Origin of the sequence: Armatimonas rosea (genome assembly GCF_014202505.1) — a bacterium.
GTDB classification, from domain to species: domain Bacteria; phylum Armatimonadota; class Armatimonadia; order Armatimonadales; family Armatimonadaceae; genus Armatimonas; species Armatimonas rosea.
Genome location: NZ_JACHGW010000012.1, coordinates 1 through 48,324, shown reverse-complemented (window position 1 = coordinate 48,324; position 48,324 = coordinate 1). Strand labels below are relative to the sequence as shown.

Below are 48,324 nucleotides of genomic sequence, written 5' to 3'. Positions count from 1 at the left end.
GCTTTGTGTTTGTTTCGCGACTCTACAATAGCCCCGGAATGACCTACTGCCTACCTGAGAAAATTACGGGGAAATTCAGATCGTCCGTACAGTTGGCTTGAGCACGTTACCGACGAGCATTACCAAGGAGAGAACTGAGCCTAGAATTGGCCCGTTTTTGCTCCCATTGTGTCGGTGTCCCTCTTTAACCGCTATGTTTGTTCGACCCCTTGCTGTACTCTCTGACCAGAGTGGCAAGGGGCAGGCACGCACGAACAGATCCGGCTCTTTCATCAGGTCGCGGAAAGCACGGCAACTAGACCCGATCAAGAGTACCCTTGTAGCCGGCAAACTCGTTGGTCTCTATACCCACGCGTTTCAGGATGGTGACGAAGAGGTGGGCGAGCGGCAGTTCATAATGCTCGATGTCGCTTCTCCAACCTGAGTCGTCATCGATTCCGGCGTTGGACTGAAGGTTTTCGTCTCTGGAGAACTTGAGGTAGCGGCCGTTTTTGAAGCCAAGGTTTTTGCCGCCAGCCGAGATGATGGGGTAGTTCCGCGAGAGATGGAAACTACTCGAAGCGGACCCATGCATGGCGAAGGTGTTGTCGAGCAGGGTGCCGTTTCCGTTGGGTTCGGGGGTGTCTTTGAGCTTTTGGAGGAAGCGACCAAATTCCTCCGCTTGAAAGCGGTTGTAGATTCCCAGGTTGCGCCAGCCGTTGGGTTTCTTGACCTCATGAGTCAGGCCGTGGGCGTTGTTGAGGCCGACGGCCCGGGCCAGCAAATCCTGCGGGCCTCCAGAGTTTTCCCTGCCCATCATGTAGGTGGCGACACGGGTCGAATCGCTGAGGAAGGCGAGGTAGATGAGCTCGTAGATGGTCTGCACGTAGGCGCGGCTGTCGCGGACGGTGACCTCAAGATTCAAGTGGCGGGCATCGACTTCGGGAAGGGCGGTATCGATCCATTTTTCGGCCCTGTGCAGTTTAATTTCGGTGTCGCGGACTGCATCGAGGTATTGTTGGAGCGTCTCGCGGTCGTGGCTGGAGAGCTTGCGATTGAGCGTGTTGACGTTGGCGATGAGGAGATCGAGCGCACTTTTGCTGCGGGCGAGTTTGTCGCGGGTTTCCTTTCCTTGGGTGACGAAGAGGAGGTCGAAGATCTCTTTGGGACGGCTGATAGAAGGAATGGGACGGCCTTGTTGGTCGAAGGAGGAAGTATGTGTGGCGCGCGGAGCGCCGGTTCCCGCATTGGTAGAGAGAACGAGCGAAGAGTGGCGCGTGTGGCGGCCAAACTCTTCGGCGATGACTTGGTCGAGTGAGATCGTGTTTTTATACGGCCCCTCGCTTCCGGTGGCGGCACCCGTGAGGTATTGGTCCGCATTGGAGTGACCGTGGACTTTGCGCGAAGCGGGATGGGAGAGGCCGGAGTAGATCGTGATGTCGTTGCGTAGCGGTTCGAGGACATCGAGGACCTTGGTGAGGCGGAAGTCGCGTTCGCCTCCCTGCGGGAACCAGCTCCAGTCCTTCCAAGCCGGGTCATCCTGCCGGGGCAGGCCCACTCCGTCCGGATGGTAGATGCTCACAAAGCGGGCCAGCTTATCCTGTGACTCACCCTTGGCGGCGAAGGTCTCCATCCATGGCAGCGCGAGGTCAATACCAGCACCTTTAAGGAAGGTTCGTCGTTTCATCACGACTCGATTATTTCTCATGTTCTTTTCCCCCCACGACCTTTTCACGGAACAAACGGCTGTGAATAATGATGGAAACGAGGTCCTTCAGACCGTTTCCACGTTTTTTGAGTTCTGCTGCTATTCTATCTAGCTCACTGCGGTCGGCAAACGACATCGGGCGGCCTAGAGCGTAGGTGCTCAATTTGTGGACCATCGCTTTTCTGAATTGATCCTGCCGGTCGGCCATGAGGTAGCTTTTTAATCCCGTCACTCCTTCCAGTGCTTTGTTGTTGTAGAGGACGGCGGTGGCATCAACCGGCTTGTCATTGATGGTGGTGCGGAAGCGCCCGATGGCATCGAAGTTTTCCAACGAAATCCCCCAGGGATCGATCTTGGCGTGACAGGACCGGCAGGCGGCATTGTTGCGATGGTCGGCCATCCGCTCCTTCGGGGTCATTTTGAGAATCCGGGGGTCGGTGAGATCCACCTGGGGAACATTGGGCGGCGGCGGTGGTGGCGGGTCGTGGAGCATTCTTTCCAGGAGCCAAACGCCGCGTTTGAGCGGATTGGAATCCACCCCGGTGGAAGTCATGGTGAGGACGGCCGCAGTGGTGAGAAGGCCGCCGCGGTTGACTCGGGCATCAATGGGGACTTTCCGAAATTCCTGCCCGGTCACGCCGGGGATTCCGTAGTGTTGCGCCAGGGGTTCGTTGATGACGAGGTAGTCCGATTGGAGGAAATCCACAATGCTGCGATTGTTACGCAGGACGTGGTCGAAGAAGGCATGCGGCTCCGCGATGAGGTTCTTCTGGAACGCTTCGTCGTAGATCGGGAACTTCAATGGATCGACGACGACGTTGTCCAAGGCCTCAAGGCCCAGCCACTGTTGGACAAAGTGCCGGGTGAATCGCTTTGATTTGGGATCAGCCAACATGCGCTGGATTTGGGAATCCAGAGTCTTCGGCGATTTGAGTTTGCCAGAAAAGGCGAGGTCGAGGAGCTGGGCGTCCGGAATGCTGGACCAGAGAAAGAAGGAGAGACGATTGGCCAGCTCCAGGTCGCTGACTGTCCGAGTCTGAGAAGGTTTGGGGGATTCGGTTTGAACGAGATAAAGGAACTCGGGTGAGGCCAACACGGTGGCGAGGACCTCTATCACGGTTTCTTGGAAAGTGGAGAAGCCAGGGCGATATTTTCTGAAGAGCTGGTGGTAGGCCGCGATGTCGCTATCTGTAATTGGACGTCGCCACGCCCGCGTCATGAAGCGCTTCAGAATCTCCCGGACATACGCGTTTTCATCCTTCCGATTTGGGCTATCGAAGAAGATGGCGGTGTGGGATTTTGGCGGCCATGTCTCGTAGAGCCCGGCTTCCACTTCGACGTAGTCGATTTCTAGATTTACCGGCGGATTCTTTCCTCCTTTTCCAGTCGAGGAAATGTTGTGGATTTCGAGATACTCCGTGCAGTTGGGAAAGCTTCCGATTTCGTGCGTTTTTCGGAAGGGGTTTCGCGGCAGCCCAGCGAGCGGAACATCAAAGGTGACAAACTTCGGATCCTTGGTGGAAGCGGTCACTTCAACGTCCCGCTCGCTGACGATGACGGACCCTCTTCCCTCATTGTTGCTTTGAAAGCCGAAAACCAATCTGAGGTTTGCCGACTGCCCAGGCTGGCGTTCGCTTGCACCGACGCGAATCCGGACCCGTAAGATGCCTTCCTCTGGAACCGAGTTTCCCAGATCGAGGTGGAACTGTCGGGAAGGCGGGAGAACCGCGACGACGTTGGAGACAGGCGGGATGGCGGAGGTGGTTTTGTCAGGTTTGAGATTCCAGATCCCTTGGCGGGCTTCACCATCTAAGATAACGTAGTAGGCCCAGTTATAGGAGAAGCCCTCACCAGTGTCCTTGTTGAGAACGTGGGTATACCGGATGTCTTTGGCATTCGCGGAGTTTTTGGGAGGGATGGGTTTCTGTTTCAAGGCGGCGGCTTTGTCCAGCACCTCTTGCATCGGGATCTGCCAGGTCACCACCTGAGGGCGGTCTCCTTCGACGGTTGCTTTTTGTAGGGCCTCGATGGCTATCTCACGATAGGTCTCGAGCTGCGTCGCCGACATCTGGAGATACTTTGAGCTGTTTTTGAAGCCATCTTCGGACGTGTTTTCGGGCGGGAGTGCCTCGGTAAACTGAAGGTTGAGATCCAGCAAGTCCTGCAGGGCGTGGTTGTATTCGTAGTTCGCCATGCGGCGGAAGGAACCATGACCTCCGGCATTTCTCCGGGTCTGGGAGACTTTTTGCATTTCCTTCCCCAACCATTCGATGATCCGGGCTCTGTCCTCGTCCTTGAGATGGTAGTTCGGTTCGCCCGCCGGCGGCATCTCGCGTTTGCTGAGGACGTCGTAAATCTCGATCCACCGATCGACGTCCCTACCCGTGAGAAGATTTGGATCCAGTTGGTCGATTCGAAGTCCCGCATTAGACTTTTTCGGACCATGACAAGCGATGCAGGATTTTGCGAGGAGCGGTGCGACAAACTTTTGATAGTCGTCACGCTTGGCCTTCGGCATGGGTTCAGCAGTGCCAACGGGAATAAATGATCCTGCCAGCCCAACAAGTGTCAGAGTGGTAGCAAGTTTTGTTCGAAAGTGGTGAGGCATTATTGAGTTTCCGGACGGGGGCAACGAGTTATTTTTGGGCTCCCCAGATCTCTGGATCTGTCCCCATAAAAGTGTGTGAGGTCACATTCGACAGTCCGAAAACCCCACCGTTTTTTTTGACAATAGGTGGATGAGGTGGGGGCGAAAGACGGTCCAAAAACGAGAGGACGTGAGCTACCTGCGCCAACCCGTACAGACCACTCACGCCTTCGAAATCCGTTGGAGTCGTCAGGCTTTGACGAGTTCGCTCCAGCTCTCGACGCGGTTCAAATTATCTGCCCAAAGCTCGATAGTCTCCGAGGATGCAGCATTGATGACAGCGAGCGTCTTTGCGTCGGGCTCGCCTAAACGAGGTCGAGACACTTTTAAGAAGAGTAAGCGCTCCCCGTCAACCTTGCCTTCCTCGCGTCCGTCTGCGAGGATCTTCTGATATGTCATGGATTCTTTCATCTGTGCCACCGCTTTCTCCAATAGTTTACCGGCAATTTCCGGTGCGTACCGCACCCCAGCCAGCAAGTAGGTCGAAGTCCAGAGTTTGCGCCGCTCTTCCTGCTCTGCTTCCGCCTCGATCCTGGTCTCTAGATTCGTGACTACATTCTCGGGTGTTGTGGCGGAAAGGTCACAGAGTAGAGCCAAAGGAAGTGTCGCTAGTCCGCCGCGGAGTACCTGAGCAACTGGTAGCTTCCAGAGCCGTATCACGCCAAACTCGAAGGCGAGGTAGCGGGTTCCGTTGGGACGGAGGCGCTCGACGTTGCCCGTGAGCGCGGGGCTGTCGGCCTCGGGTCGGAGCAAGATCACATAGCTCAGGACGACGAGGCCAGTCTGCTCACCCGCCAGGACGTTGTAGCGCAACATTCGGCCCGGAACGGCATGCCCATCGTGCCCTGCCTGAAACTCTATGTGGACGAGGTAGGGCTTGGCGGAGTTGACACGAATGAGTCGGTCAGCTTCTGTGGAGACGGTTGCCAGATCCGCATCCACCAGCTCACAGGGCTCAGGTGGCAGTCCGAGGAGCGCGAGCCAGTCCTCGGGCTGGAATCGTACCAGCTCTTTGGTGGTCGCGTCGAAGGGAGTGGGCATGTCTGATTGTACCCGCCAGAGCACTCCGGGGAGTTCTCACCCCGAGGGGCGTCAGCAGTCGCTCCATGCCCTAAGTGTCTCCCTAAAGGAACCATATTTTGGTATCTTAGCTCACAGCCATTTCCTGGTGGCTCAATCCAGTTGACGTAGGGAGGGCACGCTTACTAGTACGAACAGAGAGAGCAGGGTGGTCACGCTGCCACCAAGGAGAAAGATCTTATCTGGCCCAAGCACCACTGCCCCCCAGCCTACCAGCGCGAGCCCAAGAGGCAGGAGTGCGAGCGACCCCATCGCATCGATACTAAAGACACGCCCCTGTTGCTCGGGAGGGATCTTCTCTTGGAGGAGTCCCATCCAGGCCAGGTTATTGGCCTCCAGCGCCACCCCGTTTATCAGAGCTGCCACGAGGAGAACGGGGAGTGGCAGACGTGTTCCCAGGAGCGCAAGCATGGTCGCTGCTAGAGCCATCGCTCCATGCATCACCAGACCACGTCGCCGTAGCCGCGGCAGTCGCCCAAGCCAGAGACCCCCGAGCAGGTAACCCAGTGGAAATGCGGCGTAGAGTATTCCCAGAGTGCCCACTCCCGCGTGGCGCACTTGCGTCACCAGATAGGGCATACAGACACAATACGGTGCGACCAGGGTGATATTGGTCAAGGCAAAGAGCACGATGCTTACCCACAGCCAGCGCTGGCGACGAACCGTGCGAAAGCCTTCTCCGAGTGACTGCCAGAGGGGAGCCTCATGGGGAATCGCGGCTTTGGGAAGGCGAACTCCCAGGGCAGGAAGCAGGAGAAGACTGGAGACGAAGAACGTCACGGCGTTTATACTGAATGCTAACGTTGGACCTAGGGCTGCCACCAGCCCAGCACCGATAGCAGGCCCGGCGATTCGTCCGAGGCTCATACTGATGCCCGTAAGTGCTGTGGCGGAAGGGCGCTCGTCCTCGGAGATGAGCTGGGGAACGAGGGCGGCGTAGGCGGGCTGAAAGAAGGCATCCAGAAACCCAAAGAGCAGGCTCGCCACGTAGAGATGCGACACCTCTAGCCTTCCCGAGGCGCTCAGCAGGGCCACGGCCAGCGCGACGACTCCACGGGCTATATCTGAACCGAGCATCAGCCAGGCACGCGCGAACTTATCCGCGGCGACTCCTCCGAGAAGTGAAAAGAGAACTGAGGGGGTGAGGGCAAAGATCAGCACGAGGCTGGTTGCCTGTGGTGAGCCGGTTTTCTTGAGGACCCACCATGCCAGTGCGAGCTCATAGGTGAAGTCCCCGATACGGGAGAGGGTCTGCCCTAGCCAGAGTGCGGCGAAGGTTCGGTTTCGCAGGGCTCGAAAGACGGTCACGAAAGTCCTACACTTGCAAGGTTTTCGCGTGCCATCTGAGTCTTAGGGTGGTCTTTGCCGACGGTATTCTGGAACGTGTTGAGGGCGCGGGTAAAGAGGGTGCGTGCCTCGTCGGTCTGGCCCCTGCTCTGGAGGATGACGCCCAGGTTGCTTGCCGTGAGTGCCGTGTCGGGGTGCTCGGGGCCGAGGGAGCTTTCCTTGGCGGTCAGAGCACGGCGCATGAGAGACTCGGCTTCTGCCACATCCCCCAACGCATAACGCACATTGGCGAGGTTGTTGAGTGCAACGACTACCTCGTAGTGCTCGGGGCCGTAGAGGGCTTCGAAGGTCTCTAGGACTCGCCGGTAGATTGGCTCGGATTCGTTGTAGCGCTCCAATCCATCGAGGAGCCCTGCCCAAGCGGCGGCATCGGCGAGGGTGGTGGGATGGCTCTCGCCGAGGTGCTCTCGGTTAATCTCCCAGGCTCGTCTTGCCAGTGGCTCGCCTTTTTCGTAATTTCCGCGGGCGTGCTCTAGTCCCCCAAGGTTATGGTAGAGCGTGGCGGTGTTGGGGTGCCCTTCCCCGAGCTCTTTCTCAAGTGCGGTGAGTGCGGTGCCGTAGAGTTCCTCGGCCTCGTCGAACTGGGCAGTGTACTTGTAGAGCATCCCGACATTGTTGCGGGCAAAGGCCGTGTTCTCGTCGCTCTCACCCAAGCCATCGCGGGCCAGCTCAAGGGCCTTACCGAGAAAGCACTTGGCCTCGCTGTACCTCCCCTGGTGGCGAAGCACATTGCCGATTTGCCCCAGTGCCTGTACGCGCAGCCCTACGGCAACAGGCCCTGTAAAGCTCTCTTTCAGGGTGTCTAAAATCGTCTCCGCCCGTGTCGCCGACTCTTTTGCTTCTTCGTAGTCGCCAAGCGCCTGCTGAAGCTCGCCGAGGGTGAGGAGAACGTTGGCGGTGTCGGGAGAGTCGCCCTCAAGCTGTTCAAAGAGCGCCAAGCTCTGCGCACAGAGTGTCGTGGCTTGGGCAATGCTGCCCTGCTCACGGGCGGCACTGGCATCTTCAAAAAGTGCGATGGCGCTCTCTATTGTGCTCATGCGTTTTTCTTTACGGCGCTCTGGGAGGTGGCGTAGCAGGTGAGATAGACAAAGCCCTGGAAGGCAACAGAGAGCTCGCGGGCCTGAACGACCTTGCCCTCGCGCATCCAGCCGGGACGCTCGGAGTTGGAGTCGTCGGCAAAGCTAGGTGTCGTCGTCATCAAAAGTAGGGCAATCAGTAAGAGAGTTTTCATCCGTTTCGTCCGTTTCCGTTTTCACCTCGACCCGCCACTCCTTCCGGCTCCGGGAAGGGAGTGGCAAGGGTACGAGCAGGGGAGGCTACTTCGCCTTGATCGCGCTCTCGTTGTGGTTGAGACTCACGCCCTTTGCAGCTACGGTGCGTAGCGTGGACTCGTTGTGGTTCCGATTATAGGCTTTTGCAGCAGCGGTGCGTAGCGTAGACTCGTTGTGATTGAGGCTGATACCCTTGGCAGCCGTGGTCTTAATCGCGCTCTCGTTATGATTGAGGCTTAGCCCCTTGCCAGCAGCGGTGCGTAGCGTGGACTCGTTGTGGTTGATGCTGATGCCCTTTGCAGCAACGGTGCGGAGTGCGCTCTCGTTGTGGTTCCGAACATAGGCTTTTGCAGCAGCGGTGCGTAGCGTGGACTCGTTGTGGTTCCGTGCGAAGGCCTTGGTTGCACTGGTCTTGATGGTGTTGGTGTTCATAGTTTTGGTTTCCTTGTTTCCGGGCGTCTCCGCCTGGTCTTTTTTCAAGCGCCTTGCTTTATTATTTTTGTTTTGTGCTTGGCTGCTTGCTATGACACCATCTTACGAAGCCTCCGTTAGTCCACCGTTAGTTTTGGCGAGGCGCGGGAAAATGTTGTGTTATATTTGCCCCACGCCCCTGCCTCGTTCCTCACCCCCCTCAATCATGGGGGCAGTTCAGTCCTATGATTGGGGGGGCACCGTCTCGGCGATGGGGGCTACTTCACCTTGAGCACGCTCTCGTTGTGATTGCCGCCCGTTCCCTTCGTTGCAGAAGTGCGGAGCCCACTCTCGTTATGATTCGTGCCAGATCCCTTGCCAGCAGAAGTGCGAAGCGTGGACTCGTTGTGGTTGATGCCAGCGCCCTTGGTTGCGTTGGTCTTGATGATGTTGGTGTTCATGGTTTTCGTTTTCCTTTCCGATAAGGGAGTTGATTTAGCTTACGAAAACCATTCTAAGGAGCAAGCGCTACAAAAGCGCTACAAAGCCGTTTGGCTCTGTAGCGCGGATGGAATCTGCTCCATGGCCGCTTCCATTGAGAGCGCTCTGCCCTGAGCCAGGATAACATCAAGGCGCGACTCGCCCAAGGCCTGACGGGTGTCATTGAGGAGCCCTTGGTAGGCGGCTTGCGCCTCTGGGCCAAGCTGAATGGCAAGCTGCTCTAGTGTGGTTTGTATGGTTCCCAGTAGGAGCGCGGTGACTTCCCAGTCCTGCTGACGGCGGGTTAAGGTCGCTAAATTGATGACGGAGATCATTGCCCCCCGGCGGTCCTGCACCTCACAGTGAATCAATAAAGCGCTGGTGAAGTTTTGCTGCGCCTCGACGTTGTCCTGCAAATCGAGGGCGATTGCTCCCAGGTTACTGAGCACGATTCCCATCCCGCGTCGGTTCCCCTGGCTCTCGTACAACCGAAGGCTCTCGCCCAGAACCACCCGCGCCTCTGCCCAGTTCCCAGAGCTCTTCAAGAAGGTGCCGAGGTTGTTGAGGGTCATGCTCTGGACACGCACACTCCCTGATTCCTCCGCCAAGAGCCGTGCCTGCTCGAAGAGGGGACGTGCGGTCGCTAGGTCGTGCTGGTCCATGGCGATATTGCCAAGGTTATTGAGGACAATGGCCCGCTTCTCTGGAACGGAGCAGGCCTCATAGACCGCTTGGGCTTGCTCAAGCCACTCCCGTGCCGTTTCGAGCTCACCGCTCAGGGCCAGTAGTACACCCAGCCCGTGTAAGAGCTCCCCCCGCTCCTCGGAGAGAGACAGGGCAGCAGGGTGCTCAAGGAGCCGGGTTAGCCACGAACGCGCCTCGGTGAAGTACCCTCGCACCTGCCAGAAGCGCCGTAGGGTGGAGAGCATTGGGGCAGAGCAAAGCCAGTCTGGTGTCTCCAGCTGGTGTGCCAGTGCTTCGCGCACATTGGGAAGCTCCTGCTCCAGCAGGGCAAAGAGCCCAGATTCTTGTGCGGTGTAGAGATCCACACTCGCGTGGGCAAGCTGCTCGGAGAAATACTGTGCATGGCGCTTTCGTAGAGGCACGCACTCGTTTTCGTCTTGTAGCACTCCCAAGGCGAACTCACGCAGGGTCTCCAGCATGCCATAGCGCACTCCCTGCTCGCTCCGAAAACGTCGCAGGAGAGATTTCTCCGAGAGGCTCTCCAGTAGCTGTTGGGTCACGAGGAGACCCGTGACGGGAAGCGCCCACACCGAGGCCGTCGTTTGGGGAAGGAGTGTCTCGTGAGGCGTATCGTAGCCGCTTGCGATCACTGCCACCGCCTCCAACCCTCCACTTCCCGCAAAGACCGCAAGCCGTCGGAAGAGCGCCTGCTCTACCGGGTTCAGGAGCGCATAGCTCCACGCGACCAGAGCATGGAGGGTTCGCTGACGTGGCGTTTGGGTGGGATCGTCGGAGACCAGCGCCTCTAAGGTGGTCTGGATACGGCTCGCGAGCTGCTCTAGGCTCTGGGTACGTAGTTGCGCCGCCGCTAGCTCCAATGCCAGAGGGATTCCCTCCAGTCGCTGGCAGAGCGTGGCGATGGTCGCCGCGTTCTCGTCGCTCAGCTGTAGCCCCCCTATGCGCCCTCGCTCGATAAAAAACTGAACAGATTCGTTCTTCTTGAGATACTTGAGCTCAGTGCGTATCGGCACGGTGAGGGGGGGGACCGCCCAGGCAGTCTCACCGGGCACCCCGAGGCGGACACGGCTGGTAGTAAGAACGGTGAGTCCTTGGCAGTGCGCCAGCAAGTACTCGACCGTGTCGGCGCAGGCGGCAAGCAGATGCTCCGCGTTGTCCAGCAACAGCAAGAGCCGCTTCTCGCTAAGTGCCTGTGCCACCTGCAGCCGCAGCGGCTTCCCACCCCGCTCCTTCACCCCTAGGACATGAGCAATTGCCTGCTCTAGCTGTCCTTCCTCGGTTAACGAAGCGAGCTCCACCCACCAGACGCCATCGGGGAAGGCGTGGCTACCCTCCTCAGCCGCCTGGATCGCGAGGCGTGTTTTCCCATGCCCCCCCATTCCCGTGAGGGTCACGAGCCGCGCCTGAGTGAGAAGGGTCTCGATCTCCTCTAGGGCCTCTTCGCGCCCTATAAAGCTGGTCAGGGGGCGGGGCAGGTTGGTCAGTGCCGCCGCCGTGGTGCCCTCAGCGTGTCTCTGAACTTCCTGCCAGAGTGCCTGAGTCTCCTTCGAGGGAGCTGTCCCGAGCCGCTTTTCCAGAGCCGCACGGCAGGCCTCGTACTGGGCGAGAGCGCTCTGTCGATCCCCCGAGGCGGCGTAGCAAACCATCAGATGCTGGTGGGCAGGCTCATGGGCGGGGTCCAGAGCGAGAAGCCGCTGGGCCGAGGTAATCGCACCGGCATAGTCCCCCGCGCTTCGTCGCCGCCCGACATGGCTCTCTAGAGCCTCACATACCTGCCGCCGGTAGTGCTCGCGCAGTGGCAGCACCCAGTCGTCGTAGATCCCCTCCAAAAGCTCGCCTTGGCAGAGGGCCAGCGCCGCCTCTAGCTCCCCTAGGCGCAGATGCCGCTCCAGTGCCGTCGTATCGAGCTGTACCCGTAGCTCGGGGGATAGCTCCAGCGTATCCCGGTCGCCCTGGAGACTCGTCTCGCCCAGCGCTTTGCGCACATCGGTGAGAACGACACGCAATGCCCTTCGTGTGTCGTCGTCGGTGCCTTCACCCCCAAAGAGCCCGGCGAGTTTCTCCCGGGAGTGCGGGCCAGGATGGAGCGCGAGGAAGGCCACGAGTGCCTCTGATTTCCGGCGGCTGAAGCGTAGTGGGAGCCCCTCCTGGGTCTGAGCACGGAAGGTCCCTAGGAGCCTCAGGTGTACCATACAGGCTCGATTATACCGATTCTTCAGTAGGCTAGTCGTTGCGTCTCGTGAGACGTGTGAATCCGAGCGGCGAGGGTCTGGAGGGATTCGAGAGAGGCGTGGAAGCCCGCCTCATAGAGCAGGTCGTAGCGCTCCTGCCCCAGAAGCTCTGTTAGATTGACTTGGGGACGCAGGTGACGATCTTCATGGGGAACCACAATATCCCACTGTTTTGCATAGCCTGCCGCAGCTCCCCAGAACTGCGTGGCTTCCTCGAAGCGCTTGTCGTGGAGTGCCTGACAGTAGTAGAAGTAGAGAAAATCCACAACATAAACCCGGTGCTCCAGAGCGCAGGCGATCTCAAAGCCCTCTTTTAAAGCAGGCAGGCCACGCTCCTGCTGATTCAAGAGCGGATAGAGACGGGCAAGCCCACAGAGCATGTAACACAGATAGAAATCCTGCTGAACCTCGCGGCAGATCGCCTCCCCCTCCTGAACATACCTCAGTGCCTGCTCAAAGTAGATCGCCTGCTCCTCCGGGTCTTCTGCGGAGTAGCCACGTGTCCAAGCGACCAGGTACAATCCACAGAGATTGAATGCACGCCAGGCATCGTTGCCGATAGCCGTATTGAGAATACGGGCCTCGTTGTAGTGGCGCTGAGCGGCGTCCAGGTCTTTGGCAAACCAGTAGCTCGTTCCCAGATTATGTACCGTTCCCGCAAGGGCACGCCGAATCGGGAAGAGTGTCGCGTCATCGTCGCCTGCGGCCTCCCGCTCTTTAAGCTGCCCTTGTTTAAAGTCGTAGTACTTCTGGTAATGGGTTCGTGCGCTAAGATAGTCCATTTGAAGTGACTCATAGGCCAGCCCCAAGTTAGAGTGGAGCAGAGCCACTTGCTCCGCTGGAATTTCCGCACGCTCCGTCGCGGCGAGTGCTTGCTGCAGGTAGCTCAGGGCCGGGTGAAGCCAGTAGGAGAAGTTCCAGAAACGCGCCACGTTCAGGCACAGAACCACCGCCCGCTTGGCATCAGAGATCAGGGTTCGGTCTAGTGCCGCGATAAAGTTATCTTGCTCCTGCTTAAAGAGCGCTAGTATCTCGGCAAACTGCGCCCCATTGAGCAGGAGCTTCCTTTCTGCCGTCCAGTCTATAAAGTAATCGGCGTGTTTTTGGGTGAGCGTGTCGCTATCGTCTTTGCTGAGTTTTTCCAGGCCATATTCTCTGAGGGTTTCTAGCAGGCGAAAGCGCTCTCCCTCCGCCACAAGAAACGAGCCATCGGCGAGGCTCTGGAGGTAGTCAATGGCGAGAAACTCTCCCGTTATGGCTTCGGCGGCTTCGAGCGAGAAGCTCCCTCGAAAGATGCAGAGCTGGGTGAAGAAGCGCTGGACATCGGGGGCAAGCAGGCTCCAGCCCCAGTCGAGCGCGGCCCGCAAGCTCGTGTGCCGCTCTTCTCGGTCACGGCGCTTGTCTGATAGCAGATCGAAGCGGCGAGCAAGGCGCTCCAGTATCTGTTGTGGTGTCAGGATCGCAGCGCGGGCGGCGGCAAGCTCGATGGCGAGTGGCAGCCCATCAAGACGCCTGCACAGTTCGGCAATAGCTTCTTCATTTTCATCGGTCAGCACAAAGCTAGATTTAGCCAGGCGGGCGCGGTCCACAAATAGCGCAACAGCATCGTCTTTAGGAAGCGGTGAAAGCTGGCAAGCCGACTCCTGTGGCAAGTCCAAGCGAATGCGTGATGTCGCGAGCAGACGTAGCGTGGGGACAGCTTCTAAGACACTTGCGATTGCCTCCGCACCGCCGCTGGTAACTAATTGCTCAACGTTGTCTAAGATCAACAGCGCCGACTTTTCGGCAAAAGCAGCTCGCAGGCGCACCAGCGCTGTATCCGTGGAGTCGGGCAAAGCTAAGGTACTGACAATGGCATCGGGAATACTAGTCCCGTTTCGTAGTGAGCTCAGGCTGATAAAGTGAGAGCTGGGCGTGGTAGCTTGTAGCTCCTGTGCGAGACGTGTCTTTCCCGTACCCCCCGGCCCTAGAAGCGTCACGAGCCGGAAGTCCTCAAGCAGGAGCTGCAGGTGCTCAAGCTCGGACTGACGGCCAAAGAAGCGGTTCTCCGTCCGAACCGGCACAGGCAGAACGGGTGCGGGCAGCGTCACTTCCGTACTCTGCGTGGCCTCCAGCTCGGCGAGGCGCTCTCGTGCGCTCTGCGCTAGGGCATTGAGCCTCTCCCGCTCGGTGAGCAGTATGTCCAAGTAGAAACCCGGCGCGAACTCGCCTTTGTAAAGCGCTAAGGCAGAGCGCAAGTGCTGGGCACGAACAACCGGCTCGGTCGTCATAGCGGCACTGCGCAACGCTTGCTCGAACAACCCAACATCGCTCGTATGCCCCGCCGCAATTCCGACTTGGGTTCGGTCTGTAAAGAGCACACTTCCCGGCGCGACCCCGGCAGGCTCCAGCTGCTTGCGGAGCACAAAGAGGGTCTGCCGAAAGCGGTTGCGCGCCTCGTCAAAGTCCACCTCGGGCCAGATGATATCAATGACTTCCTCACGGGACCGGGTGCGTCCCGGTGAGAGAGCGAGCAGGGCCAGTAGAGCTCCAGGTTTCTTGCCCACCTGGTCATCTACTCGAACCGACGCAGTGGAGGCGCGAACGCCGCCAAGTAGCTCGAAGTGCCAAGTATCCACTGCGCTGATTTTACCCTGCCTCGGGCTCCGCCGTTTTTCAAACGCCCTACGCCGCAGCGTAGGGCTCCTCGCCTCGTGTCTCCGTGTTTTTAGGTAGACAGGTAATCAATCAAGAGAGTGTCAATCACAGACTACTCGCGCACGCCAGCCACATATTGCTGGTGCGCAGCTTCCAGGGCGTGCCTCAGGACATACTCACTGAGGCTGAGCCCACAGAGCTGTGCTACCTCGGTGACTAGCGTCTTGGCGGAGGTGGACAGGCGTAGGTTCATGCGCCCCGTCCTGGGTTCTTTAGCCTTGGCCTTATTGGCGGGTTTTGTGAGGGTAGCCATGCCTCAACTCTATCACATTTTGTACGTACAAAAATGAACGGCTTCTTGTACCCGCGATTAGGGGTTTGTTGCTTAACCCATTGCTCACTTTTCTGAGCGCAGTCCACTTAGCGAGGGGGTGACGCCCGGATCGTAGGAGATGCTCCTGCGTTTGCTTAGAGCAGTAACAGGTGAAGGGGCGTCTGTGCGCCCTTCCTCCGCCTGACGTAGAATGATCCAAAGCCAACCTGCGTGGAGCGGACGGCGGGAAAGAGGGTGTGGGCAATGGCGAAGACGGTTTCTCTGGGAAGCTCCGGGCTGAAGGTGAGCAACCTCTGCCTGGGTTGCATGAACTTCGGTGAATCGACCACGGAGGAAGACTCACTGGCGATTCTGAATGCCGCCTGCGACGCCGGGGTGACGTTCTGGGACACCGCTGATGTCTACGCCGCGGGGCGCAGCGAGGAAATTCTCGGGAAGTTCTTCGTAGAGTCGAACCTCCGCTCCCAGATCGTGTTGGCGACGAAGGTCAATGGCGCTATGGGGCCGGGGCCGAACGATCGTGGACTTTCGCGACGGCACCTTAAAGCTGGCGTTGAGGCGAGCCTGTGTCGGCTTCGCACCGACTGGATCGACCTCTATCAGCTCCACCGATACGATCCCAGCGTCCCGCTAGAAGAAACCGTCGAGACCCTCGACACGCTGGTGAAAGAGGGCAAGATTCGCTATTGGGGGACGAGCACTTTCGCGAGTTGGCAGATGTCGGAGGCGCACTGGACGGCGAAGGTGGCGCACCGGGTCGGGCCGGTCTGCGAGCAGGCTCCCTACAACATCCTGGATCGCCGGATTGAGAACGACCGCGCGGGGTTTCTAAAGTACGCTGGCTGGGGGCTGATCGTCTGGTCGCCGCTAGCGGGCGGGCAGCTCACGGGCAAGTACGGCACGATCTCGCCCGAAAAACTTCCTGAAGGGTCTCGAATTGCGAGAAACTTGATGTGGCGCGAGCGTTCTAACTCCAGCGCCGCCGAGGTCTCGGCGGCGTATGTTGAATTGGCGCGCGAGCACGGCTTCGATCCGGCACTGGCCGCCGTCGCGTGGACGCTTGCAAACCCGCTCGTCACCGCACCGCTGATCGGGCCGCGAACTCTGGAGCAATTCACTAGCCTACTTCCCGCAGCCTACCTTTCGCTGCCGAAAGCGTTTCTCGCTGGCGTCGACACGCTGGTGCCGCCCGGAACCGCGGTAGCCGACTTTCTCAACAATGCGGGCTGGCAGGTGGGCCGCCTTCCGGGCCTCGACAGTGGGGGAGCCTAAGGCGATCTTGGCGTCGCAAGGCGACGACGACTATCTGTCACTGAAAATCAAGGTTAAAACGGTACTGGCTCACGTGCTCAGTGCAAAAAGAGCAGGTGCAGCCCAACCAGACACAGTGCGTTGGCCAGAGCGCGAAGTATCCAAGTGCCCTGGATTCGGTGCGAAAGATGCGCCCCAAGTTGTGCTCCCAGAACCACTCCGAGGGAGAGAAACACGGTTCGGCGCGAGCCATGGGCAAATGCTCCTAGGGCAATATGGGCAACCGTGCCCATCAGCGCGACGAGTGCCAGAATAAAGTGCGAGGTGGCGGTGGCGATACGCACCGGGAAATGTAGCAGGCGGGCTAGTGCGGGGACGTGGATAGTGCCACCACCGATGCCAAGCAGGCTGGAAAGGTAGCCCACCCCAAGGCTAATGGCGACTCCGAGCCGCATCGAGTAGGACCAGTGGTACTCCTCACCATTGCGGTCTACTAGGTGACAGTGGTTCGTTGCCTTCGGATCACTTGCCTGCGGAGCGAGTAGTCTCTGCTTCGCGTTGAAGAAAACCAGCCAGCCTAGAACGAAGAGCAGGCAGCCAAAGACCAAGTTGGACGTCTGACGGGGAATGAAGCCGGTGGTGTAGGCTCCCAGGAGAGTCCCCGGCACGGAGGCCAGAGCAAAGTATAAGCCTGACCGATAGTCGATGCGCTTCTGCTGTGCATAGGCTATGGAGCCTGAGGCCGCGTTGAAAAATACGACGGCAAGCGAGATTGCGGTGATGGTCTCGGGGCGCTCGTGGGGATAGAGAAGCAGGAGGGCGGGAGCCAGAAGAAAGCCGCCACCAGCACCAATGAGAGTGCCAAAGGTTCCGACAGCTAATCCCAGAAAAGCGAGACCTAGGATCGCCGCTAGGGAATACCCCATCACGTCCATATAGTGCTCATCGCCTCTCTCCTTCTGGTTGTGCGAAAATCGGGCTTCAAAAGTTCCCTGACTGGATTGTTGTACCAAATTGAATCCTTTCTTGCTTTAAGAGCCTCTGCATGCTCGGAGATCTCTCAATGGAAGTATTTGGCTACCTGGCGGCTGTCGTCATCGGGATAACTTTGGGGCTCATGGGCGGTGGCGGCTCGATCCTCACGGTGCCCGTGCTGGTCTATCTTTTTGGGCAGCCTGCCTCGCTGGCGACGGGTTACTCCCTCTTTATCGTGGGAGCGACCGCCGCGATTGGCGCTGGCCTGATGACACGGCGCGGCCTTGTCGTGTGGCGTGCGGTTCTTGGCTTTGCCTTGCCCTCATTTGTGACGGTCTGGCTCACACGCCACTACCTGCTCCCCGCGATTCCGGACAGTCTGGGAAAAGTCTCCCGCGATACGCTTCTGCTAATCTTCTTCGCCGCTTTGATGCTCGCGACAGCCATCTCGATGCTACGCAAACGTAAAGAAGCCACCGGAGAGACTGCTGAGTCTACGGACTTGCGCCAGCTCGTCCCGCCTGCGCTGATTGTCGGGATCGTGACGGGCTTGGTGGGTGCAGGTGGTGGGTTTCTTATCGTTCCCGCGCTCACCCTCGCCGTGAAGCTGCCTATTAAGCGGGCCGTAGGAACATCGCTGGCCATCATCTCCGCCAACTCCCTCTTTGGCTTCTTCTCCGACGCCAAAATTCGTGGTGAGGCACACTGGGGATTTCTCCTGACGCTGACGGCCTTGGCGGCGGTAGGCATGGGTATTGGGACGCTACTCTCCAAGCGCATTCCGGGCGACAAGCTCCGCCCCGCCTTCGGCGTCTTTCTCCTGGTCATGGGCACCTACATGGTGGGGCGAGAGATTTTTCTGCACCGCTAAAAATATTTCTGTACCGCTGAATCCTTTTCCGAAAAGCCTGACTCTGTCATTATGTACACCGCTTGAAAGAGAATTTTATGAGCACCGCCACCCTATCTCCTCGCGCCAATCCGACCCATCCCAAGGTCACTGTCAAGGAGCTGAGTGCCCGCCTAAGCAAGGGCGAGCGCTTCCAGCTCATCGATGTCCGCAGCCCGCAGGAGTACGCCGAGGGCCACGTCCCCGGTGCGATGAACCTCCCGATGGATCAGGCGGAGGCGCGCCTGAACGATCTACAGCGCCAGGACCCGGTTATCCTCATCTGCCAGAGTGGCCGACGTGCGGGAATGACCTGTGAGCTGCTCAAGGCGCACCACGACGGTCTTATCGTTCTGGAAGGTGGAACCAAAGCCTGGATGGACGCCTCCCTTCCTGTGGTCAAGACCGCCTCGACCCGCTTGCCGCTCATGCGCCAAGTGCAGGTCGGAGCGGGGGGCCTGATTCTCATCGGTACACTCCTCTCGCTCTTTGTCAGCAAGGGCTGGATCGGCTTGGCGATTTTTGTCGGAGCTGGACTGCTACTGGCCGGGACAACGGGCTTCTGTGGCATGGCGATCCTACTAGAGAAGATGCCCTGGAACCGCCCGACGGCGGCCGCTCCCACTAAATCCACAACCACAACTTGTTGCTAGTCGGTTCTCCTTGTAACTGACCCGTTTACGTTTGAAAGGAAACTCCTATGTTTTTCCAGCCTTATTACCTGGGGTGCCTTGCGCACGCCTCCTACCTTATCGGTGGCTCGAATGGCGAAGCCGCCGTTATCGACCCGCGCCGTGATGTCGAAGAGTACATCGAGGACGCCAAGAACGCGGGCCTGACCATCAAGTACGTCATTGAGACACACCTCCACGCTGACTTTGTCAGTGGCCATGTCGAGCTTGCTAAGCGCACCGGCGCGACGATCTTACTCGGTGCGAACTCAGGAGCCGCTTTTGCCCACCAGCCCATTTCTGGGGATGAGAAAATAACGCTCGGTGACCTCACCCTTTCTTTCCTAGCGACGCCGGGCCATACCCCGGAGGGCATTACGATTCTGGCGGAAGCGCCCGAGCAGCCTACGCGCCTCTTCACCGGCGACACACTCTTCCTAGGGGACATTGGACGCCCTGACCTTGTGGGAGCCAAGGGGCTAACCAGCGAGCAGATGGCGCACATGCTCTACACGTCGCTACGGGAGAAGATCCTACCCCTCGCCGACGAGATTGAAGTTTGGCCTGCCCACGGTGCGGGAAGTGCTTGTGGCAAGAACCTCTCCGATGATCGCGTCAGTACGCTCGCCGTGCAGAAAGCGACTAACCTTCCGCTGCAACTCGCGATGCAGGGCGACGAAGCGGGCTTTATCGCCTATGCCATTGAAGGGCTCGGTGCGCCTCCTGCCTACTTCTTCCACGATGCCGCGAAAAATAAAGAGGGCGGCGCGGATGTGGAGAGCATCCTGGCTCTCGCCAAGCCCCTCATGCCAAGCACTGTGGAGGAGCAGAGTGAGGAGGGTATCCTCGTGCTCGACACTCGGGCGACGGGGGCTTTTAAGGCGGGGCACATCCCTGGCGCGATTGAGGTGCAGCTCGACGGCAACTTCGCGCCGTATGTCGGGGCGGTGCTTCCTCCCACTGCGCCTGTCATTGTTGTCGCCGAGCCGGGGCGTGAGACCGAGGCGATGACGCGTCTTATTCGAGTGGGCTACGAAAACTTGGTGGGCTGGCTCGATGGCGGCATGGACGCTTGGAAAGCCGCCGGTGGTGAGCTGGGCACGCTCGGGGTGATCGAACCCGCCGATCTAAAAGCACTCCTTTCGGTGGAAGCTGCACCAACGATTCTCGACGTCCGAACGCCGGGCGAGTGGGAAGCGGGCCATATCGAGGGCGCGGTGCATATCCCGATTGCAGAGCTCAATGCCCGGCTGGCCGAAGTCCCGCAAGGTCCTCTTGCCGTGATCTGTGGCTCCGGCTACCGCTCGGCGATTGCCTGCTCCCTGCTACTACGCAATGGGCGGCGTGACATTCTCGACGTCCCCGGTGGCTGGAAGGCGTACAACGCGTGAGCCCGGATGTCCCGCCTGTTCATGTTGTGAGTTATGCTCAGCTTCGGGCAACGGCGGGGGATGGAATTGGCTCCTATGGCTCGGTGCGGCGGTTCCGCGTGAACCTGAGCACCGAGCCTACCCAGAGTGAGCGGTGGTTTGTCCAGCTCTTCACTAAAGAAAACAACCAAAGCCCCACCGATGGGGAGCTCTGGCTCCACGATGTGAGCTGGCGCAAGAAGACACTTCAGGGCACGTGGACTGTGGGGCAGCTCCGTCCGCCCTTTAGTCTCCAGCGCCTCACCATTGACCGCGAGCTGCTTGTCCCCGACCGCGCTACCGCGTCCGACTTACTCTCGCCTGTTGGTGGTTTGGGGCGCTCCTTCGGTCGTGAAATTGGTGTGCAGTTCGATGGCAAGCCCCATCAGGGCCTCACCTATAGCTTGGGGCTCTTTCGTGGTTCGGGGGCACTTCAGCAAGTTGGTGCAGGTACGGGCGGGCTGCTCTGGGTGGGCCGTGCGACTCAGCAACTTGGGAGCGTCCAGTGGGGTGGCTCGCTCGCTGTCCGCCATAACAGCTCCCGCGACTTTAGCAAGGTCTTTGCAGGGGCGAAGAATTTTAATGGCTGGGATACGCGGGCAGGACTGGATGTCTTAGCACACCAAGGCCCCTGGCGCGGGAGTGCAGAGTACTTGGTTGGAAAGCTGGATGGCAGTGTCAAGCGGCGTGCCGAGGGGGGCTATGCCGATGTGGTGCGCAAGCTCACGCCCAGCACCGAGCTGGTGGCGCAGGTACAAACCTACTCTCCCGATATCGGAACGAATGGCCTGACGCTCGGTGTGAATGTGATCCCTAGCGACAAACGCAATCGTATTCAGCTTGACTATATCGTGCAGCGTCAGCACCGTGTCGAGCTTCAGTATCAGTATTTTTTATTCGGGAAGTAGCCTGTTGAACCCTTTCGACTTTTGGATGCCTCTGCTTAGTTAGGAGGCATCAAGATGATCGTTATCGTCGGAGGGGGAACCGCGGGAATCACTGTGGCAGCACGGCTGGTTCGCGCAGGCAAGGCGGGCCAGGTCACGCTGATCGAGCCTAGCGAGAAGCACTACTACCAGCCGCTCTGGACGCTTGTTGGTGGTGGCATCACCACCGTGGCGGAGTCGCTGCGGCAGGAGAAAGACCTGATCCCACACGGTGTCGAGTGGGTCAAAGAGAAAGTGGCGAGCTTCCAGCCCGAGGAGAACCAGGTGACGCTGGCTAGTGGCAAAACGCTCGCCTATGATTACTTGATTGTCGCGCCGGGAATCCAGATTGACTGGAACAAGGTTGAAGGGCTCGTTGAGAGCATCGGCAAAGACGGTGTGTGTAGCAACTACGACCAGCGCTTCGTGGACTCCACCTGGACAAGCCTCCAGGCAGTCCGCGAGGGTGATGTGGTCTTTACCATGCCCTCGACTCCCGTAAAGTGCGGTGGCGCACCTCAGAAGATAGCGTACCTTGCCGCCGACTACCTCAAGCAGCACGGCTTGGCTGGCAAGACGCGAGTTCATTTCTACTCCGCTGGAGCGAAGCTCTTTGCCGTGCCGGAGTTCGAGAAAGTGCTCTCCCAGACGGTCGCTCGCTACGGCATCCAGACCCACTTCCGACAGGATTTGGTAAAAGTGGATGCCGCGAGGAAAGTGGCGATCTTCAAGAACATGGACACGGGCGCACTCACTGAGCAGCCCTATGCCATGCTTCACGTAACGCCCCCGATGAGCGCACCCGACTTTATCAAGAGCAGCCCCCTCGCCAACCAAGCAGGGTGGATCGAGGCGGATATCAAGACACTCCAGCACCCACGCTTCCTCAATGTCTTTGCGCTGGGGGATGCGGCGGGCCTGCCGACCTCCAAGACCGGCGCAGCAATTCGCAAGCAGGCTCCCGTGCTGGTGAGCAATCTGCTGGCTGTGATGGAGAAGAAAGCGCCCACAGCCACTTACGACGGCTACACATCGTGCCCCGTGGTCACCGGCTACGGACGGCTGGTGATGGCGGAGTTCGACTACGACAACAATGTCAAGCAGTCCTTCCCCTTTATTGACCAGAAGAAGGAGCGCTGGGACATGTACATGGTTAAGCGGCACCTGCTACCTCAGATGTACTGGCACGGTATGCTCAAAGGGCTACTTTAGGAGAAAATGAAAATGCAACACTACACACGTTTACTGATGGCCACGGCTGGCCTTCTCGCGCTCTCGACTCTGGTGCCTGGCGGCACCTCGTCTTGTTCCAGTGGCTTCTGCACGCCCGTCTATGCACAGGGCGGCCCCAACCAGCCGGACATGCAGACCATCCACAAGCTCTTTGCGGACAACAAGAAGATCAAGCGGACAGTCAAGAACATCCCTGGTGGAATTGAGGCACTGACGGAGGCTACTGACCCAAAAACCGTTGCACTGCTCCAAGAGCACGTCGCCGCGATGAAGATTCGTCTGGAGAAGAACCAGCCCATGCGGATGTGGGACCCGCTCTTTGCCGTCCTCTTCCAGAATGCTGACAAAGTGAAAATGACGGTGGAGAACACCAAGAGGGGCGTCAAGATCACTGAGACGAGCTCTGATGCCTATGTGGTGAAGCTGCTCCAGGAGCACGCGAAGGCCGTGAGTGGCTTTGTCAAAGATGGCATCGCGGGGATGCACGTCAGCCACCCCGCACCACCGAAGGGAGCAGCACCTGTCGCGAAAACCAAAGAGCCTGCTTTTGTCGGTAAGGGCGATGGCGAGAAGACTTGTCCGGTCACGGGCGAGCCGGTGGACGTAGCGCAGTTCGTGACCTGGAAGGGCAAGACCGTCAAGTTCTGCTGCCCGAGCTGTAAAGCGGCTTTCGAGAAAGCCCCCGAGAAGTTCCTCAAGAAGTAGCAGGAACACGTCAAAGAGCTGAGGGAACCTCGTCAGCACTGCCGTAATCTTGTCTACACTCTCTCTAGAAAGTCAATACGATGAAACCAAATATGGGATCTGCGGACCGGGCAATTCGAGTGGCTGTTGCCTTGGTCGTCGGTATCTTGATCGCGATGGGTATCCTGAAGGGGGCACTCGCGATTGTCGCGGGAGTGCTTGCGGGGGTCTTTGTGCTAACCAGCGTGGTGAGCTTCTGCCCGCTCTACCTGCCCTTCAAGCTCTCGACCTACAAAACGAAGTAGGAGGATAACGGATGGCTATCTATTACCCACGGGATGTGTGGGATGATCGCTACGAACAGGATGAGTATGCCTATGGCACGTCCCCTAACGACTTTCTCGCGTCGGTTGTGGAGCGCATTCCAGCGGGGCGTATTCTCTGCCTCTGTGAGGGGGAGGGGCGCAATGGCGTCTTCCTGGCGGAGCGTGGATTCTCGGTGACGGGCGTGGATGGCTCCGCCAAGGGCTTGCAGAAAGCGCAGGCACTCGCCGTCCAGCGTGGGGTTACTATCGAGACCATTGTTGCTGATTTAGCCCACTTTGAGATAGAGCCCAATGCCTGGGATGGGATTGTCTCGATCTTCGCTCATCTGCCTCCTTTGCTACGTCAGCGTATTCATCGACAGGCAGTTGAGGGGCTTCGACCCGGCGGCGCGTTTGTCTTGGAGGCATACACGCCCGCCCAGGTGGGAAGAGGCACTGGGGGGCCACAGCAAGCCGAACTCACGATGCCGCTGGCAATGCTCCAGCAGGAGCTCACGGGGCTGTCCTTTGCAATTGCACACGAGCAAGAGCGTGACGTTCACGAGGGAGCCTTTCACTCAGGCACAAGCGCCGTCGTCCAGGTATTAGCCTATAAGGCCGCTCATGGCTCCTAATATGGGACTGTTTCTCCGCACAGTAGAGGGAGAGACGATCACTCTGGGGGAGCTTTTGAGCCAGCATCGATGGACGCTCCTTGTGTTCCTACGACACCTTGGGTGACTGCCCTGCAGGGAGCATGTCACGCAGTTGCGTGACCATCACGAGGAGTTGAAAGCACGTGGGATAGAAGTGGTGCTCGTTAGCTTCGCCACGCCAGAGCTGGCGCGGTACTGGCAGGAAGCGACCCAGTTCCCCTTTTCGATGTTTCTCGATCCAGAGCGCCGAGCCTACAGCGCCTTTGGTCTTGGCTCGTCAGTGCTGGCTGCCTGGCACCCGAAGATGTTTTGGTACTACTTCCGTCTACTGGCCAAGGGGCGCAAGCTCATGCCGATCAAAGGCGATCCCTACCAGCTCGGCGGTGACTTCCTTCTGGATACGAAGGGTAGCGTCCGGCTTGCCTATCCCTGTGCTGAACCTGCGGATCGTCCTCCACTTTCCGAGATTCTGGCTGCGGTGTCCTAATTTGTTTTCCCGCCCTTGAACCCTTTTCGATTTGGGGAGCCTCTGTCTTTATAGGAGGAGTTCACCGTGATGTGACTGAGTGCGAGTAGTAGCGATTTTCGGAGTGACCGTCAGGTTAGCGAAGGGAGTTTCAGGATGACTATTCGACGTAAAATGCGGGTCTTTCCCGCAGGTTTGTTTGCCGTAGCAACGCTTCTCGTTGCGAGCGGGGCCGCTCTGGCTCAGACCCCCAATTCTGGCTCATCCCAGCAGGGCAGCATGGGCTGCCCCATGATGGGAAACATGGGCTCCATGATGGGTGGTATGAATCAGATGGGGCGTATGGGTGGTGGTATGGGCATGGGGATGATGGGCCGCATGAACATGAACCAGATGGGCCGTGGCATGGGAATGCAGGGCTGTATGATGGGCCGCATGAACCAGATGGGAGGTATGGGTGGCGGCAATATGGGCGGTGGAATGGGAATGATGAATGGTGGCATGGCGGACATGGGAACGATCCACTCCCTTTTCGCTCAGTCCGGTACCATCAGCCGAACCGTGAAGATCCTTCCCAACGGGATCGAGGCGTTGACCGAGTCCAGCGATCCCCAAACCGTAGGGCTGTTGCAGGAGCATGTGGCAGCGATGAAGACACGCTTAGAGAAGAACCAGCCCATCCGTCAAGGCGATCCGCTCTTTGCCGCGCTGTTTCAGAATGCGGACAAGGTCGTGATCTCCGTGACTGCCACGGAGCGTGGCGTGAAGGTGGTCGAGACCTCCGAGGATGCCTACACAGTGAAGCTGCTACAAAGCCATGCGCAGGCGGTGAGCGACTTCATCAAGAACGGAATGGCGGGGATGCATACCTTCCACCCAGTTCCCCCACGCCAGTAGTGCGGTGAGAAGGCAGAGCGGGCAGGGACTTCTCCCTGCCCGTTTTTTGGTTTCGGGTAGTATTGGGGTATGAACTTTGACCAACTAATGGCCCGGCACAAGGACGCGGTCTACCGCCAGATGGTGCGGATGTGTGGCAACGCCGATGATGCCGACGACGTACTCTCCGAGTCGCTGCTCAATGCCTACCGCGCCATGCACCAGCTCAGTGATGAGACGGCATTCCAGAGCTGGCTGGCCATTATTGCCCGGCGCACCTGCGGTCGCCTGAAGCGCCGGGAAGCGCTTGCTCCAGTGTTGCGTTTGGCGGAGCTAAGTGAGCACGGAATCGAGCCCGCTTCGAATGCCCCCTCCATAGACTCACAGCTGATTGAGGAAGAGACGAAGGCATGTCTGCTTCAGGTGATGGCGGAGCTGCCTCCACTCTACCGCAAGGTCTATGAGCTACGCGATGTCCAGGATCTCCCTGCGAATGAAGTCGCTGAACGCCTGGGAATTTCGGTGGCTGCCGTGAAGTCTCGCCTGCACCGTGCCCGCTCCCTAGTTCGTGCGGGGATTGATACTGGACTGGGAACTTGAAGCTGAGTAGGGAACCGGAAGCTGAAACAGGTGAACACTGGCAGAAGCCGCTCGTATAATGAAACCATGATGCTGACAATTCGGTGGGCGAAAGTATGAACTTCTCACTCATCGCCCGAACGCAGATCAAGGTGAAGTGGCGTTGCTCTTTCCCGGCGGCAAACGCATTGGCTCGCCTCTCACACCCAAGAGAAATCAATCGATCATGAACAAAAAAGTCCTGTATTTGCTGGTTGCCTTGGCGACGGGATTCACGACATCCGTTGCCGTGGCCGAGGCACCGACGGCTTCGGCCGTCAAACAGTCGTCCCCTGAGCTGCTGGCTGCCCTGAGTTCCCTACAGGATCAGGTCCGTGGTGAAGCACAGCTGACACCCGCCGAGCTCTCCAAAGTGACAGCGCTTGTTCTCAAAGATGCCCGGCAGCTCGGCACGGACGCGACCACTTGTGCGAAAGCCTTCGAGCTGGTCGAGCTCTACGAAACCCGGATCGGGCCGCTGTTCATGAATGCAGCGACCAAAGGTGGCTTTCCCCGCACCGCAACCAGCGGCTTAGAGCTGCACTACGCTCTCTTTGCCATCCAGCAGGCGTTGCTCGATTTTGCCTACACGCCGGAGAACCTAGAAAAACGTGCCGCGATGCTCACGGGAAAGAGCTTCAAAACGGCGGAGTATTTCCCCGGTAAAGTGACAGCCCCGTCGGATCCTAGTCAGGGGTACGACATCCAAATCAACGCGTCGCAACCCGAGGCGTGGGGATTCCCCGTGGCGTTCCAAGATGTCCCCGCACGCCGACCAACCGGATGTTATCTCGCCCCTGGTAGCATCAGTACGGTTACAGTCCCGCCAGCGCTGGTGGGCAAGGGCTTCACCATTCGGGTTGGGGCGCAGTCCTGGGACTTGGCGAAGAAGCCTAAGATCAAGCGGCTGGATCGTGTGTCGCTGGTCTTCCCGATCACCCGTAGCGTGACCCCGATAGCCAACCCTTTGGGCGGTGGAATCTATATCGAAGTGCCCTACAAAGCGTCTGCGGGCCTGGTTTCGGTGAAGATCACCAACGCCGTTCGATCCCCGTTCTTCTCTGCCCGGAGCTTCTCCAAGACATCCATGGCTGAGTGGAAAAGCACTGAGCGGCTGCACCCCGGGCCATGGGCCGATTTCGAGTCGGATAAGTTCATGATGCAGGTTCCCGCCGCCTGGATTCGTGATCTGGAAGACCCCGTGACACTGATGCGCGACTGGGATCAGTCCATGGATGCCGTTTCGGAGCTCCTAGGACTGCCTCTTCTGCGCCCTAAGACAGTGCTCTACATGCAAAACGATGTCCTCTACCGGGGCACCGCCAACTTCCCCGGCTACCCCATGTCCAACGATCCCTACAACCCGGATCAGCTGGCGATGCAGAAAGCAGGGGCCAGTGCCCGAAAGAACTACATGATCCGTGGGCCACAATTTGCCCCGTACACCACCTTTCATGAGCTGGGCCACGCCACGTCCCTCACCAAGTTCAAGGGCGAGACAGAATCTGCTGTCAACGTGCCCTTTGTTGCGGTCTTGAACCGGAAGTTCGGTGTCGATCTGGAGCAGGCATTTGGGCGCTCGCTTGGCAATGGCGAGAAGATGAACCTCGATCAAGCGGCGCTGACGTGGATGGTGACCGATCATTTCCAGCAGGGCAAGCCCATGGTCGCCGCAGAGATGATGTACCAGCACCGCGGCCATGCAAAGTACGTGGATATCGTCAAGCTCTTCGGCTGGGAAGCGCTCAGCGCGTTTTGGCACTCCGTTCAAGTGGACTATTCCAAGGGAATCGAGTACCCCAAAAACGACGATCCCACGGACAGTCGAATTCTGCGAATGTCCAAGGCGGCCAAGGCGGATCTGACGCCACTGCTTTATTTTTGGGGAATTCACCCGGATAAGCCCGAGGCACTTCAGGCGCAGCTGGCCCAAGCGGGACTCAAGCCGTCCGGTGCGATCTACGACCGCCTGCGCCACTACCAGAGCATCATCCCCATGAACCACGATGCCTATCTCGCGCACTTTCAGACCCTGCATCCTGCGGGCTCCCAGACAAAAGAGAAGCCACTTGACGACTACCAGGAGCGCAATGGCCTTATGGCACGGCAGGTGGTGCAAGACATTCTCAGCCGTTATTTCCCCATGGGGCGGCCCTAGGGCCTGATCTTCCTAAACTGGTTGGTGTGGTGGAGCGTGGAGCGGCTCGTCGCCGTACTGTTGCTGCAGGCGGTCTAGTTCCGCGTGGAGCTGGGCTTGGATAGGGGCGTAGGCGGGGTCGTCGTAGACATTGTGGAGCTCATTGGGGTCTGCCACGAGATCGAAGAGCTCCCAGTAGGGCGACAAGCGGGGCTCGGCCTCCACGATCCCGTCCCAGGTGGTGTCGGGGGGATGGAAGTAGATCAGCTTGTGGGTATTGGTGCGCACACCGTAGTGGGCGCAGACATTGTGGCCCCCGTGATCCCAGTAGCGGTAGTAGAGCGACTCCTTCCACTGCGGCGGCGTCTCGCCACGGAGCAGGGCGCGTCCCGAGACTCCTTGCATCTCCGTGGGTGCGGGGATACCGGCATAGTCGAGCAGGGTCGGGGCAAAGTCCAGGTTCGTGAGGAGCGCGTCCTGGGTGGTATTTGCCGGCACCTCCGCAGGGTAGCGCAGCAGAAAGGGCATCCGGAGGGAGTGGTCGTAGATAAAGCGCTTGTCGTACCACCCGTGATCGCCGAGGAAGAAGCCCTGGTCGCTGGTGTAGACCACGATCGTGTTGTGCGCCAGGTTGGCTTCGTCGAGGTAGTCGAGCAGGCGTCCCACGGAGGCATCGACGCTCGCGACGCAACGCAGGTAGTCCTTGATGTAGCGCTGGTAGTTCCAGTTCTTCAGCGCCGCATCGTCTAGGCCGGGGGGAGGGTCGCCTTTGACATCGCTCTGGCTCAGATCGCCCAGCACGCGCATCTTCGCCAGCGCCGCGGCGGGCCGCCCCGCGTAGTCGTCGTCGAAGGTCTCGGGCAAGGGGATTTCTTCGTCGGTGTAGAGGTGCTGGTAGCGCTCCCCCGGCTCCCAGCGTCGGTGGGGGGCTTTGTGGTGGACGCAGAGGAAAAACGGCTGATCGGCCGAAGGGCGCTGGGCGAGCCACTCCAGCGCCTGATCCGTGAGGATATCGCTGATGTACCCCTTCACTTCGGTGCGCCCCGCCGGGGTGAGCAGCTCTGGGTCGTGGTAGCGCCCGTGGCCTGGCAGGAGGGACCAGTAGTCGAAGCTCACCGGGTCGGCCGGGACCGCGTTGGGGCCGTGGTGATCGGGGCGGTCGACGTGATCGGTGATTCCGTGCCCGAGGTGCCACTTGCCGAAGATCGCCGTGGAATATCCTGCCGCCTTCAGGAGCTTCTGGAGCTGGACGGGGCGGCGGTTGTCGAGCGGCTGCCACTCGCGCACGCCGGTGACATGCCCATACTGCCCGGTGAGGATCGTGGCACGGCTGGGGGTACACAGCGCGTTGGTGCAGTGGCAGTTCGTCAGCCGCACTCCCCCCTGCGCGATGCGGTCTATCTGCGGCGTCTGGTTGATGCGACTGCCGTAGGCACTGATCGCATGCGCGGCGTGGTCGTCGCTCATGATAAAGAGGATATTGGGCTTCATCTAGGAGCTAGATTCCAGATTTCCATGCCTAATCCCTTCGCTTCTTCTCGTCGCCGCTTCAAATCCTCTGCTTTCAATGCATTGACCAGCTCGCGTCGCTCGCCCTCGCCTAGGACACCGGGCTTCGCGGTGCTCTTGCCGGTGTAGATCTGGAACATGTCGGCGAGGGAGAAGCTATCGTTGCGCTGGGTGTCGAAGGGGAGCCCGGAGTTGTCGGTGGACTTCAGGTTCTCCAGCGGGTTTCTTGCCCAGGCATAGCGGAAGTAGACCGGCTCCGGCACCAACGGGCTGGAGAGCACCACCACACTGCGCTCCCAGTTCGGCTCTCCCTTACCGGCGTTCTTATCCAGCCACTCCGCCTTTGCGGGCTGGAAACGTCCGTCCTTTCCCGCGATCGCGAACCCCTGGATCGGGCCATCGTTGAAGGGAGCCGCCCAGGTATCGAGCTTTAAGAAGAGCTTGCCGTCGCTGGCCTTGACCTCCTGAAGCTGGGGGGGCAGCCAGCGGATGCTCTTTCCGTACTGGGTCGCCAGAGCCCACTTGGCGATGCGCTCGCCCACGGGAACCTTGATCTGGGGGTGGTACCAGGCGCGGTGTTGGTCGAAGCTACTGGCATAGCCAACATTCTTATCGCTCGCTTTGCGGAGGTTGAGAAAGGTCTGGTAGTGAACCTCGCGGATGTAGTTTCCTTCGTCTACCATAGGAGGAAGGAAGTTCTCCAGGGTTTGCGGCGGGTCCTGGGTCTCCTGCGTGATGATTCCAAAGGGCATGGTAGGGTCGTCGAAGGTGGTGCGCCAGGCCTTGATCAGCTCCGGAAAGACCCGTGCATAGAGCTTATGGCCGTTGGGCACCAGAGCATCATTGTAGCCCTGATGCCAGATGACCCCTTTGACCGGTAGTCCGGCGAGGGTGGAGAGAGTGCTGGCGAAGAGATTCCCCGGACGGTTCATATCCATCGCCGGACCGGGTTGTAGATCGGAGGGCGGCTTGCGATCCGCCGGTATCGCCTTGCCCTGGGCACGCTGGCGAGCCACCCAGGTGTCGTACTGCTTGCGCCGGGCTTCCAGGTCTCTCTGTGGGTCGAACTCGGCGACTTTCTTATCCCACTCGGCGAGGGTCTCGCGCACCTCGGGGGTGTCGATCTTTCGGAGCACCTCGATCGGTGTCCAGCTCACCAGGGACGTCCCCCCGCGCGAGACATCGACAACCCCGATGGGAATCCGGGTAGCCATGTGGATCCGCCGGGCGAAGACGTACCCGATCCCCGACATCTCTCCTACGGTCTCGGGGGAGCAGACATCCCAGTACCCCTGCCGGAAGTGCTGGCTGAAGAACTCACTCCACTGGTACTGGCGCGGGAAGGCTCGCTTGAGCTCGGGACCATTTTGCTGAGGGACGGTGAAGAGGCGAATCTGGTCGAAGTTGGCGGAGAGAATCTCCAGCGGGCCTTCTTCCACCTTGTGGAGCTCGAACTCCATGTTGCTCTGACCGCCCAGCACCCAGAGATCACCGACCAGGATGTTGGTGAGCTCGAGCTTGCTCCCTTTGCCCTGTACGACAATCGTTCGTGGCTCTGCGCTGGCAGGAAGTGCCGGGAGCTCGACTTTCCAGGAACGGTCAGGGGCCGCTTTGGTGAAGCGAGACCGACCGGCAAAGGTGACGGTCACGGTCTCGCCGGGCGTGGCCCAGCCCCAGATTGGGATGGGGCGGTTGCGCTGGACAACCATGTTGGACTGGAAGAGATTGTGGACACAGAGCCCTGCTCCCACAGCGGGCGTGTCGATCCTATCTTTACCCTGCTCCAGTTTCCCCTGAGCCCAGAGTGGGCCAGCCGTGAGAATAGCAATGTTGGCACAGAGCCAGCGGTTGAAATCGAGTCGGTTCATGAAAAAGACCTCGGGGACCCCTGCTGTCGACAATGGGAGGCGAGGGGATATCGTGAGCGCACTGTCTGAAGGCTATTTTACCTGTAAGTCCTATACGGCATCCCTATGACTGGACTGTCTCCAGAAAAGTGTGTTACGTTTAGCAACAGGTTGTCCTGTGTGTACATTTCAGAGTCGTCATCAAATCGACCGTTTTTGGCGGCGGCCTCCGGTCCATGGCTGTCGTCAGATCTCCAAGTTGTGGCAGAAAAGGGAAATTTTTGGGCTGGCCCCTCTACCGATCCACCTTCCTGGAGTTACCAGAGTCGCACAGAGGCTGGAGATTCTCAGTGCTGTTGGTGTCCCCCTTGAAGATAGGAACGCGCCGATCCCCGATGATTGCAGGTGACCAAGAGAGGGAGCAACTGAACATGCTTATTAAGCGAACAAAGTAGGCTGGAGGAGCAGCCGGAATTTATACGCTTTTCTCCTGGATCTGAACGCGACCCACACCCCATAATGGGATTATTTCAGTGTAGCTAGATTCCCCCTGTGGTAAAGACAATCGTGTCCAAGTGGCACTACTCTTCTAAAAAAGGTAGTGTAGCGAAAATATATGGAATATCAGAAGTATATAAAAAATGCCTAGTTCGAATGATTCTGAGCGACCGCCCAGAGAGATCCCTGATATAGCAGTGGGGGCTTTGGATCACATCCCTGGGCCAATCGCGTACTGGGATGAGAACCAGATCTGCCGCTTCGCCAATAGAGCGTTTTGCAACTGGGCAGACAGGCCGCAAGAGGCGCTTCTTGGTTCCCCTCTACAAGAGTGGCTCGGCCCTGTCTACGAGCTGGACCTACCCTACATTCTCCGCGTCCTCCAGGGAGAGCTACAGACCTTCGAGAGGAAAGTCACCGTTCCCAATGGAAACACCTACCAGGTTCTCGTCAACTATGTGCCTGAGGTGGTGGATGGTCTGGTTCAGGGGTTCTTCGTCCAGATAACAGACGTAACGACGCTAAAAGTAGCACAAGAGGAGTCTAGGACGTACGAGGAGCGATTCCGAGCAGCGACAGAGGCGATGCAAGAGGGATTCATCCTACAGAACCAGAGCGGCGAGATCACGATCTGCAACCCGAGTGCCGTGCGTATACTGGGGCTGACGGCGGACCAGATGATGGGGGTTACGTCTTTGGATCCCCGCTGGCGAGCAATTCACGAGGACGGCTCTGACTTCCCTGGAGAGACCCACCCTGCGATGGTATCGCTGAGAGAAGGTATATCCCAACACAATGTTGTTATGGGAGTTCATAAGCCCTCAGGGGAACTAACCTGGATTTGCATCAATAGTATTCCCTTGGTAGAAAATGGAAAGCCTCATGCTGTCGTCGTAACCTTCAAAGATATAACGGAGCGCTACCTGCTCAAGAGCAAGGTCGAGGAGCAGCTCGCAGAGCTGGAGCGCTCCAATGTCCGCCTCTTAGAGCTGGCCACAACGGATGGCCTCACCGGAGTCAAAAACCACCGGGCATTTCACGAGCGGCTAGTCGAGGAGTTCAAGCGTAGCCGACGCTACCAAAGTGCTCTTGCAATCCTGATGTTCGATGTCGATCACTTCAAGACATTCAACGATACGTTTGGCCATCCCGCAGGCGACCAAGTGCTCAAGAGCATTGCGGAGATAGGTCAAGCGACCTCACGGATCACGGATTTTGTTGCTCGCTACGGCGGCGAGGAGTTTGTCGTGATTCTGCCTGAGACAGACCGAGAGGGTGCCCTCATCTTTGCGGAGCGTCTGCGACAAGCCATAATGGCTCATGCCTGGGAGCTTCGGCCGATAACCGTCAGCATCGGAGGGGCCGTCCTCTTGGACACAACAGAGACCCCTTCACAACTGATAGACCAGGCAGACCAAGCGCTCTATCGTGCGAAAACTCGGGGGCGCAATTCTATTGACGTTTCCTCGCCATAGTCAGGAGATCTTCCCAGGTGCGATTTGTGATGAGGCAGTCGTGATTTGTCCTTAAAGAAACCATATGTTGGGATGGCGGTCAGGTAGCAAGGTCAATAATGAAACTCTAGCAAAAATGGTACATTAGGACTCAGCTCTTCAGCAGGAAGTACCTCTATGGGACGACCCACAACCATTAAAGATGAACAGATATTGGAAGCCGCAAGAAGCGTTTTCTTAGAGGAAGGCTTTGGAGCAGCTACCTCCAAGGTTGCTCGGCGCGCTGGAGTTTCAGAAGGAACCATCTTCAAGCGCTTTCAGACGAAAGAGGAACTGTTTTCCGCCGCCCTTGAGGTAGAACTTCCCCCGGCCTGGCACAAATTGGTTGCACCCGACCTCGTCGTCGGAGACATACGCACTCATCTGGAATCTATATTACTAGCCCTTCTCTCGTTCCATATCGATGTAATGCCTAGGCTCATCATGAGCCTAGGAACCCCTCATCCAGGAGATCCCAAGGGGCCATTACGGGAGATGCCACAGCAAGATCAAGCCCTCTTGACACACTGGCTTAACCAGCAGGTGGCTCAGGCTAAACTGCACTGCACGAACATACCAGCCCTTACCTCTACTATCCTTGGTGTGACCATGTTCCATGCCTTCCAGGCCATGCTTGAGGGGCAACAGCTCTCTGTGGAATGGCGTCAGGCGAAGGCACATAGTGCCCTTGAGCTTCTGTGGGAAGGTATCGCCCCCGCCCGGCCACCTGCCCCGGATTAATTTTTCGCCTTTTTAGTAAGTGAGTGGTCACTTAATAATGTCTTCATCTTATCCTTGTAGATAGGAAGGTATGAAGACAGTTCAGCTATCACGTCATCTTGCTTTCAGTAGTGGGGCACTCCTGCTGATGAGTGGATGTATGCCCAAGCCGGGCGGATCGCCTCCTGAATCGCCCGGTGGATCTAAAGAGAATGCCAATTCCCCCTCCCCTGTAGTGACGGCCAAGGCGCACCGTGGCGAGGTGACCAAGTCACTGAACGTGACGGGGTCTCTGATGGCCCTGCAAGAAGTAAGTCTCTCCGCAAAGCAGGGAGGCAAACTCCTAGAAGTCACGGTTCGTGAAGGTGATACGGTAGCAGCAGGACAGGTGATTGCTCGAATCGATGCCACCGATCTTCTCGCACAGGTGCGCACCGCGGAAGCGAGCCTCAACTCTGCTCGCGCCAGGCTCACGCAAGCGGAGGCAGCGTACCAGCAGGCAGGCAAGACTCTGGAAGCGGATGTCACCTCTGCACGCGCTACGTACAACCAACAGACGACGGTCTCACAGGCGCAGGTTCGTTCCGCGGAGGCAGCCTTAGCTAGTGCTCGCTCTCGGCTCTCGACCTTACAGGAAGGCGCACGGCCAGAGGAGCGCCTCCAGACCCAAGCGAGCTTGTCGGTAGCGGAAGCGAACCTGCGCAAGGCTCAAGCGGATCTGACTCGTAGTGAGAAACTCTTTACGGCGGGGGCGATCTCTCAAGCGGAGATTGATCAGTATCGAACAGCACGCGATGTGGCCCAAGCAAACCTGAATGCAGCAAAGGCGACGGTTGAGCTACAGCTGAAAGGGAGCCGTCAACAGGAGATCGACCAAGCAAAATTGCAGATCGACCAGGCAGAGGAAGCACTGCGGCAGGCGACCGCAGGACGAGCCACGGATGCCGTTCGGAAGGCATCTCTCGATACAGCTCTGGCCAACAAAACCCAGCTCACGGTAAAGCAAGCCGATATTTCCTCCGCTCGTGCTGGCATTGATAGTGCTAACGCTGCGCTGACCACCGCACGCCAAGCGGTTGCTGATACGGCCATTCGTGCTCCTTTCGCGGGCAAAGTCGCTTCTCGAACCGCTCAGCCGGGACAGAACGTCACCGTCACCAACCCCATTGTCAGTATCGTGGCGATGGACAGTGTGTATTTTGAACCCGCTGTTCCCAGTGTCTCCCTGAGTCACGTAAAAGTAGGACAATCGGTTGCTATCGCGGTGGATGCCTATCCGGGAAAGACATTTGCGGGGAAGGTGGTTCGTATCTATCCCTCTGGTTCCTCGTCTAGTCGGACATTCCCCGTGCGAATCTCTCTGGATAACAAAGCTGGTGTGTTGCGTCCGCATATGTTTGCTCAAGGGAAGATCACGACGGAAAAGAGCCAGGGTGTTGTCCTGTTTCCCAAGGAAGCCATCTTGAAGAAGGATGGTAAAAACATCTTCTTTGTCATCGAAAACAATAAGGCCATCGAGAAATCCATAAGCATCAACTCCGAGGACGGCGTCGGCGAAGTATCTTCCTCCGATTTGAAAGAAGGCGATATTGTTGTCACGCTCGGGCAGCGTACCCTGAAAAACGGTGATTCCGTAAAAGCGGATAACAACCAGGAGAAGAAAAACAATGCAATGGCTCGCTAGAATCTCTGTTTTACGCCCCATTTTTGCGGCGGTTCTGATTCTCTCTCTCTGCGTGGCGGGGTTATTTTCCTTCCAGCATCTCGGGCTGGAGCAGATGCCCAATACCGACATGCCTTCTATGTCTATCACGACTCGCATGGCGGGAGCCTCTTCGGAAGAGATGGACTCCAGTGTCACCGAGCAGATCGAAAAACAGATCAACACGATCTCGGGCGTGGATACCGTTTCCTCAGTGTCATCGGAGGGCATCTCCATTGTCACGGTCCAGTTCTCGCTTGAAAAAGACAGTGCTGTCGCTTTCCAGGAGGTGCAGGCCAAGGTGAACCTGGCTCTTCCAAGTCTTCCCAGCAGCGCGGATCAGCCTACTATTCAGAAGATGGCACCGGACTCTACCCCCGTGCTTACCTTTACGCTCACGGCCCCAGGAGAGTCCATCCGAAACCTCACGGAGTACGCGGACAAGACCCTGCGCCCGCAAATTGAATCCGTTAGCGGTGTGGGGCAGGCTACCATCTCTGGGGGGCAGCTACGCCAGATCAATATCACGCTCGATCCGTATCGCCTTCGCGCCTACGGCCTCACGGCACTGAGTGTTCGCAATGCACTCTCCCAACAGAATGTTGAGGCTCCTGGTGGCTCTCTTGACCAGGGCAATACGCATATCTCTCTGCAAACCGAAGGGCGCTACCGGAGTATTGAAGCGCTTAAATCCCTCGTCGTCGCGCGGCAGGATAGCCAGCCCATTTACCTGAGCGATTTGGCAACCGTCACGGATGGGGAGAAAGAAGCGAGCTCTATCGCTCGCCTGAATGGACAATCGACTATTCTTGTGCAAGTACAAAAACAGAGCGGCACCAATACGGTCGCTGTCGTGGACCAGATCAAGGAGCGGCTGGAGAGTGTAAAGCACCTGATGCCTGCGGGATACTCGGTGCAGATTACGCAAGACCAGTCCATCTTCATCAATGCATCGGTTCATACTCTGGAGGAGCACCTGGTTCTAGGCTCTCTTTTGGCCGCCCTGGTCGTGCTGTTTTTTCTTCGAGACTGGCGCTCTACCATTATCGCCGCCCTTGCAATCCCGGCCTCGATCATCGCAACGTTTTTACTCATGTGGGCAAAGGGATTCACGCTCAACACCATCACGATGCTGGCGCTGACTCTCTCGGTGGGTATCGTTATTGACGACGCGATCCTGGTTCTGGAGAATATCGTCCGCTTCATCCATGAAAAGGGAATGTCTCCCAAAGAGGCTTCCATCGCTGCAACCAAGGAAATCGGGCTGGCAGTTCTGGCAACGACCCTCTCTCTGGTTGCGATCTTCCTGCCCGTGGCGTTCATGTCTGGGATCGTGGGGCGCGTTCTGACTTCCTTCGGCCTGACGATGGCTTTTGCGATCCTCGTCTCGATGCTGGTTGCTTTTACTCTGACCCCAATGCTGACATCGCGCTGGCTGAAAGCAGGGGGGACAACGAAAAAAAGCCACGCACTAAATAAAAACGGGCTGGCCCACCGAATCGAAACCAAGTACGCCCAGCTCATCCACTGGGCTCTCCATCACCGCCCGGTCGTTGTCATCGTTTGCATCGCAACTTTCCTCACCTCAGTGCCGCTTATTGGGCTTGTCAACAAAGAGTTTCTGAGCTCAGATGACCAGAGCCAGTTTCAGGTGTCTATCCAAGCACCGACGGGAACCTCGCTAAAGGCCACCGGAGAGCTGCTCAATCAAGTCGCGGAGGACATCCGCAAGCGCATTCCGGATGTTCGCTACGCCGTTGTCACGGTCGGTTCGGACTCTCAAGGCAGCGCCAATAAAGGTGAAATCGCCGTTCGTATCAACGAGATAGGACAGCGCAAGAGCAAGAAGTCAGCGTTTGACATTATCGACCAGGTTCGCAAAGAGATCGTCCCTAAGTACCCCAAAGACCTCACGATCACGGTCTCCGCTCCCAGTGCCTTCGGCGGCGGCGGTGCCATGCCCGCCATCCAGTACGTCCTGACGGGACCAGACCTGAAGGTACTGCAGAAAGCCGCCGATGACTTGATCGCAAAGGCCAAGCAAATACCGAGCGTGACGGATGTAAGCTCCTCATCTTCCTCGGGAAACCCGTCGGCTAAGATCGTGATAGACCGTGCCAAAGCGGCGGATCTCGGAGTCTCCGCCACAGACTTGGCGAGCGTCGTTCAGATAGTTGCGGCGGGTCAGACAGTCTCGTCGTACGAAGAAGGGGGGCGGCGCTACGATATCAGTGCCCGTGCGCAGGAGCGCTATCGCACCCGTGTGAAGGATCTCAACCTCTTCTTGGTGCCGAGCAGCAAGCCTGAGGGAAGCCCCGTCACGCTTGATCAGGTCACCACTGTGGAGGAGAGCACTGCTCCGGCCGCGATAAACCGCCTGTCACGCTCACGGCAAGTGACCCTCTCGATTAATATCAAGCAAGGGGCATCGCAACAAGACGTCCTCAATCAGGTTGACCAAGCCTACAAGGCATTGCACCTTGGAGATCAGTACCAGGGGCAGCCGGGTGGGATGAGTAAGGAGCTGGGCAAGACCTTTGTCGCCTTTGGAACGGCAGTGGCGCTCTCCTTCATCTTCATCTACTTGATTCTGGCGGCGCAGTTTGAGTCCTGGGTGCATCCCTTCACCATTCTGGTCTCTTTGCCGTTATCTGTCCCGTTCGGCCTCCTGGCTCTTGTGGTGACAGGAGGCTCTCTCAACCTAAACTCCTTGCTGGGTCTTCTGGTTCTGTTCGGGGTCGTCAAGAAGAACTCGATTCTTCAGGTGGACCACGCCAACCAGCTTCGGGCGGAAGGACTGCAACGGGAAGACGCCATTGTTCAGGCAAGCCAAGACCGCCTTCGCCCCATCCTGATGACCACGATTGCCTTTGTGGCGGGGATGATTCCGCTCGTCATCAGCACGGGAGTGGGTTCCACGACCAATCGCTCGGTTGGCTACCTGATCATGGGGGGGCAGACCCTCTCACTGTTGCTGACCTTGGTGGCCACGCCGGTCATCTACTCCCTCATGGACGACCTGACGCAGTCCGTGGCACGCCTCAAAGCCCGCTTGGCAAAATCAGAGGGCTAAGAAAGGAAACGATCATGCGACAACTAATGACAATTCAGCGAGTAACGATTTTAGCCTCCTTGGGAATCTGCGTGGTTCCCGGAAGAGCCTGGGCACAAGAGAGCATGACACTTCCTGTCTCTCCCAAACTAAAGGAAGTAGCCCCCGACATCGCCGATGCGGTGCTGACCATCGACCGTGCGGTAGAGCTCGCCCTCAAGCTCAGCAAAGACCTGGCGGCAGCCCGAGAGAATCTCGCTCAAGCTCAGGGAAGCACGGGGATCTCTCGCTCCGCACTCGGTATCAAAACCAGTGCCGGAGTCACGGCGACACGCCAGAATCAGACTCAGGTGGTGAATCTAGGTGACCAGTCCTTAGTTACGCAGCCTCAGTATGGTGGCCAGCTCACCGCAACCGTCCAAGTTCCGATAGACCTTTCCGGCGTACTCAAAGCTGCGGTGACCCAGGCGCAGTACCAAGAGCTCTCGGCGCAGATAGATCTGAAGCGCGTCCAGAACGATATTGTCTTCAACGTCAAAAATGCCTTTTACGGCGTGCTCAGAAATCAGTCTCTGCTTGAGGTAGCACAGAGCGATCTGCAAAATGCGGTGGATCGTCTCTCGGATGCCAACCTGCGAGTAGCTGCGGGCACGGTAGCAAAGTACGATGTCATCAGTGCAGAGGCAGATGTGGCAACCGCTCAAAACGCCCTCAGCCAGCGGAAAACCAACGTGAGCATCGCACTGTCGGCACTAAAGAGCACGATTGGCCTTGCCTTTGATGAACGGCTAAAGGTGAGTACGACAGGTGCCGTGGCAACACCGAAGAGCGCTTCGTCAACGATCCTTCTCCCAAGTCCCACGCGTCTGGTTGATGTCGTTGCGGTTAAGCCAAAAGAAGAACAAAAAACGACTATTGTTTCCGATCCTCTGCAAATCAATGAAAGTGACTTTTCTAGCCTGCTTTCTGAGGCGCTGAAAAATCGCCCTGAGATCCTGCGGGAAGAGGCAAGCATCGCGGCGGCGAAGAGAGGTATCATGCTTGCGCGTCAGAGCTTGTTGCCCACCACAAGCCTTGGGTACTCCCATAACTACAATCCTAATCCTTCGGGATTGGGTGGGCAGAAGCAATCAGGACAAATCACATTCTCTTTGAATTTGCCTGTCACTGATGGCGGTCAGGCTCGTGCAAGGCTTCAGTCTGCAAATGCCCAAGTCTCTCTCGCGGAGAACAATAAACGCATTCAGATTGACGTTGTAACCCTAGAAGTGAGGCAAACAATTTTGAACATCGAGCAATCTCAAGAACAAGTGGTTGCTACAAGTCAGGCCGTGATACGTGCCGAAGAAGCGTTCAATCTCGCGCGGCTACGCTACAGCGCGGGTGTCACTCGGCAGGCGGGAGTCTCTCCCCTGATCGAGTTCGGTGAGGCCCAACGCTCACTCGCTCAAGCTAAGGCAGACTACGTAAACGCTTTGTACGACTTCAACATCTATAATACGGCCCTCGATAGGGCTCTGGGGAAAAATGCGAGCTTGCGAAAATGATCCGTTTTGACTGTCCCCAGAAAAGAATGCGGTGGGTTAAGCCCAACCGAGTCGTGAGAAAATCATTTTAACGACCGGATACTGTTGGCGAATTCGCCGGGCAGTTTGCCCGGCAAGTAAAATAGGATATCTTTGCCCCTCAAGGAGCATTTCATGTCCCTCAAGCCACAGCCGGTCGAGCCCATCCCACAATAGACTCAGTCAGTCGCAAAAGCAGCGTTTCCAAAAGGCAACCTCTATATACAGATGCGAGATGAACTGGGAACCATCTTCAACGACAAGGATTTTGAAAAACTCTACCCGAAACGAGGAAAACCAGGACTCGAACCATGGAAATTAGCCCTCGTGACCATCATGCAGTTTGCAGAAAATCTCTCAGATCGACAAGCAGCAGATGCTGTCAGAGCAAGAATCGACTGGAAGGATGCTCTGAGTCTAGAGTTATTGACCTCTCGTTAAATCTGTAAACCCGCTCTCTTGAAACACCCCATCAAGACATCCTGACGACGACGCAGACGATTCACAGCAAGCAAGAGTTCATCCTTAAGCCATCAAGGGCGGGACAACATAGATTACTAAGCTCACGTTTCAACCAGCACCAAAGCCCCTCAGCAGGATTGAGGTCAGGAGCATAGGCAGGAAGGCGAATTAAGCGCAGGCGAGCAGAACCTCCCAACGACAGAAAGGACTTGACGGCCTCACCATGATGGATGCTGGCACCGTCCCAGATCACAATTACTTGACCAGCCACCTCGCGAAGGATATGCTTCAGAAACTCCACACTATCCTCGCCTGTAAAAGCTTTCTCCTGAACCTTAATCAGCACACGTCCCGAGAGGGTTAAAACACCAGCCACCGAGAGATGGTCGTACTTGCAGGGAGTCTTCAAAACAGGTGTTTCTCCCTTGCGTGCCCAGGTACGAACCACACTCGGTAGCAAGCGGAACGCCTATTCATCTACGAACACGATGGTGGCTCCCGCTCGCTCTGCCCTTTTTCTAGATTAGCCCATCCTCCACGAAAGCCATTTACCTGAGCTTGACGCTTCTGTTTGGCTTCCACCTGGGGCTTTTGAACCGAGAAGCCTTCCTCAATCAGGGCATTGCGAATCGTGGTGGCTCCGGCTTTAACTCCCAGCTCGCGACTAGCCATTGCCTTAACGCGTTTGACCGTCCAAACATCACCTGTGAAGCCACAGGCTTCCGCTCCTTCCTCAACGAGAGTAGCGATCTGCTTCTTCTCCTCCGGCGTGAGAAGGGGAGGCCGTCCACTGCTGACTTTGACTCTCAGTACCTCAGACCATTGTTCTTGGGGCACGTCTTGGACCTTCTTGATCCACTGGCTGATAGCTCCTTTGGTCACTCCAAGAGCTTCGGCAATAGTCTTCTGCTGCCAGCCTTTCTGGTACAATCGAACGGCTTGAAGGCGGCGCTCGGTCTGCCAATCGCGATTTGTCATACACCTAGTTTACAGCATTGCCGAGAAATCAATAAAGCGATCGTTGGATGGAGTAAGAAACGAATATGCAGTACACCAACTTGGGGCGCACCGGCTTGAAGGTCAGTCGACTCTGCTTCGGCACGATGAACTTCGGATGGCACGAGAGCGAAGACGAAGCGGTCGAGCTCATGAACCAGGCGCTGGAGCTGGGCATTAACTTCTGGGACACCGCAGACATCTATAGCCGCGGCAGAACCGAGGAGAAGATCGGTCGCTGGTTCGCCCAGGGAAGTGGTCGCCGGGAGAAGGTCGTTCTGGGCACCAAGCTCTACCGCGACATGGAACCATGGCCCAACTATGGCGGGCTCTCCGCTCTGAACATCCGGCGTGCCTGCGAGGCGAGCCTACGTCGCCTGAAGACGGACTACATTGACCTCTACCAGTTCCATCACATCGACCGCTCCGCCCCTTGGGACGAGATTTGGGAGGCGATGGAGCGGCTGGTGGCGGATGGGAAGGTCATCTATGCGGGGAGCAGCAACTTCGCGGGCTGGCACATCGCCAAGGCCAACGATGTGGCGCACTATAGGAACTTCCTTGGGCTGGTATCTGAGCAAAGTCCCTACAACTTGCTGGAGCGTACCGTAGAACTGGAGGTGATTCCTGCCTGTCAAGACTACGGACTGGCGTTTCTGCCGTGGAGTCCCTTGGCAGGGGGCCTGCTCGCCGGAGCACTTCAAGAGTCTGACAAGAGGTTGGAGCCAGGGCGTCGCGAAGAGCAGAGCATGCTGCTTGGCCACGGTGCACGGGAGCAACGCATCGCCTCAAACCGTTCCCGCCTACAGCAATACGAGAGCTTCTGTGCGGAGCTAGGTGAGAAACCGGCTGATGTCGCGCTGGCGTGGCTACTGGCACAACCTGCTGTGACCGCACCGGTCATTGGTCCGCGCACCCTTGGACAGCTTGATGGATCTCAGCGAGCATTGGAGATCACGATGACGCCGGAGATTCTAACACGTCTGGACGAGATCTTCCCTGGTCCAGGTGGTCCGGCTCCTGAGGCATACACCTGGGAATAATTTCTTATGAAGTACATATTATTATTTGTCTGTTTTCTTGCTGGTGTGACGGCAGCGCACGGGCAGGCTCCGAGCCCGTCTGAAAAGATCGTCATCACCATTGAAAAGACGAGGACGGAGATACGCACCGATGACAAGGGAGTGTTGCGTGTCAATGTGACGCCCGACGATGTCCTCAAGTTCAAGGCGAGAGGCTCCGTCCGTTACAGTGAGTTCGGTGCCAAGGGGAATGGGACGGCCGATGATATCGACGCCATTGCCGCAGCGCATGCATTCGCCAATCAGTACAACCTTTCCGTTAAAGCTGACGACGGGGCCACGTACTACATTGGAGGAAAGGAGCGCACCGCAGTCATCCAGACCGACACGGACTTCGCCAAGGCGGCCTTCCTCATCGATGATAGAAACGTCCAAAACCGGAATGCCCCTGTCTTCAGGGTTACTTCCAGCCTGCAACCAACAAAGCTTGGGGGAATCTCTTCACTCAAGAGAAATCAGAAGAAAATAGAGGTCACTCTTCCTGGCCCCAGCCTCATCACGGCCACGGACGCCCACGTCAAGCGCTACATCCGCTTCGGTGCGAACCAAAACAGTGGGTCCTCACAAACCGATATTGTCCTGGTGGATAAAGAGGGCAATGTGGACAAAGGGACTCCCCTCATCTGGGACTTTGACCAGATAACGGACATCACGGCCTTGCCCATCGACAAGACGACGTTGCGTATCACGGGAGGGCGCTTCACCACCACTGCCAATCGCGAGGAGTCGAAATACACCTACTACAACCGAAATATCGCGATCCGGCGCTCCAATGTCGTTGTCGAGGGACTAGAGCATCGAATCATCGGCGAGGGAGAGAGCGGCGCGCCCTATGGCGGCTTCCTCAATATCGGTGACTGCGCCAACGTGACGGTTCGCAACACCGTTCTGACCGGACACAAAACCTACGGTACCATCGGGGCAGCCGGACGGCCGGTCTCCATGGGCACGTATGATATTTCGGTCAACCGCGCCCTCAATGTGTCTTTTGTCAACTGCAGCCAGACCAATGACATCAACGACCGCACGTACTGGGGGATCATGGGATCCAACTACAGCAAGAACCTCCTGTACGACAACTGTAAGCTGTCGCGCTTCGACGCGCACATGGGGGTTGCCAATGCCACCATCCGCAACTCGACCCTGGGACACATGGGCATCAATGCCATCGGCACCGGGACTCTGACCGTCGAGAAATCTACCATCTACGGCCCGAACCTCGTCAATCTGCGCAGCGACTATGGGAGCACATGGCAGGGAGAGTTCATTATCCGCAACTGCGTGTTCGTGCCCTCTGGAGGTAAGCCGGTCAGTGCGAGCCTAATCGGCGGCAGTAACTCGGGAAACCATGATTTTGGCTATACCACCTACCTGCCGGAGAGAATCACTATCGAGTCCCTGCGGATTGATGATTCCAAGCATCCCGACGGTTACCAGGGAGCCGCGATTTTTGCAAACTTCAATCCGGCTCTGACCGATGGGTCCTACAAAGAAAAATTCCCCTATGTCCGAACGAGCAAGGTCATTCTCAGAAATGTAACGACCACCAGCGGCAAGCTGCTACGGCTGAGCGATAACCCATTCATGTTCAAGGATGTCCGGATAGAAACAAAGTAACGCTGCTGCTGGGCACTACTCTCTTCCCTAGATCGCGCTCAAGCGAGAGACTCACGCCGTACGATCCGGGAGCGCAGCCCGGGTCTTCATGTCGGCCGACAGGTGCGTTTTGGTTCCACATGCTGGTCTGGCGAGTTTCGGCAAAAGTCACGGGAAACCTGCCAACACACAAACAGAAGACGAATGCCCGATAACTGCACTTCTCGTGCATTGAAGGAAAGGTAGGGAAGCCTGCCGAAATTAGCCCGGCGAGGCGATTTTCGGCGACTCTGGCGGGTCCCGTCTCGAATCTGGCGCGAGTGCCTAGAGTCTGGGAAAGTCGTGGAGGTAGTGATGGATAGCGAGGCGGTAGAGACGTTGGAAGATGTTGTGGAAATCTTGGATGTGGGCGGCGAACTCGTTGTGGTCGCGGCTCCAGCCGACTTGGGCGAGCGAACGGCCCTGATCCCGCGCCGCGCCGTTGCCGAGCTCCAAGTCGGCCAGGAGATTCCCGCCGAGTCACTGAACGATAGACTCCTGGCACTCTGGCTGCACGGACGAAGCTCCCACACCCAGCGGGCGTACCGATCCGACGCCGAGCGCTTCATAGAGTTCACTGAGGACAAGCCACTCAGCCTGGTCACCCTTGGCGATGTCCAGGCGTTCGCCGACGCGAGCGCCTATATATATAAGGTATACGAGGGTGGCAACGTGGAGATCGAACGAGAGCGCTCCGCAGCGTCTAGGGCTCGTTTGCTGTCCTCGGTTAAGTCGCTACTTTCCTTTGGGCACCGCATCGGCGTGTTGCCTGCCAACGTCGGTGCACCTCTTCGGCTCCCTACAGTCAAGAACCAGCTCGCCCAGCGAATTCTGGAGGAGCCGGACCTGCAGAAGATCCTCGCCCTAGAGACCGATCCACGTAATCGGGTGCTATTACGATTGCTCTACGCGGGTGGGCTCCGAGTCAGCGAACTCTGCGGTCTAACCTGGGGTGATCTGGCTCCTCGTGGCGATGCTGGCCAGGTGACGGTCTTGGGTAAGGGTGGGAAAACACGTATGGTTCTACTCTCCGCTCCGACCTGGCGCGAGCTGATGGGCTGGAAGGCGACTCTTGAAAAGAAGCGACCTGAAGTGGTGCAGGGGGGCGCTCCCCTCTTTCGGAGTCGGAAAAAGGATAAGGATGGGGGCTACAAGCTCGATCCCTCGATGGTGCTGCGAGTTGTCCGGAAGGCGGCACGGCGGGCAGGCATTGAGCTGAACGTCTCACCTCACTGGATGCGCCATGCTCATGCCAGCCATGCACTGGACCGGGGAGCGCCGATCCACCTGGTGCAGCAGACGCTCGGGCATGCGAGCGTTGCCACGACGGGACGATACCTGCACGCCCGTCCGAGCGATTCCAGTTCTAGGTACCTGGGAGTGTAGGTGGAGGAGAGGACAAGCAGAGGCAAACACTTCCCTTTTCGTCCCTGAGTCGCGTCACCCTTCGCGAAACGACGGTCGGGAAGCTTACCAGAGCCTACTGCCCAATCCCTCTCGTAGATGGGACACCCTAATTCTCTTGTTTGCCAAACCTATGTTTGAGTCCTTAAATTTCCCGTATGTGTCCTTAAACTTCAATTTTGAGACACAAGTGAATGGGGTACAGATCACTTGAGCAGATTTCGCCAGTGGTTTGATAACCACCACTGCATATACTGGAGAGCGTTGCCGGTGGCTGTCTCGGCAACGTAGGAATTGCTCTCTCCCCCCAACCGTTCCTGATAGGAGGCTACAACATGGCTCTGATGAGCAGCCAAGAAGAGCGGACGAAGCCGCCCCCAGAGTTCAAAAGCCGCCTGTAAGCGCGGCAGGGGAGCATATTGCGTCCAAGTATCCAAATAGGCATCACGCAGGTCGGATACCAGCTCCGGCTGCTGAGGAAACCAATCGTCATCTAAGAAGAGGGAGCCAAACCCATAGAAGGGGTAGGTCACACAGGCATGAGACCAGTCGTAGATCAGAAATCCGCCCTCATGCACTGCAACGTTACCCGCATGCAGATCCCGATGCTCTAGCGCATCGGGAATTCCATAGTCAGAGAGTTCGCGGCACATGTCCCGGAGAGGATTCACCAGAGTGCGAAGTTGAGCCAGCTCCTCAATGGAAAGCTGCTGAGACAAGCCGTGTAGACGCTCTGGCACTTGTGCGATGAGTTCTTCCAGGTGCGTAGCAATATGGTTGGTTCGCAGATCCGCACAGCCCAGAGATAACCACTCAGGCACTGAACTAACGGAAGAGGTCTGTAGTTGGGCATAAAAGCGGATGATCTCTTCCCATTGCTCAAGTGCAATCTCACTGCCTAAGGGGCGATGCTTGCCAAAATCTGCCAGAAGTAAACGATCCCGCTCTGCGGCCAGAACAACCGGCAAGTGTAGAGGGTCGCGCTCTGCGAGCTTCATAGTAAGAGCGACCTCCTTCAAAGCAAACGGTGGGGCAACAGCCTTCAGATACAGAAATCCTTGCTCGGTTAACACTCGCAAAAGCGCAGAAGTGGAGGCGCTACGCACTTGTTCCACCGGAGCCAGAATGGTTCTGCCAAGCTCAAGGGCATGGTTTTTCAGGTTGAGTGCAGTCTCCTCGAACCATCCTTCTTGCCACCAGGGAAGACGCAATGAAGGAAGGTTTTCTCCCTGAGCCTCCTTCAGCCATGCGGTAAGCACCGCACGCTCCTTTGGCAGGGCAAACTCGACCTCACGAAGAGCTTCTTGTCCGAACCATTTCCCGTCTCTCAGAGGGGCTTGACTGTTCTGACTGTCGTCCGTGAGCCGCATCTCCATAACGTAGATATTTAGAGGGCCGCCAATGGTAGGCTCAGGAAGACGCAGTGCTTGGAGCGTGACGACAGCAATACCGAGCTGCTGATCTACCAAGGTATTGGCTGTCTGTATATCCGTATTATAGATGTCCTGCTGAGGGACAAAAACGGGAAGTCGCCACCCAGACGGGCCAGGCTCCATGAAGATTTGGGGGGGTGAGTCTTTGGTATCTCGGCGTACAAGAAGAGTGCTATAGGTTTCCATAGATTATGACCTACCCCCAGACAAATTTCCTAAAGAACTGTGCGCCGAACTCCTCTCATTGTATACGAAACCATTCTTTGGTTTGATCGGATTTTTGAGGTGAGGGGTTTCTCTTTGCGCTCCTCGTCCAATAAGTTTCCTTATGTTGCCCCAGCTCGGTTTTTTTAGTGAGACAATACTGAGACGAGAGAAATAAGTTAGGCTTTCCATAAATGGACAAGATGCTACTCTATACAGCCTCCTGGGCTCTGATAGCTCCTCATTAGGATTATTCTGCTCTTTAATTTCACTGGCTTCTCTGTGGCGCTCGTGGCCCTTTTCGCCGTATACTGTACTCATAGTCACCTGGGGAACCAGGAGATTCTAGCGATCTGCTCCACCAGGAGTGAGGTCGTTTTTTGTTTTTAAGGCTCCTTTTCCTGTACTCTAAAATGCAGCCCTTGTAGCCCTAAAGTGAAGGAGTCGTTGTCGTACCCCAGCCTGTCATGCCATCATTCAAGACCGCTTAGCTTTTTGGCTTCCAGCGGTACTGATGGCGTAGAAGACGCTCCTTTTGGACAACTTTGCCCCCCACTTTGATCGTTCGGTAAAGCTCGGCATCAATCCGTCCGGGGCCAAGATGGACGACTCTTGGGGTCAAGGTAACGGTGCGACCCGGCGGGGGAGCACCCCAGAGCGTTGCCCGAAGCGTTTGGCCGATAAGCGAGTATCCGATATAAACAGGCCCACGGGTCGTGTTGGTGAATTTCAGATCCTTATCGCCGTAGGCCACCGTCGCATCGCGCCCGAGTGGCAGGTAGCTTACCGGACGGGAGTG

At 57.6% G+C, this 48,324-nt stretch carries 38 protein-coding genes and 3 pseudogenes; 23 read left to right on the top strand and 18 right to left on the bottom strand.

Features of this window, described 5'->3' with window-relative positions:
- Positions 1–295: 295 nt before the first annotated feature.
- The 11 genes from HNQ39_RS29145 to HNQ39_RS29095 all read right to left on the bottom strand — a co-directional run bounded on the left by HNQ39_RS29145 (position 296) and on the right by HNQ39_RS29095 (position 14,806).
- Positions 296–1,687: a DUF1552 domain-containing protein gene (locus HNQ39_RS29145; RefSeq protein WP_184204132.1), complete on the bottom strand. Its 1,392-nt coding sequence runs from the start codon at positions 1,685–1,687 to the stop codon at positions 296–298.
- A complete protein-coding gene (locus tag HNQ39_RS29140) occupies positions 1,677–4,295 on the bottom strand; it encodes a DUF1592 domain-containing protein (protein ID WP_184204131.1) in 2,619 nt (872 codons plus the stop codon). Before HNQ39_RS29140 ends, HNQ39_RS29145 begins: the two co-directional genes overlap by 11 nt.
- A 228-nt stretch (positions 4,296–4,523) precedes the next feature.
- Entirely contained in the window at positions 4,524–5,399 is an 876-nt protein-coding gene (locus HNQ39_RS29135; protein ID WP_184204130.1) for an RpnC/YadD family protein, read from the bottom strand.
- Between the two features lie 108 nt (positions 5,400–5,507).
- Complete coding sequence (locus HNQ39_RS29130; protein WP_184204129.1) at positions 5,508–6,722, bottom strand: MFS transporter; 1,215 nt, start codon at positions 6,720–6,722, stop codon at positions 5,508–5,510.
- Positions 6,719–7,798: a tetratricopeptide repeat protein gene (locus HNQ39_RS29125; protein WP_184204128.1), complete on the bottom strand. Its 1,080-nt coding sequence runs from the start codon at positions 7,796–7,798 to the stop codon at positions 6,719–6,721. The genes HNQ39_RS29130 and HNQ39_RS29125 overlap by 4 nt, the downstream gene beginning before the upstream one ends.
- On the bottom strand, positions 7,795–7,992 hold the full coding sequence (locus HNQ39_RS29120) for a hypothetical protein (RefSeq protein ID WP_184204127.1): 198 nt from the start codon (positions 7,990–7,992) through the stop codon (positions 7,795–7,797). Before HNQ39_RS29120 ends, HNQ39_RS29125 begins: the two co-directional genes overlap by 4 nt.
- 85 nt (positions 7,993–8,077) lie before the next feature.
- Positions 8,078–8,464: a hypothetical protein gene (locus tag HNQ39_RS29115; protein ID WP_184204126.1), complete on the bottom strand. Its 387-nt coding sequence runs from the start codon at positions 8,462–8,464 to the stop codon at positions 8,078–8,080.
- Between the two features lie 257 nt (positions 8,465–8,721).
- Complete coding sequence (locus HNQ39_RS29110) at positions 8,722–8,904, bottom strand: hypothetical protein (protein WP_184204125.1); 183 nt, start codon at positions 8,902–8,904, stop codon at positions 8,722–8,724.
- A gap of 78 nt (positions 8,905–8,982) precedes the next feature.
- Positions 8,983–11,817, bottom strand: coding sequence for an ATP-binding protein (locus tag HNQ39_RS29105; RefSeq protein WP_184204124.1), 2,835 nt, complete (start codon positions 11,815–11,817; stop codon positions 8,983–8,985).
- A gap of 23 nt (positions 11,818–11,840) precedes the next feature.
- Entirely contained in the window at positions 11,841–14,474 is a 2,634-nt protein-coding gene (locus HNQ39_RS29100; protein WP_184204123.1) for an AAA family ATPase, read from the bottom strand.
- A 131-nt stretch (positions 14,475–14,605) separates the two neighbouring features.
- Entirely contained in the window at positions 14,606–14,806 is a 201-nt protein-coding gene (locus HNQ39_RS29095) for a type II toxin-antitoxin system TacA family antitoxin (protein WP_184204122.1), read from the bottom strand.
- 264 nt (positions 14,807–15,070) lie between these two features.
- On the opposite strand from HNQ39_RS29095, the gene HNQ39_RS29090 reads away from it, so the two are divergent.
- Positions 15,071–16,099: an aldo/keto reductase gene (locus tag HNQ39_RS29090; protein ID WP_184204121.1), complete on the top strand. Its 1,029-nt coding sequence runs from the start codon at positions 15,071–15,073 to the stop codon at positions 16,097–16,099.
- A 77-nt stretch (positions 16,100–16,176) separates the two neighbouring features.
- Here the strand turns inward: HNQ39_RS29090 and HNQ39_RS29085 are convergent, their stop codons facing one another.
- Positions 16,177–17,004: a sulfite exporter TauE/SafE family protein gene (locus HNQ39_RS29085; protein ID WP_184204120.1), complete on the bottom strand. Its 828-nt coding sequence runs from the start codon at positions 17,002–17,004 to the stop codon at positions 16,177–16,179.
- A 137-nt stretch (positions 17,005–17,141) separates the two neighbouring features.
- Between HNQ39_RS29085 and HNQ39_RS29080 the strand changes: the two genes are divergently transcribed.
- From HNQ39_RS29080 to HNQ39_RS29025, 12 genes are all read left to right on the top strand, one after another.
- Complete coding sequence (locus HNQ39_RS29080; protein ID WP_184204119.1) at positions 17,142–17,924, top strand: sulfite exporter TauE/SafE family protein; 783 nt, start codon at positions 17,142–17,144, stop codon at positions 17,922–17,924.
- 77 nt (positions 17,925–18,001) lie between these two features.
- Positions 18,002–18,595 (top strand): rhodanese-like domain-containing protein, encoded by a 594-nt coding sequence (locus tag HNQ39_RS29075; protein WP_184204118.1) that lies wholly within the window; start codon positions 18,002–18,004, stop codon positions 18,593–18,595.
- A gap of 47 nt (positions 18,596–18,642) precedes the next feature.
- Positions 18,643–20,004: an MBL fold metallo-hydrolase gene (locus HNQ39_RS29070; protein ID WP_184204117.1), complete on the top strand. Its 1,362-nt coding sequence runs from the start codon at positions 18,643–18,645 to the stop codon at positions 20,002–20,004.
- Complete coding sequence (locus tag HNQ39_RS29065; protein ID WP_184204116.1) at positions 20,001–20,930, top strand: porin; 930 nt, start codon at positions 20,001–20,003, stop codon at positions 20,928–20,930. Before HNQ39_RS29070 ends, HNQ39_RS29065 begins: the two co-directional genes overlap by 4 nt.
- 54 nt (positions 20,931–20,984) lie before the next feature.
- Positions 20,985–22,160, top strand: coding sequence for an NAD(P)/FAD-dependent oxidoreductase (locus tag HNQ39_RS29060; protein WP_184204115.1), 1,176 nt, complete (start codon positions 20,985–20,987; stop codon positions 22,158–22,160).
- Between the two features lie 12 nt (positions 22,161–22,172).
- Positions 22,173–22,886, top strand: a complete 714-nt coding sequence (locus tag HNQ39_RS29735) for a hypothetical protein (RefSeq protein ID WP_221290461.1) — start codon at positions 22,173–22,175, stop codon at positions 22,884–22,886.
- 80 nt (positions 22,887–22,966) lie between these two features.
- The gene (locus HNQ39_RS29050; protein ID WP_184204114.1) at positions 22,967–23,170 is read left to right on the top strand and encodes a YgaP family membrane protein; all 204 of its coding nucleotides are present in this window, start codon (positions 22,967–22,969) and stop codon (positions 23,168–23,170) included.
- A gap of 35 nt (positions 23,171–23,205) precedes the next feature.
- Positions 23,206–23,805 (top strand): methyltransferase domain-containing protein, encoded by a 600-nt coding sequence (locus HNQ39_RS29045; protein WP_184204134.1) that lies wholly within the window; start codon positions 23,206–23,208, stop codon positions 23,803–23,805.
- A 106-nt stretch (positions 23,806–23,911) separates the two neighbouring features.
- Positions 23,912–24,313, top strand: coding sequence for a peroxiredoxin-like family protein (locus HNQ39_RS29040; protein ID WP_281380385.1), 402 nt, complete (start codon positions 23,912–23,914; stop codon positions 24,311–24,313).
- A gap of 135 nt (positions 24,314–24,448) precedes the next feature.
- Positions 24,449–25,189: a hypothetical protein gene (locus HNQ39_RS29035; RefSeq protein WP_184204112.1), complete on the top strand. Its 741-nt coding sequence runs from the start codon at positions 24,449–24,451 to the stop codon at positions 25,187–25,189.
- A 69-nt stretch (positions 25,190–25,258) separates the two neighbouring features.
- Positions 25,259–25,768: an RNA polymerase sigma factor gene (locus HNQ39_RS29030; protein WP_184204111.1), complete on the top strand. Its 510-nt coding sequence runs from the start codon at positions 25,259–25,261 to the stop codon at positions 25,766–25,768.
- Positions 25,769–25,973: 205 nt separating this feature from the next.
- A complete protein-coding gene (locus HNQ39_RS29025; protein WP_184204110.1) occupies positions 25,974–27,944 on the top strand; it encodes a M60 family metallopeptidase in 1,971 nt (656 codons plus the stop codon).
- A 12-nt stretch (positions 27,945–27,956) separates the two neighbouring features.
- Here the strand turns inward: HNQ39_RS29025 and HNQ39_RS29020 are convergent, their stop codons facing one another.
- Both HNQ39_RS29020 and HNQ39_RS29015 read right to left on the bottom strand, forming a co-directional pair.
- On the bottom strand, positions 27,957–29,414 hold the full coding sequence (locus HNQ39_RS29020) for a sulfatase family protein (RefSeq protein WP_184204109.1): 1,458 nt from the start codon (positions 29,412–29,414) through the stop codon (positions 27,957–27,959).
- Entirely contained in the window at positions 29,411–31,300 is a 1,890-nt protein-coding gene (locus HNQ39_RS29015) for a sialate O-acetylesterase family protein (protein WP_184204108.1), read from the bottom strand. The genes HNQ39_RS29020 and HNQ39_RS29015 overlap by 4 nt, the downstream gene beginning before the upstream one ends.
- Before the next feature lie 620 nt (positions 31,301–31,920).
- Between HNQ39_RS29015 and HNQ39_RS29010 the strand changes: the two genes are divergently transcribed.
- The 6 genes and pseudogenes from HNQ39_RS29010 to HNQ39_RS28985 form a co-directional block, all read left to right on the top strand.
- On the top strand, positions 31,921–33,252 hold the full coding sequence (locus tag HNQ39_RS29010) for a sensor domain-containing diguanylate cyclase (RefSeq protein ID WP_184204107.1): 1,332 nt from the start codon (positions 31,921–31,923) through the stop codon (positions 33,250–33,252).
- Positions 33,253–33,408: 156 nt separating this feature from the next.
- Positions 33,409–34,011 carry a TetR/AcrR family transcriptional regulator gene (locus tag HNQ39_RS29005; protein WP_184204106.1) on the top strand — a complete coding sequence of 201 codons (603 nt, stop codon included), beginning with the start codon at positions 33,409–33,411 and terminating at the stop codon, positions 34,009–34,011.
- Between the two features lie 70 nt (positions 34,012–34,081).
- Positions 34,082–35,674 carry an efflux RND transporter periplasmic adaptor subunit gene (locus HNQ39_RS29000; RefSeq protein ID WP_184204105.1) on the top strand — a complete coding sequence of 531 codons (1,593 nt, stop codon included), beginning with the start codon at positions 34,082–34,084 and terminating at the stop codon, positions 35,672–35,674.
- The gene (locus HNQ39_RS28995; protein WP_184204104.1) at positions 35,658–38,765 is read left to right on the top strand and encodes an efflux RND transporter permease subunit; all 3,108 of its coding nucleotides are present in this window, start codon (positions 35,658–35,660) and stop codon (positions 38,763–38,765) included. The genes HNQ39_RS29000 and HNQ39_RS28995 overlap by 17 nt, the downstream gene beginning before the upstream one ends.
- A 104-nt stretch (positions 38,766–38,869) precedes the next feature.
- Positions 38,870–40,291 carry a TolC family protein gene (locus tag HNQ39_RS28990; protein ID WP_184204103.1) on the top strand — a complete coding sequence of 474 codons (1,422 nt, stop codon included), beginning with the start codon at positions 38,870–38,872 and terminating at the stop codon, positions 40,289–40,291.
- A gap of 153 nt (positions 40,292–40,444) precedes the next feature.
- Positions 40,445–40,744, top strand: a pseudogene (locus tag HNQ39_RS28985) (transposase); the annotation flags it as partial.
- Positions 40,745–40,811: 67 nt separating this feature from the next.
- On the opposite strand, the gene HNQ39_RS28980 reads toward HNQ39_RS28985, so the two are convergent.
- Together HNQ39_RS28980 and HNQ39_RS28975 are read right to left on the bottom strand one after the other, a co-directional pair.
- Positions 40,812–41,219: a transposase gene (locus HNQ39_RS28980; RefSeq protein WP_343075996.1), complete on the bottom strand. Its 408-nt coding sequence runs from the start codon at positions 41,217–41,219 to the stop codon at positions 40,812–40,814.
- Between the two features lie 29 nt (positions 41,220–41,248).
- Entirely contained in the window at positions 41,249–41,749 is a 501-nt protein-coding gene (locus HNQ39_RS28975) for a helix-turn-helix domain-containing protein (protein WP_184204101.1), read from the bottom strand.
- Between the two features lie 65 nt (positions 41,750–41,814).
- Between HNQ39_RS28975 and HNQ39_RS28970 the strand changes: the two genes are divergently transcribed.
- From HNQ39_RS28970 to HNQ39_RS30915, 4 genes and pseudogenes are all read left to right on the top strand, one after another.
- Positions 41,815–42,810 carry an aldo/keto reductase gene (locus HNQ39_RS28970; RefSeq protein ID WP_184204100.1) on the top strand — a complete coding sequence of 332 codons (996 nt, stop codon included), beginning with the start codon at positions 41,815–41,817 and terminating at the stop codon, positions 42,808–42,810.
- Positions 42,811–42,816: 6 nt separating this feature from the next.
- Complete coding sequence (locus tag HNQ39_RS28965) at positions 42,817–44,466, top strand: hypothetical protein (protein ID WP_184204099.1); 1,650 nt, start codon at positions 42,817–42,819, stop codon at positions 44,464–44,466.
- 333 nt (positions 44,467–44,799) lie between these two features.
- Positions 44,800–45,219 (top strand): annotated as a pseudogene (locus HNQ39_RS30920) (hypothetical protein); the annotation flags it as partial.
- A 27-nt stretch (positions 45,220–45,246) separates the two neighbouring features.
- Positions 45,247–45,828: pseudogene (locus HNQ39_RS30915) on the top strand (tyrosine-type recombinase/integrase); the annotation flags it as partial.
- Between the two features lie 266 nt (positions 45,829–46,094).
- Here the strand turns inward: HNQ39_RS30915 and HNQ39_RS28955 are convergent.
- A complete protein-coding gene (locus HNQ39_RS28955) occupies positions 46,095–47,507 on the bottom strand; it encodes an aminoglycoside phosphotransferase family protein (protein WP_184204098.1) in 1,413 nt (470 codons plus the stop codon).
- A 505-nt stretch (positions 47,508–48,012) separates the two neighbouring features.
- Positions 48,013–48,324, bottom strand: a 312-nt coding sequence (locus tag HNQ39_RS28950; protein ID WP_184204097.1) for a VanW family protein, incomplete at its 5' end; no start/stop codon positions are given.

What these genes read in the sequence shown, in the direction of transcription:
- HNQ39_RS29145 (WP_184204132.1), bottom strand. Translation starts at nt 1,687, where the DNA reads ATGAGAAATAATCGAGTCGTGATGAAACGACGAACCTTCCTTAAAGGT.
- HNQ39_RS29140 (WP_184204131.1), bottom strand. Translation starts at nt 4,295, where the DNA reads ATGCCTCACCACTTTCGAACAAAACTTGCTACCACTCTGACACTTGTT.
- HNQ39_RS29125 (WP_184204128.1), bottom strand. Translation starts at nt 7,798, where the DNA reads ATGAGCACAATAGAGAGCGCCATCGCACTTTTTGAAGATGCCAGTGCC.
- HNQ39_RS29120 (WP_184204127.1), bottom strand. Translation starts at nt 7,992, where the DNA reads ATGAAAACTCTCTTACTGATTGCCCTACTTTTGATGACGACGACACCT.
- HNQ39_RS29115 (WP_184204126.1), bottom strand. Translation starts at nt 8,464, where the DNA reads ATGAACACCAACACCATCAAGACCAGTGCAACCAAGGCCTTCGCACGG.
- HNQ39_RS29110 (WP_184204125.1), bottom strand. Translation starts at nt 8,904, where the DNA reads ATGAACACCAACATCATCAAGACCAACGCAACCAAGGGCGCTGGCATC.
- HNQ39_RS29105 (WP_184204124.1), bottom strand. Translation starts at nt 11,817, where the DNA reads ATGGTACACCTGAGGCTCCTAGGGACCTTCCGTGCTCAGACCCAGGAG.
- HNQ39_RS29095 (WP_184204122.1), bottom strand. Translation starts at nt 14,806, where the DNA reads ATGGCTACCCTCACAAAACCCGCCAATAAGGCCAAGGCTAAAGAACCC.
- HNQ39_RS29090 (WP_184204121.1), top strand. Translation starts at nt 15,071, where the DNA reads ATGGCGAAGACGGTTTCTCTGGGAAGCTCCGGGCTGAAGGTGAGCAAC.
- HNQ39_RS29085 (WP_184204120.1), bottom strand. Translation starts at nt 17,004, where the DNA reads ATGGGGTATTCCCTAGCGGCGATCCTAGGTCTCGCTTTTCTGGGATTA.
- HNQ39_RS29080 (WP_184204119.1), top strand. Translation starts at nt 17,142, where the DNA reads ATGGAAGTATTTGGCTACCTGGCGGCTGTCGTCATCGGGATAACTTTG.
- HNQ39_RS29075 (WP_184204118.1), top strand. Translation starts at nt 18,002, where the DNA reads ATGAGCACCGCCACCCTATCTCCTCGCGCCAATCCGACCCATCCCAAG.
- HNQ39_RS29070 (WP_184204117.1), top strand. Translation starts at nt 18,643, where the DNA reads ATGTTTTTCCAGCCTTATTACCTGGGGTGCCTTGCGCACGCCTCCTAC.
- HNQ39_RS29060 (WP_184204115.1), top strand. Translation starts at nt 20,985, where the DNA reads ATGATCGTTATCGTCGGAGGGGGAACCGCGGGAATCACTGTGGCAGCA.
- HNQ39_RS29735 (WP_221290461.1), top strand. Translation starts at nt 22,173, where the DNA reads ATGCAACACTACACACGTTTACTGATGGCCACGGCTGGCCTTCTCGCG.
- HNQ39_RS29050 (WP_184204114.1), top strand. Translation starts at nt 22,967, where the DNA reads ATGAAACCAAATATGGGATCTGCGGACCGGGCAATTCGAGTGGCTGTT.
- HNQ39_RS29035 (WP_184204112.1), top strand. Translation starts at nt 24,449, where the DNA reads ATGACTATTCGACGTAAAATGCGGGTCTTTCCCGCAGGTTTGTTTGCC.
- HNQ39_RS29030 (WP_184204111.1), top strand. Translation starts at nt 25,259, where the DNA reads ATGAACTTTGACCAACTAATGGCCCGGCACAAGGACGCGGTCTACCGC.
- HNQ39_RS29025 (WP_184204110.1), top strand. Translation starts at nt 25,974, where the DNA reads ATGAACAAAAAAGTCCTGTATTTGCTGGTTGCCTTGGCGACGGGATTC.
- HNQ39_RS29020 (WP_184204109.1), bottom strand. Translation starts at nt 29,414, where the DNA reads ATGAAGCCCAATATCCTCTTTATCATGAGCGACGACCACGCCGCGCAT.
- HNQ39_RS29015 (WP_184204108.1), bottom strand. Translation starts at nt 31,300, where the DNA reads ATGAACCGACTCGATTTCAACCGCTGGCTCTGTGCCAACATTGCTATT.
- HNQ39_RS29010 (WP_184204107.1), top strand. Translation starts at nt 31,921, where the DNA reads ATGCCTAGTTCGAATGATTCTGAGCGACCGCCCAGAGAGATCCCTGAT.
- HNQ39_RS29005 (WP_184204106.1), top strand. Translation starts at nt 33,409, where the DNA reads ATGGGACGACCCACAACCATTAAAGATGAACAGATATTGGAAGCCGCA.
- HNQ39_RS29000 (WP_184204105.1), top strand. Translation starts at nt 34,082, where the DNA reads ATGAAGACAGTTCAGCTATCACGTCATCTTGCTTTCAGTAGTGGGGCA.
- HNQ39_RS28995 (WP_184204104.1), top strand. Translation starts at nt 35,658, where the DNA reads ATGCAATGGCTCGCTAGAATCTCTGTTTTACGCCCCATTTTTGCGGCG.
- HNQ39_RS28990 (WP_184204103.1), top strand. Translation starts at nt 38,870, where the DNA reads ATGACACTTCCTGTCTCTCCCAAACTAAAGGAAGTAGCCCCCGACATC.
- HNQ39_RS28975 (WP_184204101.1), bottom strand. Translation starts at nt 41,749, where the DNA reads ATGACAAATCGCGATTGGCAGACCGAGCGCCGCCTTCAAGCCGTTCGA.
- HNQ39_RS28970 (WP_184204100.1), top strand. Translation starts at nt 41,815, where the DNA reads ATGCAGTACACCAACTTGGGGCGCACCGGCTTGAAGGTCAGTCGACTC.
- HNQ39_RS28965 (WP_184204099.1), top strand. Translation starts at nt 42,817, where the DNA reads ATGAAGTACATATTATTATTTGTCTGTTTTCTTGCTGGTGTGACGGCA.
- HNQ39_RS28955 (WP_184204098.1), bottom strand. Translation starts at nt 47,507, where the DNA reads ATGGAAACCTATAGCACTCTTCTTGTACGCCGAGATACCAAAGACTCA.